This window comes from Caballeronia grimmiae (assembly GCF_000698555.1).
Classification (GTDB): domain Bacteria; phylum Pseudomonadota; class Gammaproteobacteria; order Burkholderiales; family Burkholderiaceae; genus Caballeronia; species Caballeronia grimmiae.
Genome location: NZ_JFHE01000034.1, coordinates 1 through 57,110 on the forward strand (window position 1 = coordinate 1; position 57,110 = coordinate 57,110).

Annotated in this window: 52 protein-coding genes (1 of these 52 running past the window's edge); 34 read left to right on the plus strand and 18 right to left on the minus strand. The window is 64.1% G+C overall.

The genetic code is table 11. The annotated features are described in order from the left end of the window. From BG57_RS24230 to BG57_RS24240, 3 genes are all read left to right on the plus strand, one after another. The coding region (locus BG57_RS24230) for an ATP-binding protein (protein ID WP_035968904.1) at positions 1 to 1,557 on the plus strand (1,557 nt) is incomplete at its 5' end. Between the two features lie 111 nt (positions 1,558 to 1,668). After that, on the plus strand, positions 1,669 to 2,196 hold the full coding sequence (locus BG57_RS24235; RefSeq protein WP_035968986.1) for a hypothetical protein: 528 nt from the start codon (positions 1,669 to 1,671) through the stop codon (positions 2,194 to 2,196). A gap of 126 nt (positions 2,197 to 2,322) precedes the next feature. Next, on the plus strand, positions 2,323 to 3,537 hold the full coding sequence (locus BG57_RS24240) for a L,D-transpeptidase (protein WP_035968906.1): 1,215 nt from the start codon (positions 2,323 to 2,325) through the stop codon (positions 3,535 to 3,537). Here the strand turns inward: BG57_RS24240 and BG57_RS24245 are convergent, their stop codons facing one another. Both BG57_RS24245 and BG57_RS24250 read right to left on the minus strand, forming a co-directional pair. Beyond that, complete coding sequence (locus BG57_RS24245; protein WP_035968907.1) at positions 3,538 to 4,419, minus strand: DMT family transporter; 882 nt, start codon at positions 4,417 to 4,419, stop codon at positions 3,538 to 3,540. A gap of 87 nt (positions 4,420 to 4,506) precedes the next feature. Continuing rightward, entirely contained in the window at positions 4,507 to 4,698 is a 192-nt protein-coding gene (locus BG57_RS24250; protein WP_035968909.1) for a hypothetical protein, read from the minus strand. Positions 4,699 to 4,975: 277 nt separating this feature from the next. On the opposite strand from BG57_RS24250, the gene BG57_RS24255 reads away from it, so the two are divergent. Next, positions 4,976 to 7,429 carry a glycogen/starch/alpha-glucan phosphorylase gene (locus tag BG57_RS24255; protein WP_035968989.1) on the plus strand — a complete coding sequence of 818 codons (2,454 nt, stop codon included), beginning with the start codon at positions 4,976 to 4,978 and terminating at the stop codon, positions 7,427 to 7,429. Positions 7,430 to 7,453: 24 nt separating this feature from the next. On the opposite strand, the gene BG57_RS24260 is transcribed toward BG57_RS24255, so the two are convergent. After that, positions 7,454 to 7,858 (minus strand): DUF6232 family protein, encoded by a 405-nt coding sequence (locus BG57_RS24260; RefSeq protein WP_035968910.1) that lies wholly within the window; start codon positions 7,856 to 7,858, stop codon positions 7,454 to 7,456. Positions 7,859 to 8,028: 170 nt separating this feature from the next. Here BG57_RS24260 and BG57_RS24265 point away from each other — a divergent pair, with 170 nt between their 5' ends. The 4 genes from BG57_RS24265 (at position 8,029) to BG57_RS24280 (ending at position 13,244) form a co-directional block, all read left to right on the plus strand. Further along, a complete protein-coding gene (locus tag BG57_RS24265; RefSeq protein ID WP_035968991.1) occupies positions 8,029 to 8,322 on the plus strand; it encodes an ArsR/SmtB family transcription factor in 294 nt (97 codons plus the stop codon). Between the two features lie 60 nt (positions 8,323 to 8,382). After that, positions 8,383 to 9,444, plus strand: coding sequence for an alkene reductase (locus BG57_RS24270; RefSeq protein WP_035968911.1), 1,062 nt, complete (start codon positions 8,383 to 8,385; stop codon positions 9,442 to 9,444). A 397-nt stretch (positions 9,445 to 9,841) separates the two neighbouring features. After that, entirely contained in the window at positions 9,842 to 11,536 is a 1,695-nt protein-coding gene (gene aspT / locus BG57_RS24275) for an aspartate-alanine antiporter (RefSeq protein WP_035968914.1), read from the plus strand. Positions 11,537 to 11,600: 64 nt separating this feature from the next. Next, a complete protein-coding gene (locus BG57_RS24280) occupies positions 11,601 to 13,244 on the plus strand; it encodes a bifunctional aspartate transaminase/aspartate 4-decarboxylase (RefSeq protein ID WP_035968916.1) in 1,644 nt (547 codons plus the stop codon). Between the two features lie 64 nt (positions 13,245 to 13,308). Here the strand turns inward: BG57_RS24280 and BG57_RS24285 are convergent, their stop codons facing one another. After that, on the minus strand, positions 13,309 to 14,481 hold the full coding sequence (locus BG57_RS24285) for a porin (protein WP_035968918.1): 1,173 nt from the start codon (positions 14,479 to 14,481) through the stop codon (positions 13,309 to 13,311). Positions 14,482 to 14,766: 285 nt separating this feature from the next. Between BG57_RS24285 and BG57_RS24290 the strand changes: the two genes are divergently transcribed. After that, complete coding sequence (locus BG57_RS24290; RefSeq protein ID WP_035968920.1) at positions 14,767 to 15,135, plus strand: nuclear transport factor 2 family protein; 369 nt, start codon at positions 14,767 to 14,769, stop codon at positions 15,133 to 15,135. A 7-nt stretch (positions 15,136 to 15,142) separates the two neighbouring features. Here BG57_RS24290 and BG57_RS24295 read toward each other — a convergent pair whose 3' ends face one another. Then, positions 15,143 to 16,258, minus strand: coding sequence for a succinylglutamate desuccinylase/aspartoacylase family protein (locus BG57_RS24295; RefSeq protein WP_035968922.1), 1,116 nt, complete (start codon positions 16,256 to 16,258; stop codon positions 15,143 to 15,145). 229 nt (positions 16,259 to 16,487) lie between these two features. Next, entirely contained in the window at positions 16,488 to 17,279 is a 792-nt protein-coding gene (locus tag BG57_RS24300; protein WP_035968924.1) for an ABC transporter substrate-binding protein, read from the minus strand. A gap of 490 nt (positions 17,280 to 17,769) precedes the next feature. On the opposite strand from BG57_RS24300, the gene BG57_RS24305 reads away from it, so the two are divergent. Next, positions 17,770 to 19,209, plus strand: coding sequence for an MFS transporter (locus BG57_RS24305; protein ID WP_035968925.1), 1,440 nt, complete (start codon positions 17,770 to 17,772; stop codon positions 19,207 to 19,209). 83 nt (positions 19,210 to 19,292) lie between these two features. Continuing rightward, positions 19,293 to 20,186, plus strand: coding sequence for a ferritin-like domain-containing protein (locus tag BG57_RS24310; protein WP_035968927.1), 894 nt, complete (start codon positions 19,293 to 19,295; stop codon positions 20,184 to 20,186). Here the strand turns inward: BG57_RS24310 and BG57_RS24315 are convergent. Continuing rightward, entirely contained in the window at positions 20,179 to 20,907 is a 729-nt protein-coding gene (locus BG57_RS24315; protein ID WP_035968928.1) for a TetR/AcrR family transcriptional regulator, read from the minus strand. The two genes, BG57_RS24310 and BG57_RS24315, sit on opposite strands and share 8 nt — an antisense overlap. Before the next feature lie 169 nt (positions 20,908 to 21,076). Here BG57_RS24315 and BG57_RS24320 point away from each other — a divergent pair, with 169 nt between their 5' ends. From BG57_RS24320 to BG57_RS24330, 3 genes are read left to right on the plus strand one after another with little or no spacing between them, the layout of a single operon-like run. Beyond that, positions 21,077 to 22,258, plus strand: a complete 1,182-nt coding sequence (locus tag BG57_RS24320) for an isovaleryl-CoA dehydrogenase (RefSeq protein WP_035968931.1) — start codon at positions 21,077 to 21,079, stop codon at positions 22,256 to 22,258. 8 nt (positions 22,259 to 22,266) lie between these two features. Next, complete coding sequence (locus tag BG57_RS24325) at positions 22,267 to 23,874, plus strand: carboxyl transferase domain-containing protein (RefSeq protein WP_035968933.1); 1,608 nt, start codon at positions 22,267 to 22,269, stop codon at positions 23,872 to 23,874. 4 nt (positions 23,875 to 23,878) lie between these two features. Beyond that, entirely contained in the window at positions 23,879 to 25,873 is a 1,995-nt protein-coding gene (locus BG57_RS24330; protein WP_035968934.1) for an acetyl/propionyl/methylcrotonyl-CoA carboxylase subunit alpha, read from the plus strand. Here BG57_RS24330 and BG57_RS24335 read toward each other — a convergent pair. Next, entirely contained in the window at positions 25,870 to 26,394 is a 525-nt protein-coding gene (locus BG57_RS24335) for an OmpA family protein (protein ID WP_035968935.1), read from the minus strand. The two genes, BG57_RS24330 and BG57_RS24335, sit on opposite strands and share 4 nt — an antisense overlap. Before the next feature lie 170 nt (positions 26,395 to 26,564). Here BG57_RS24335 and BG57_RS24340 point away from each other — a divergent pair, with 170 nt between their 5' ends. Next, a complete protein-coding gene (locus tag BG57_RS24340) occupies positions 26,565 to 27,647 on the plus strand; it encodes an AI-2E family transporter (RefSeq protein WP_035968936.1) in 1,083 nt (360 codons plus the stop codon). 18 nt (positions 27,648 to 27,665) lie between these two features. Here the strand turns inward: BG57_RS24340 and BG57_RS24345 are convergent, their stop codons facing one another. From BG57_RS24345 to pcaH, 3 genes are all read right to left on the minus strand, one after another. Continuing rightward, a complete protein-coding gene (locus BG57_RS24345) occupies positions 27,666 to 27,989 on the minus strand; it encodes a DUF2288 domain-containing protein (RefSeq protein ID WP_035968939.1) in 324 nt (107 codons plus the stop codon). A gap of 85 nt (positions 27,990 to 28,074) precedes the next feature. Next, positions 28,075 to 28,665 (minus strand): protocatechuate 3,4-dioxygenase subunit alpha, encoded by a 591-nt coding sequence (gene pcaG / locus BG57_RS24350; protein WP_035968941.1) that lies wholly within the window; start codon positions 28,663 to 28,665, stop codon positions 28,075 to 28,077. Positions 28,666 to 28,669: 4 nt separating this feature from the next. Beyond that, positions 28,670 to 29,371: a protocatechuate 3,4-dioxygenase subunit beta gene (pcaH, locus tag BG57_RS24355; RefSeq protein ID WP_035968942.1), complete on the minus strand. Its 702-nt coding sequence runs from the start codon at positions 29,369 to 29,371 to the stop codon at positions 28,670 to 28,672. Positions 29,372 to 29,483: 112 nt separating this feature from the next. On the opposite strand from pcaH, the gene pcaQ reads away from it, so the two are divergent. Together pcaQ and BG57_RS24365 are read left to right on the plus strand one after the other, a co-directional pair. After that, the gene (pcaQ, locus tag BG57_RS24360; RefSeq protein ID WP_035968943.1) at positions 29,484 to 30,422 is read left to right on the plus strand and encodes a pca operon transcription factor PcaQ; all 939 of its coding nucleotides are present in this window, start codon (positions 29,484 to 29,486) and stop codon (positions 30,420 to 30,422) included. A 203-nt stretch (positions 30,423 to 30,625) separates the two neighbouring features. After that, positions 30,626 to 30,997 carry a response regulator gene (locus tag BG57_RS24365; protein ID WP_152562683.1) on the plus strand — a complete coding sequence of 124 codons (372 nt, stop codon included), beginning with the start codon at positions 30,626 to 30,628 and terminating at the stop codon, positions 30,995 to 30,997. Positions 30,998 to 31,006: 9 nt separating this feature from the next. On the opposite strand, the gene BG57_RS24370 is transcribed toward BG57_RS24365, so the two are convergent. Then, entirely contained in the window at positions 31,007 to 31,720 is a 714-nt protein-coding gene (locus tag BG57_RS24370; protein WP_035968944.1) for a lysophospholipid acyltransferase family protein, read from the minus strand. A gap of 140 nt (positions 31,721 to 31,860) precedes the next feature. Between BG57_RS24370 and pip the strand changes: the two genes are divergently transcribed. After that, entirely contained in the window at positions 31,861 to 32,832 is a 972-nt protein-coding gene (gene pip, locus BG57_RS24375) for a prolyl aminopeptidase (RefSeq protein ID WP_035968946.1), read from the plus strand. A gap of 30 nt (positions 32,833 to 32,862) precedes the next feature. On the opposite strand, the gene BG57_RS24380 is transcribed toward pip, so the two are convergent. Then, positions 32,863 to 34,101 (minus strand): EAL domain-containing protein, encoded by a 1,239-nt coding sequence (locus BG57_RS24380; protein WP_035968995.1) that lies wholly within the window; start codon positions 34,099 to 34,101, stop codon positions 32,863 to 32,865. 271 nt (positions 34,102 to 34,372) lie between these two features. Between BG57_RS24380 and BG57_RS24385 the strand changes: the two genes are divergently transcribed. Continuing rightward, positions 34,373 to 34,795, plus strand: coding sequence for a hypothetical protein (locus BG57_RS24385; RefSeq protein WP_035968948.1), 423 nt, complete (start codon positions 34,373 to 34,375; stop codon positions 34,793 to 34,795). Between the two features lie 317 nt (positions 34,796 to 35,112). Next, the gene (locus BG57_RS24390; RefSeq protein WP_035968951.1) at positions 35,113 to 38,082 is read left to right on the plus strand and encodes a putative bifunctional diguanylate cyclase/phosphodiesterase; all 2,970 of its coding nucleotides are present in this window, start codon (positions 35,113 to 35,115) and stop codon (positions 38,080 to 38,082) included. A 34-nt stretch (positions 38,083 to 38,116) separates the two neighbouring features. Here BG57_RS24390 and BG57_RS24395 read toward each other — a convergent pair whose 3' ends face one another. Next, positions 38,117 to 38,326, minus strand: a complete 210-nt coding sequence (locus BG57_RS24395) for a hypothetical protein (protein WP_035968952.1) — start codon at positions 38,324 to 38,326, stop codon at positions 38,117 to 38,119. Between the two features lie 208 nt (positions 38,327 to 38,534). Between BG57_RS24395 and hutU the strand changes: the two genes are divergently transcribed. Both hutU and hutI read left to right on the plus strand, forming a co-directional pair. Then, positions 38,535 to 40,208 (plus strand): urocanate hydratase, encoded by a 1,674-nt coding sequence (gene hutU / locus BG57_RS24400; protein WP_035968953.1) that lies wholly within the window; start codon positions 38,535 to 38,537, stop codon positions 40,206 to 40,208. Continuing rightward, positions 40,205 to 41,425 (plus strand): imidazolonepropionase, encoded by a 1,221-nt coding sequence (gene hutI, locus BG57_RS24405; protein WP_035968955.1) that lies wholly within the window; start codon positions 40,205 to 40,207, stop codon positions 41,423 to 41,425. Before hutU ends, hutI begins: the two co-directional genes overlap by 4 nt. A gap of 27 nt (positions 41,426 to 41,452) precedes the next feature. Here hutI and BG57_RS24410 read toward each other — a convergent pair whose 3' ends face one another. Beyond that, complete coding sequence (locus BG57_RS24410; protein WP_035968958.1) at positions 41,453 to 41,707, minus strand: GlsB/YeaQ/YmgE family stress response membrane protein; 255 nt, start codon at positions 41,705 to 41,707, stop codon at positions 41,453 to 41,455. Between the two features lie 223 nt (positions 41,708 to 41,930). Between BG57_RS24410 and BG57_RS24415 the strand changes: the two genes are divergently transcribed. Further along, positions 41,931 to 42,419, plus strand: a complete 489-nt coding sequence (locus BG57_RS24415) for a hypothetical protein (RefSeq protein WP_035968960.1) — start codon at positions 41,931 to 41,933, stop codon at positions 42,417 to 42,419. Between the two features lie 81 nt (positions 42,420 to 42,500). Here the strand turns inward: BG57_RS24415 and BG57_RS24420 are convergent, their stop codons facing one another. After that, on the minus strand, positions 42,501 to 44,348 hold the full coding sequence (locus tag BG57_RS24420) for an OmpA family protein (RefSeq protein ID WP_035968962.1): 1,848 nt from the start codon (positions 44,346 to 44,348) through the stop codon (positions 42,501 to 42,503). Positions 44,349 to 44,930: 582 nt separating this feature from the next. On the opposite strand from BG57_RS24420, the gene BG57_RS24425 reads away from it, so the two are divergent. Next, positions 44,931 to 45,227, plus strand: a complete 297-nt coding sequence (locus BG57_RS24425; RefSeq protein ID WP_035968964.1) for a YciI-like protein — start codon at positions 44,931 to 44,933, stop codon at positions 45,225 to 45,227. Positions 45,228 to 45,233: 6 nt separating this feature from the next. Here BG57_RS24425 and BG57_RS24430 read toward each other — a convergent pair whose 3' ends face one another. Together BG57_RS24430 and BG57_RS24435 are read right to left on the minus strand one after the other, a co-directional pair. After that, positions 45,234 to 46,199 (minus strand): LysR family transcriptional regulator, encoded by a 966-nt coding sequence (locus BG57_RS24430; RefSeq protein ID WP_371875878.1) that lies wholly within the window; start codon positions 46,197 to 46,199, stop codon positions 45,234 to 45,236. Positions 46,200 to 46,336: 137 nt separating this feature from the next. Further along, a complete protein-coding gene (locus BG57_RS24435; RefSeq protein ID WP_035968967.1) occupies positions 46,337 to 47,602 on the minus strand; it encodes a mechanosensitive ion channel family protein in 1,266 nt (421 codons plus the stop codon). Between the two features lie 177 nt (positions 47,603 to 47,779). On the opposite strand from BG57_RS24435, the gene BG57_RS24440 reads away from it, so the two are divergent. The 10 genes from BG57_RS24440 to BG57_RS24485 all read left to right on the plus strand — a co-directional run. Then, on the plus strand, positions 47,780 to 48,709 hold the full coding sequence (locus BG57_RS24440) for a MurR/RpiR family transcriptional regulator (protein ID WP_052005975.1): 930 nt from the start codon (positions 47,780 to 47,782) through the stop codon (positions 48,707 to 48,709). Then, complete coding sequence (locus BG57_RS24445; protein WP_035968970.1) at positions 48,706 to 49,674, plus strand: isoaspartyl peptidase/L-asparaginase family protein; 969 nt, start codon at positions 48,706 to 48,708, stop codon at positions 49,672 to 49,674. The genes BG57_RS24440 and BG57_RS24445 overlap by 4 nt, the downstream gene beginning before the upstream one ends. Then, entirely contained in the window at positions 49,671 to 51,572 is a 1,902-nt protein-coding gene (locus BG57_RS24450; RefSeq protein WP_035968972.1) for a dipeptide ABC transporter ATP-binding protein, read from the plus strand. Before BG57_RS24445 ends, BG57_RS24450 begins: the two co-directional genes overlap by 4 nt. 52 nt (positions 51,573 to 51,624) lie before the next feature. Then, entirely contained in the window at positions 51,625 to 53,181 is a 1,557-nt protein-coding gene (gene gsiB / locus BG57_RS24455; RefSeq protein ID WP_035968973.1) for a glutathione ABC transporter substrate-binding protein GsiB, read from the plus strand. Between the two features lie 2 nt (positions 53,182 to 53,183). Beyond that, positions 53,184 to 54,104 carry a glutathione ABC transporter permease GsiC gene (gene gsiC, locus BG57_RS24460; RefSeq protein WP_035968974.1) on the plus strand — a complete coding sequence of 307 codons (921 nt, stop codon included), beginning with the start codon at positions 53,184 to 53,186 and terminating at the stop codon, positions 54,102 to 54,104. 7 nt (positions 54,105 to 54,111) lie between these two features. Next, positions 54,112 to 55,002, plus strand: coding sequence for a glutathione ABC transporter permease GsiD (gene gsiD, locus BG57_RS24465; RefSeq protein WP_035968976.1), 891 nt, complete (start codon positions 54,112 to 54,114; stop codon positions 55,000 to 55,002). Further along, positions 54,999 to 56,024: a DmpA family aminopeptidase gene (locus tag BG57_RS24470; protein ID WP_035968978.1), complete on the plus strand. Its 1,026-nt coding sequence runs from the start codon at positions 54,999 to 55,001 to the stop codon at positions 56,022 to 56,024. The genes gsiD and BG57_RS24470 overlap by 4 nt, the downstream gene beginning before the upstream one ends. Before the next feature lie 109 nt (positions 56,025 to 56,133). Next, positions 56,134 to 56,361, plus strand: coding sequence for a hypothetical protein (locus tag BG57_RS24475; RefSeq protein WP_035968981.1), 228 nt, complete (start codon positions 56,134 to 56,136; stop codon positions 56,359 to 56,361). 8 nt (positions 56,362 to 56,369) lie between these two features. Next, on the plus strand, positions 56,370 to 56,747 hold the full coding sequence (gene crcB / locus BG57_RS24480; RefSeq protein WP_035968982.1) for a fluoride efflux transporter CrcB: 378 nt from the start codon (positions 56,370 to 56,372) through the stop codon (positions 56,745 to 56,747). Positions 56,748 to 56,875: 128 nt separating this feature from the next. Then, positions 56,876 to 57,110: the 5' end (the start) of a GNAT family N-acetyltransferase gene (locus tag BG57_RS24485; protein ID WP_035968983.1), read on the plus strand. Its footprint extends 239 nt past the window's final position; only the first 235 of its 474 coding nucleotides appear in the window; the start codon lies at positions 56,876 to 56,878; its stop codon lies beyond the right edge, outside the window.

A 57,110-nucleotide genomic window follows, 5' to 3' on the forward strand; every position in this document is an offset into this window, starting at 1 on the left:
ATGAGCCATGAAATCCGCACGCCGATGAATGCCGTGCTGGGCCTGCTCGAACTCGAACTGCGCGCGCCGGGCGAAGCCGCCACGACCAAGCGCTCGCTCCAGACCGCGCATCACGCCGCGTGCGATCTGCTCGGCATGATCGACGATCTGCTCGATGTCGCGAAGATCGAAGCGGAGCGCCTCGTGCTCGTGCCTGCGCCGATGGACATCGAGGCGTGGATCGCGAGCGTCGCGTCGATCTACGAGCCGGCTGCGCGCGCGAAGGGCATCGCGCTCGTCGTGCAGCGTGACGGCGACGCCGGTCCCGCGTGGATATTGGCCGATGGACAGCGCTTGCGGCAGGTCGTCGGCAATCTGCTGTCGAACGCGATCAAGTTCACGGATCGCGGCGCGGTGACGCTCACCTACGCCGTCGCTCCGTCGCGCGACGGCATGCGCACGTTGACGCTCGCGGTGGCGGATACGGGCATCGGCATTCCGCCGGAACGGCAGGCTTCGCTCTTTACGCCGTTCGTGCAGGCCCACGACGGCGGCGCGCGGCACTTCGGCGGCACGGGGCTCGGGCTGACCATTTGCAAGCGGCTGGTCGAGATGATGGGCGGCAACATTGAGCTGTCGAGCGAGCCGGGGAAGGGCACGCGGTTCACGGTGCGCGTCGCGTTTCCGGCGGCGCAAGCGGAGCACGCCGAAGCGATCGCGCCGCGCGAGGCGGTGGCCGACGTGCACCGGGCGCTGGCAGGCGTACGCGTGCTGATCGTCGACGATCATCCGGCGAACCGCATCGTGCTGGATGGACAAATCAGGCTCCTGGGCGGCGCGACGCATTGCGAAGCGGACGGGCGCAGCGCGCTGGCACGCTGGCGCAGCGATCCCGGTGCGTTCGACGTGATCGTCACCGATTGCTCGATGCCGGGCATGAGCGGCGAAGAACTCGCGCAGGCGATCCGCACGGAAGAAGCGCAACGAGCACCGGGCGCGGGAGGAATGCCGATCATCGGGCTGACGGCGAACGCGCTGCCGGAGGCGGCGTCGCGGGCCGTGGCGGCGGGGATGACGATGTGCCTCGTCAAGCCGATCGCGCTCGATGAGCTGAAGGATGCGGTGTTGTCGGTCGTGGGCGCGGGGGCCGGGCTTGGCGTGCGGAACACGCAAGAATCGCAAGACATGCCGGCACCACCGTCGACACCCCCGCACCGCGCCCCCGTCTTCGATGAGGCCACGCTGGGCGCTTTCGGTGACCAGGCCGCTACGCTCATCGATACCTTGCGGTCCGCCAACGCCCAGGACATCGACGACGCCCGCGCCGCGATGGACGCCTGCGACTACGCATTGTTGCGCGACATCGCGCATCGGATGAAAGGCGCGGCGGCGGTCATCGGCGCGACGCCCTTCATGCAGGCCTGCGTCGTGCTTCAGCGCAACTGCGAACGCGCCATCGACGAGGACCGCAACGGCGAAGACGACGCGAATATCGACGTGGCATTCGCAGCCTTCGCCCGCGAGGCCCGCGCACTCGAAGCGGCGCTGGATGCCGCAGTCGCACGCTTGTCGGTCTGAATCGCGCGGCTCGCGCCCCCGCGATCGTGTGTTCTAATTGAACCACCGTTCGTCGCAATAACTCGCGGCCGTGCGATGGCCGCGCATCCGCTTGACCAATTTCATCGAGGCATGAATCGAAGCGACCCATCCGTCATTCAGCGCGGCGTTGATCGCCGCCGCCGCGTTGGTCGAGCGGCATCGTCGGCGGTCATTGCGCTCGTCGCGGTGTTCGGCGGCGGCACGGCTCGCGCGCAGCGGGCCGACTGGCTCGATGCGCGCGTCACGCAATCCACCATTGTCGATACGATCTGCGTGCCGGGCTATGTCGATCGCGTGCTGCCGTCCTTCGAGATGCAGATGCGCCAGAAGGACCGGCTGCTTAAACAGCGTGGCATCGATGCATCGTTCGGTTCGGAATATGCGCTCGATCACCGCATGCCGGTGATTCTCGGCGGCTCGCCGAACGCGGCGGCCAATCTCGATCTGCGGCGATGGGAAGGCCGCGCCGGGCAGCGTCGCAAGGAACGGCTCGCGGTGTATCTCAAGCGCTGCGTCTGCACGGGCGACATTACGCTCAAAGCCGCGCAATCCGCGATGGCCGGGGATTGGCCGAACGCGTATCCGAATCTCTCCAGCATGTCGTGCAACGGACTCTGAGCCGCCCGCACTGCGGCGGAACGAAGCTTGCTTGAATCAGCTTCCGGTGGACGCATTTAATGTTCATCGTTCGAAGCGGACGATCATCGCATTCGTCCGTCGTCTGAAGGTCAAGCGGATCAATCAATGCAGCACGCAGGAAACAACAAGACGCCATTCGGCGCACGAAAAACCGGGGTTACGGCGCTCGCGGTCTTGTGTCTGATGACGGCGCAGGCAAAGGCGCAGCAGGCGGCGTCGGCGTCAGAGACGGTCGCCCAAGGGCGCGTCGCGATGCCGCCCGCGCCTCCGCTGCCCCACGGCGCCAGTGCGCCGCACGCAGCAAGCGCGCCGGCGCGGGCGCTTCCCGCGATGCCCGTGCCGATACCGCCGCAGGCGGCTCCGGCGGCTCCGGCGGCGTCGCCGGCGTCGGCGGCGTCGGTGTCGGAAGCTGCATCTGCCGCTTCAGCAGCCGAAGCGGCGTCGGCAGCGAGCGCGGCATCCGAAACCGCCGCATCCGAAACCGCCGCGCCGGAAGTGCCGCTTCCGCCCGAAGCGCCGGAACCGAACGCCGCGCAGCGATCGGGCCTCGCGCCCAAAGGCGCCTACGCGATGCGACAAACCTTCGCGCAGGAAGTCGATCGCCGGCTCACCATCCCGGCCGCCGATCAGCAGGCTTATGGCCGCGCGCTCCAGCATGCGCTCGACGAAAACGGTCACGGCGATCTCGCGAACGAGTTCGTCGTGCTCGTCGATCGCGCGGAGAACGTGCAGGCGCTGTTCATATACTTCCGTGCGAAGCCGGGCGATGCGTGGTCGATGATCGGCGCATCGCCGGTATCGACGGGACGCCCCGGCTCATACGATCATTTCCTGACGCCGCTCGGCGTGTTCCAGCACGTGCCCGGCAACATGGACTTTCGCGCGGAAGGCACGCTCAACGAGTTCAAGATTCGCGGCTACGGGGCGCGCGACATGCGCATCTACGACTTCGGCTGGACCGAGGGCGAACGCGGCTGGGGCAAGGGCGGCGTCTCGCCGATGCGCTTTCAGATGCACGCCACCGATCCCGAGAAGCTCGAGCCGGTGCTCGGCATGCGTCATTCGAAGGGTTGCGTGCGCATTCCGTCGACGCTCAACGCGTTCTTCGATCATCACGGCATTCTGGATGCGCAGTACGAAGCGCGCGCCGCCGAAGGGCAATCCATGTGGGTGCTGAAGCCCAATCGTCAGACGACGTCGTGGGCCGGCCATTATCTGGTCGTCATCGATACGGCGCGAAAGACGCGGCCGGCGTGGTCGCCCGGGCCGGGAAAAGCCGCGCGCCAGCAGGTGCCGGCGGCAGCGAACAACGTCGATTGATCACTTCGATCTCGCGAGCAGCACGCCCGCCAGCGCGACGCCGAAGCCCGCGATCTGGATCGCGCCGAGCGTTTCACCGAACGCGACATAGCTTTCGATGGCCGCGAGCGGCGGCGCGAGGAACAGCAGGGCGGTCGCCCGCGATGCGTCGCCGCGCCGGACCATCCACACGAGCAGCGTCGTCGCGACGCCGGAGAGCATGACGATGCCCCACGCGAGCGAGAGCCACGTCGTCATGGAGCCAATGAAGCGGTGCTCGCCCAGCGATACGGCCAGCACCGCCGCGACGATCGCCGCGCCCGCGTTTTGCAACGCGCTCGCGCTGCGGATGTCCGCGTTCGCCAGCGAAGTCTTCTGATAGAGCGTGCCGGCCGTGATCGCAAAAACGGCGAAGACCGCGACCGTGATCACGAGCCATTGCGGGGCGGTATCGGCCGTATGCGCGGCGGATGGGGCGCTTCCTGCGAGCTTCGGCGCGAGCACCAGTGCGACGCCGAGCAGACCGAGCGCGAGGCCGCTCCAAGCGCGCGCCGAGAGTTTTTCGCCGAAAAGACGCGCGGCGAAAGCGGCGGTCAGAAGCGGCTGCAACGCGCCGAGCAGCGCCATCACGCCCGCGCCGAGGCCACGCGCGACGGCCCAGTAGCTCGCGCCGAGGTACACGCCTTGCAGCAGCGCACCCGCGACCATCTGGCGAAGGGCGTCGCGGCCCGTCGGCCAGCGCACTCGCGCGATGAGCGCCAGCACGACGAACAGGATCGCCGTCCCGGTAAAGCGTGCGAGCAGGTAGAGATTGGGATCGACGTAAGGCGTGATCGCCCGGGCGACGATGAAGCCGGTCGTCCAGAGGAACACGAACACAGGCGCGGTGAGCAACGAGAACATGAGCGGCACTGGTGGAAAGCGGCGAACGGAAACCGCGCAGTATCCGCGCTAGAGGGTCCTTCGTCTTGTTCAACCGTGCACAGCGTGCTATTCGATCGAGAAGGTGTCGAGCGGCTGATTCGCGCGGGCGTCGCTTTCGCTGGCGAAGCGCCTTGCCAGTTGCGCATGAAGGCGGCGGGCTTCGTCGAGTGTGAGATCGATCCAGTACGGATCGCCAGCGGCGTCGTTGAGACGCTCGGGCGGAAATTGGATTTCGATCACCACGCCTTTCTTGTACATCGTGAGCCTCGTTCCGGTGCATGATTGCGAACCTGCGAGTCTAACGGACGCTGGCTCGCATATTGCGCACCGAGCGGAAAGAGTGCATTGCCCCGCATTCTAGGCTTCGAACTTCACGCGGCTGTCATTGGCGCAGCATCTAGAAAAATTCTATTCGGACGACGAAATAATAATTACCGATGCGCATTTTGTTGCGCGGCGGGGAACCATCGCGCGTCTCGTCGTACCAAAAAAAATAAAAGTGGCGTAACCTAAGATGCAAACACTGGAGGTATCGATGACATCCGTCGACCTGGAATTCGACCAGCTCAACAGCACCGTCGATGCGCTGCGGCGCTCCATCTCGAACCGCCTGATGTACGGCGTCGGCAAAGATGCGGCGACCGCGCAGCCGCGCGACTGGCTGCATGCTGCGGAGCTCGCGGTGCGTGACCGTCTGGTCGCGCGCTGGATGCGCACCACGCGCCAGCAGTACGAACAGGACGTCAAGCGCGTCTATTACCTGTCGATGGAGTTTCTCATCGGCAGGACCTTCACGAATGCGCTCCTTGCGCTCGGCATACACGACGAAGTGCGCGATGCGCTCGCCTCGCTCGGCGTCGATCTGGCCACGCTTGAGGAACTGGAACCCGACGCCGCGCTCGGCAATGGCGGCCTCGGGCGGCTCGCGGCCTGTTTCCTGGATTCGATGGCGACGGTCGGCGTGCCCGGCTTCGGCTATGGCATCCGTTACGAATATGGCATGTTCCGGCAAACGATCGTCGAGGGTAATCAGGTCGAAATGCCCGATTACTGGCTGCGCGCGGGCAATCCGTGGGAGTTTCCGCGGCCCGAAGTGGTCTACACCGTGCATTTCGGCGGACGTACCGTGCAGCATGGCGATCGCACCGACTGGATCGATACCGAGCACGTGAACGCGATGGCCTACGACACGGTCATCCCCGGCTACGCGACGACCGCGACGAACACGCTGCGCCTGTGGTCCGCGCGCGCCACCGACGAATTCGATCTCTCCGCGTTCAATCAGGGCGATTATCGTCGCGCAGTGGAAGCGAAGAACACGTCGGAGCATGTGTCGCGTCTGCTCTATCCGGACGATTCGACCCAGGCCGGCCGAGAACTGCGGCTGCGTCAGGAATATTTCTTCGTCTCCGCGACGATGCAGGACCTGATCCGCCGCTATCAGCGCACGCATACGCATTTCGGGCGGCTCGCGGAAAAGGTCTCGGTGCATCTGAACGATACGCACCCCGTGCTCGCGATTCCCGAACTGATGCGCCTGCTCGTCGATACGCATCATGTGCCCTGGGACAAGGCGTGGAAGCTCGTGCAGCAGATGTTCTCGTACACGAATCACACGCTGATGCCCGAGGCGCTCGAAACGTGGGACGTCGAAATGCTCGCGCGTCTGTTGCCGCGTCATCTCGAGATCATCTTCGAGATCAACGCGCAATTCCTCAAGCAGGTCACGGAGAAGTTCGGACGCGACGTCGAGCTGATTCGCCGCATCTCCCTCGTCGATGAATTCGGCCAGCGCCGCGTGCGGATGGCGCATCTTGCGATCGTCGCGAGCCAGAAGGTGAACGGCGTCTCCAAGCTGCATTCGCAACTGATGGTGCAGAACATCTTCTCCGACTTCGCGCGCATGTATCCCGAGCGCTTCACCAACGTGACGAACGGCATCACGCCGCGACGCTGGCTTGCGCAGGCGAGTCCGTCGTTGTCCTCGCTGATCGACAAGCGGCTCGGCACGCGCTGGCGCACCGATCTTTTCGAACTCGGCCGGCTGCGCGAATGGCGCGATGATCCCGAGTTCCGCAAGGCATTTCACGAAGCGAAGTTCGCGAACAAGCTGCGTCTCGTCGAACGCGCGAAACGCGATGCCAACGCGATCATCAATCCGGAAGCGCTCTTCGATCTTCAGGTGAAGCGCATCCACGAATACAAGCGGCAGTTGCTCAACATCCTGTATGTGATCGTGCGCTACAACCGCATCCGCGAGAATCCGGAGCAGGACTGGACGCCCCGCGTGGTGATGTTCGCGGGCAAGGCGGCGTCGGCGTACAAGATGGCGAAGAACATCATCAAGCTCATCAACGATGTCGCCAAGCGCATCAACGCGGACCCGCTCGTCGGCGACCGGCTGAAGGTCGGCTTCATTCCGAACTATGGCGTGAGCGTCGCGGAGCTCATCATTCCGGCGGCCGACCTGTCACAGCAGATTTCGATGGCCGGCACCGAAGCGTCCGGCACCGGCAACATGAAGCTCGCGCTGAACGGGGCGTTGACCATCGGCACGCTGGATGGCGCGAACATCGAGATATGCGATGCCGTCGGGCGCGAGAACATCTTCATCTTCGGCAACACGACGGACGAGATCGAATCGCTGCGCGCGGCGGGGTATCGGCCGCGGCAGATCTACGAGGAGAACGCGGAACTCAAGCTTGCGCTGGACCAGATCCGGCTCGGGCACTTCTCGCCGGAAGAGCCGCACCGCTTCTACGACATCTTCCACACGCTCGTGGATTGGGGCGATCACTACATGGTGCTCGCCGACTTCGCCAGCTTCGACAAGACGCAAAGCGAAGTCGACCTCAAGTTCCGCGACAAGGAAGCGTGGACGAAGAGCGCGATCGAGAACGTCGCGGGCATGGGCATATTCTCGTCCGACCGCACGATTGCGGAGTATGCGCGCGAGATCTGGCATGTCGAGCCGCTGAACCTGCGCTGACACCCGCTCGCCGCGCGCCCTGCATCACGCCTGCGGGCGCGCGGCGGCCGTTTGCGCGTGTTTCGCGACCGCTTCGCCGACGAGCGCGGCCACGCGGTCCGCGAATTCCTGATCCTTCGTGATGAGCACCTCGCGTTCTCCGTCGGATGTCGACACCATCAGCTGATAGATGACGTCCTGCGTGATCCACGACAAATAACCGACCACAGCGATCATCACGCCGAGCACGAGCGCCGCGCCCGCGCCGGTCGCGATACCCGCGCCGAGCGCCACGACGCCGATGACCGCGAGGCCGACCGGCAGCGGCTTCTTGCGCTCGATCTTCACGACCCGCGCGGCGCGCAGCTCGCGCAGCGGAATCATCTGGCCCGAAGCCGACAGGCCGGCGCGCGACAGGGTGACGCCGCGTTCGTTGAAGGGTGTATCCATAAGCTGATCGTTCCGAATGACGGCAGGGAAAACGCGGAGATTACCAGACGGCCGTCTTCGAGCGAATCGTCCGTTCCTTGCATATCGGAAAATCACGATATATACTTCGCATCAAGACGATTCGGTACGCGCGGCTTCGCGTGCCGGCCGTCAGACGCACGAGCAACGAAATGGACATCGACGCAATTCACAAGGCCCTCGCCAACCCCCTTCGCCGCGAGATTCTCGAATGGCTGAAGGAGCCGGAACGGCATTTCCCTAATCAGGAAATGCCGATGTCGCACGGCGTCTGCGCGGGTCAGATCGATGGGCGCTGCGGCATGTCGCAGTCCACCGTTTCGGCGCATCTCGCGACTCTTCACAAAGCAGGGCTCGTCACCACCAGGCGCGTAGGGCAATGGGTGTTCTTCAAGCGCGACGAGGCGGTCATTCAGGCGTTCCGCGATTCCATGGAGAATCTCTGAGCAGCTGAAGCGCCTTCGCGGTGACAGCATCCTTACAACTTAATTAGGACGCCTTCCGTTATGCCGACTCTTTTCGATCCGCTGAAAGTGGGCGCGCTGTCGCTCAAGAACCGCATCGTCATGGCGCCGCTCACGCGCCAGCGCGCAGGCGTCGAACGCGTGCCGAACGCGCTCATGGCGCAGTACTACGCAGACCGCGCATCGGCGGGTCTCATCATCACCGAGGCTACGTCGGTCACGCCGCAAGGTCTCGGTTATGCCGATACCCCCGGCATCTGGTCCGACGAACAAGTCGAAGGCTGGAAGCTCGTGACGAAGGCAGTCCACGACGCAGGCGGTCTGATCGTGCTGCAACTGTGGCACGTGGGCCGCATTTCCGATCCGGTCTTCCTCAATGGCGAGTTGCCTGTTGCACCGAGCGCGATCGCGGCTGAGGGTCACGTGAGTCTCGTGCGTCCGCAGCGTCCTTATGCCACGCCGCGCGCACTCGAACTGGATGAAATTCCGGGCATCGTGGCGGCGTATCGCAAGGGCGCGGAAAATGCAAAGCGCGCGGGCTTCGATGGCGTGGAAGTGCACGGCGCGAACGGCTATCTGCTCGACCAGTTCCTGCAGGACAGCACCAACAAGCGCACCGATACGTACGGCGGCCCGATCGAAAACCGCGCACGCCTGATGCTCGAAGTGACCGATGCGTGTATCGAAGTGTGGGGCGCCGAGCGCGTCGGCATGCACCTCGCACCGCGCGCCGATTCCCACACGATGGGCGACAGCGATCGCGCCGCGACCTTCGGTTATGTTGCACGCGAGCTGGGCAAGCGCAAGATCGCGTTCATCGCGGCGCGCGAGGCGGAAGGTCCGGATAGCCTCGGACCGCAGTTGAAGAAGGCATTTGGCGGCGTTTATATCGCCAACGAGAAGTTCACGAAGCAGAGCGCCGAAGCGATCATCGCACGCGGCGACGCCGACGCGGTGGCATGGGGCAAGCCGTTCATCGCCAATGCGGATCTCGTGCGCCGCCTCGAACTGGATGCCCAATGGAATGATCCGGACACGTCCACGTTCTATGCGCCCGGACCGGAAGGTTATACGGATTACCCGCTGCTCGAAACGGCGGAGTAAGTAAAAACAGCGGCTTCGGCCGCTGTTTTGTTTTGGGCGTAAATAATTCGGCATCCGAAGTAAAACAAGACCGCATCTCGCAACGATTCCGCCTATATAAACGCATATTGAAATTATCGAATTTCGACTCTACCGCGCCCTGAAAGTAGTGTATTGATGACTTCCAGTCTGCTGAATGCGTCGCATAAGAATATGCGAAGGCATCGGCGCCAATACGCTCAACCTTGCATGCCGGGTTCGTTTCATGAACGATCCAACGCATCTTCGACAATTCCTTGACACGCCAAGCCGGCCGGCACCGATGGCATCGCGTCTGTCAGCCCGCTCGTTTCCTTCGTTTCTTTCGTGCTCACGAGGCACGTAACGGTCGCGAGGATTCTCGCGTAAAGGAGTGCATATGTCGTGGCTTACGCAAACGCTGCGCGCTTACCCGGAAATCGCCATCTTTCTGTCACTGGGCATCGGGTACTGGGTCGGCGGCAAGACCTTCAAGGGATTCAGTCTGGGCGCTGTAACGGCTACGCTGCTCGCGGCCATCGCGATCGGGCAACTGGGCATCACCATCTCACCGAACGTCAAGGCGGTCTTCTTCCTGATGTTCCTGTTCGCCGTGGGCTACGGCGTCGGTCCGCAATTCGTGCGCGGCATTGCAAAAGATGGCTTGCCGCAGGCGCTGTTCTCGGTCATTCAATGCGTGCTTTGTCTTGCCGCGCCGTATGCCGCCGCAAAAATGGCCGGCTATGACATCGGCTCGGCGGCGGGACTGTTCGCCGGATCGCAGACCATTTCAGCCTCGATGGGGCTCGCCACCGACGCGATCAACCGGCTCGGCCTGCCGCCCGACGAAACCAAGGCGCTGCTCGACGCGATGCCCACTGCCTATGCCGTCACGTACATCTACGGAACGATCGGCTCGGCGGTGATCCTCGCGATGCTCGGACCGAAGCTCTTGAACATCGATCTCGTCGCGGCTTGCAAGGACTACGAGAAGCAACTCGGCGGCGGAACGGCGGAACTGGACGGCGCGGGTTCGGGCTGGCATCAGTTCTCGTTGCGTGCGTATCGCGTGGCGGATCACGGGCGGGCCGTCGGCCTGACGGTCGGACAAGCGGAAGCGATGCTACCCGGCGGCGCGCGACTCTTCATCGAGCGCATCCGCCGCAATGGCGCGATCCAGGAAGCGAAGCTCGACGACGTGTTGCAGCCGGGCGATGTCGTCGCGGTCGTCGGGCGGCGCGAGCAACTCGTCGATCTGCTGGGCGGCGCGGCCACCGAAGTGGACGATGCGGAACTGCTGGCCGTGCCGGTCGAAGGCGTTGATATCTATCTGACCAACAAGCGCATCGAAGGCAGGACGCTCGCCGAACTTGCGCAGACGCCGGGCGCGCGTGGCGTGTTCATCCGCAAGATCAAGCGCGGCGCGACTGAAACGCCCATTCCCGTGCTGCCGAGCACGAAGCTGTATCGCGGCGACACGGTGACGATCGTCGGCCGCACGCAGGACACGACCGCGGTGGCGAACGCGGTCGGCGTCATCGACCGGCCGAGCGATGCGGCCGACATGGCGTTCGTCGGCCTCGCCATCACGCTGGGCGCGCTGATCGGCGCCGTCGTCATCCGCTTCGGCGCGATTCCGATCACGCTGTCGACGGCGGGCGGCGCGTTGATCGCGGGCATCGTGTTCGGCTGGCTGCGCGCGATCCATCCGACTTTCGGCCGCATCCCGTCGCCGACGATCTGGTTCATGAACTCGGTCGGGCTGAATGTGTTCATCGCGGTGGTCGGCATCTCGGCGGGGCCGGGCTTCGTCGCGGGGCTGCAAAAGCTCGGCGTGAGCCTGTTTTTATGGGGCATTTTCGCGTCGTCGGTGCCGCTCATCATCGGCATGTACATCGCCAAGTACGTGTTCAAGTTCCATCCCGCGATCCTGCTCGGCATTTGCGCGGGCGCGCGCACGACGACCGCCGCGCTCGGAATGATCTGCGATGCCGCGAAGAGCCAGGTGCCGGGCCTCGGCTACACCGTCACCTATGCAGTCGGCAATACGCTGCTGACGATCTGGGGGATGGTCATCGTGATGCTTCTGACCTGAGGGCGGAGGGCTTCCGCTTCTCGTGTTTTCTTCCCGTTTGATTGCTCAATTGTGGGGGTGTTGGATGTCAAAGTCCTCTAAGTCCGGTTCCGACAATCGCGCCGCGATGGCCTCGCTCAGCCCGTTTGAACTCAAGGACGAACTCATCAAGGCGGCAGGCGGCGGCGTCGTGGAACGCCCGGCGAATGTCTCCATGCTCAATGCGGGGCGCGGCAATCCGAATTTTCTCGCGACGATCCCGCGTCATGGTTTCTGGCAACTCGGTCTCTTCGCGATGCGCGAGTCGGAGCGCTCGTTCGCCTATATGCCCGAAGGCATCGGCGGTTTTCCGAAGCACGAAGGTCTGGAAGAGCGCTTCGAAATTTTCGCGCGTGAGAACAAGGGCACGCCGGGCATCGACTTCCTTTTCGGCGCCGTTTCGTATGTGCGCGATCAGCTCGGCCTGAACGCCGGCGAATTTCTCTACGAGATGTGCGAAGGCATCCTGGCATCAAATTATCCGGTGCCCGACCGGATGCTTAAGTTATCCGAAGTAATCGTCGGACAGTACCTGCGGCGGGAGATGATCGGCAAGCATCCGTTCGTCGGCGATTTCGACATCTTCGCGGTCGAAGGCGGCACGGCGGCGATGACGTATATCTTCAACACGATGCGCGAGAACTTCCTCATCAAGCCGGGCGATACCATCGCGCTCGGCGTGCCGATCTTCACGCCGTACATCGAGATTCCGCGTCTGAACGATTACAAGCTGGAGGTGGTGAATATCAACGCAGTGGTCGAGCAGGGCTGGCAATACTCGAAAGAGGAACTGGACAAGCTGCGCGATCCGAAGATCAAGGCGTTCTTTCTCGTGAACCCGAGCAATCCTCCGTCCGTGAAAATGGACGACGAAAGCCTCGCGTATATTGCGGAGATCGTCAAGGAAAGGCCCGATCTCATTCTCCTGACCGACGACGTGTACGGCACCTTCGCCGATGACTTCGTCTCGCTTTTCACGCTTTGCCCGAAGAACACCATTCTCGTGTATTCGTATTCGAAGTATTTCGGCGCAACGGGCTGGCGGCTCGGCACCATTGCGACGCATCAGGAGAACATCTTCGACGAGCAACTCGCCGCGCTGCCCGACGAGCAGAAAGCAATTCTCCATGAACGCTATGAATCGATCACGACGGAGCCTGACAAGCTCAAGTTCATCGACCGTCTTGTGGCGGACAGCCGCACCGTCGCGCTGAATCACACGGCGGGCCTGTCGACGCCGCAGCAAGTGCAGATGGTGCTGTTCTCGCTTTTCGCGCTGATGGACACGCCCGACGCGTACAAGAACGCGTTGAAGCGTCTCATCCGCAACCGCAAGCAGGCGCTATATCGTGAGCTTGGCATTCCGCTCGAAGACGACGACAAGAATCTCGTCGATTACTACACCATTCTCGATGCCGAATACATCGGCGAGCGCATGCATGGCCGCGAGTATGTCGAGTGGATGTTGAAGAATACTCAGCCATCCGAACTGCTGTTCAGGCTCGCGAAGGAAGCGCGTGTCGTGCTGCTGCCGGGGCGGGGCTTCGGCACGCAGCATCCGTCGGGGCGCGTGTCGCTCGCCAATCTCAACGAGAGCGATTACATGCAGATCGGCCGCGCGATTCGCAAGTTGATGAACGAGCGCCTCGAGCAGTACAAGGCGGAAACCAGCGGCAAGAAGGGCAAGTGAAGCGCGTTTGAACGAGAGCGGGCCGCATGCGCGGCCCGTTTTTCATGCGTTGTTCAACGCGCGATCAGAACTTGTGGCGCACGCCGATGCGGAACGCGAGCTGGTTGTTTTCACCCGCGCCCGACGTGCCGAAGTAACTCGAAGCGGAGCCGATCTGCGCCTGGTTCTCGACGCCGCGATTCGCGCCCGACGCCTTCTGGTAGATCGCGAGCGCATAGACATCGGTGCGCTTGCTGAGCGCGTAATCCGCGCTTGCATCGATCTGATGCCAGTGGCCCTGGAACGCATCCGACAGGTTCATGTACGTGTAGCCGAGGCCCGCCGTGAACGCCGGCGTGACCGCATACTTGCCGCCAATTTCGTACGCGTTGAACTTTGAGCTGTTGCCCGCGACCGGTTCGAAGCGCGTGTTGGTCCACAGGCCGAACACCGTCGCTGCGCCGAACGCATAGTTCGCGCCGACGCCGAACGTGCGCAGGTCCTTCGCGCCGCCCGTCGCGATGTTCGCGATCGTCGTGCTGAACGCGGGCGTCGACGCTCCGGGGAAGCGGATGTCCGTATAGGCCGCGCCGATGCCGAACGGGCCCGCCTTGTAGTTCAGCCCGAAGCTGTATGCACGCGACGAACCCGCGACCGTCGTGGTGCCGACCGTCGTGTTCGGCGCGCCGGCGAATGCGCCCGCCTGATTCGAGAAGCCGTACATTGCGCCGAAGGTCACGCCGTAGAAGCTCGCGCTGCTGAACTTGACCGCGTTGTTGATGCGGCTCGACGTGAGCTGATCGACGTCGTTGATGTGATACGCGTAGTTGCCCGCGACGGTCTGGCCGCCGATCGAATAGGCCGAGCCGAGATAATCGGTCGAGAACGAGTATTGACGGCCGAACGTGACGGAGCCTACATCGTTCTTCGAAATGCCGACATACGCCTGACGGCCGAATTCCGCGCCGCCCTGACCGAGCGCGCCGGTGCCGCTGTTGAAGCCGTTCTCCAGCACGAAGATCGCCTTCAGGCCGCCGCCCAGATCTTCCGCGCCGCGCAGGCCCCAGCAGCTGGCCTGGGCCACGCCGTCGTCGTACTTGAACAGATGATCGCTGCCGGTGCGCGTCGCGCTGTTGTTGGCGTAGCTGATACCGGCGTCGATGATGCCGTACAGCGTCACGCTGCTTTGAGCATGCGCGGACGTCGCGATGCAGGCGAATGCGGCGAGCGCGGCGGCTGCCAAAAGATTCTTCTTCAAAACAAGCTCCGTGAGTTGGTTCGCGGTGGGTAGTCGCGCTGCGCAATGCTGCGGCAGCTACGAGAGCGGCGGCAGTGACGAAACAGCGCGCGTCGGCGGCGCGTCGCGCTCTGAATGGCGCGTGGCGGCGACGGGCGCAAATGTAGCGGCCGTTGAAGAAAGACATGTGACAGCGCCGTCGGCGGCGTCGGCTGTATCGCGCGTGCAACGGGGCTGGCGAAGCGCACTCGACTGTGTGCACGCGCGCGCGGGTATGCTGGCGGTTCGATCACCGCGAGCGAGATCATGGACGAAAAAGGTATCCGCGAACTGGAAGAGCAGCTCAGGCAGGCGATGTTGTCGTCGGACGTGAAGGCGCTCGATGCGCTATTGGCCGATGACCTCAGCTTCGTCGATGCGACCGGCAAGGTGTGGACCAAGGCCGATGACCTGAACGGCCATCGCTATGGCATGCAGCGCATCGACAGGCTCGATGTGGAGGAGCAGAGCATTCGCGTGTATGGCGCGTTCGCGGTGACGGTGACGCGCGTGGCGCTGTCCGGCACCTTCGCCGGTGCGCCGTTCGCGGGCAGCCTGCGCTACACGCGAACGTGGGGCGAAACCGCCGGCGGCTGGCGTGTCGCCGCCGCGCAGTGCGGTCTCGTGGGTTTCTGACGCCGCTTTACGCGGACAGCAGCGAGCCCGTGCGATAAGCCTTCGCCCCCGCGATGCGCGCGACTTCCAGCCCCGCCGACGCGAAGCGCATGATCTGCCGGGCATACATCACGCCGGACGTCGTGCACTTGAGCGTGGTGACGGTGTCGGTGATCGGATCGATGACATCGGCGATGGCTTCGCCCGCATCGACGTATGCGCCCACTTGCGCGCGGAACACGAGCACGCCTGACACCGGCGCGACGATCGGCTCGGCGCCTGCAAGCGGCGTCGCCGGGTACGCGAGCGGCGGCGGCTCGACGGCGGGCGCATCGATCACGCCGCGGTGGATCATGTAGTTGACGATAGCCTGCGCGTCCTTGTCGCCGAGTTCATGCGATACGTCGTGCTGGCTGCGCAGTTCGACCGTCACCGAAATGCCGCCGTTCGGGATCGGGAAGCGTTCGCCGTAACGCGCACGCAGGTCCGACCAGCAGAAGCTGTGAATCTCGTCGAACGGATTGCCGACCGAGTTCAGCGCAAGCAGCGACGCCTTCGCATCGAGATAGCGCGCGAGCGGCTCCACTTCGTCCCAGATGTCCGGGTTGGTGTACAGATGCAGCGCGGCGTCGAGGTCGCAGTGCAGATCGAGCACGACATCGGCGTCATACGAGAGCTTCTGCAGCGCGAGGCGTTGCGATTCCAGCTCGGTGCGCGGCGTTTGCTCGTCGAGCGCTTCCTTCATCGCGGCGCGCACGGCGAGGCGGTTCGCGTCGGCGTCGTTCGACAGGCGCGCTTCGATGCGCGGGGCGATCAGCGCGGCGAGATCGTGGAAATTGCGGTTGAAGTTGTGGCCGCTATTGCTCTCGAAGCGGCCGAGCAGATTGCCGTGCAAAAACTGGCTCAGGCCGATCGGATTCGGCACCGGCACGATCACCACTTCGCCGCGCAGCTTGCCGGCGGCTTCGAGTGCGGCAAGCTGGCGGCGCAGCTTCCACGCGACCAGCATGCCCGGCAGTTCATCCGCATGCAGCGACGACTGGATATAGATTTTTTGTCCGCCGCCCGGGCCGTAATGAAAACTCGTGATGCTGCGGGAGGTGCCGAGCGTCGGCGAGATCAGTTGATGAGTTCTAGTCTGCATAGTGTTCGCGCGCACGCGAGTGCGCGAGGTCTTGCCTCTGTGGGTTGCTGAACCGGACGAATCCCGCGCCGAGGTGTCTCTGTCCGCCGGCGCTGCTTCAGACGTTCGATCTTAGCCGAAATCGGCAGCGCGGGAGGCGCGCGCTCGTGCCGCGCGCGCCGGCTCACAAAACGAAACGGGCTCCGCGCAGTGAAGCGCGGAGCCCGTCGACAAGCTGTGTAAGAAGCGATCAGCCGCCGTACACGTCGAAGTCGAAGTACTTCTTCTCGATCTTCTTGTAGGTGCCGTCCTTGATGATGTCGGCGATGGCCTTGTCGATCTTCGCCTTCAGGTCGGTGTCTTCCTTGCGCAGACCGATGCCCGCGCCGTTGCCGAGAATCTTCGCATCGACGAGATCCTTGCCCGCGAAGTCATAGCCCGCGCCGCGCGGCGTCTTCAGGAAGCCGAGCTCGGCCTGCACCGCGTCTTGCAATGCGGCATCCAGACGGCCCGAGGTCAGGTCGGCATAGACCTGGTCCTGGTTCTGATACGGCGTGACGGTCACGCCCTTCGGCGCCCAGTAGGTCTTCGCGTAGGTTTCCTGGATGGTGCCCTGTTCGACGCCCACGTTCTTGCCCTTCAGGCTTTCAGCCGTCGGCAGGATGTTGCTGCCTTTCTTCGCGACGAGGCGCGTCGGGGTGTTGAAGAGCTTGCTCGAGAAGGCAATCTGCTCGGCGCGTTGCGGGGTCATCGACATCGACGAGAGGACGCCGTCGAACTTCTTCGCCTTCAGCGCGGGGATCATGCCGTCGAAGTCGTTCTCGACCCATACGCACTTCGCCTTCAGGCGCGCACAGATTTCATTGCCGAGATCGATGTCGAAACCGACCAGCTTGCCATCCGAACCCTTCGATTCAAACGGGGGATAGCTTGCGTCGACGCCGAAGCGGATCGTCGAATAGTCCTTGGCGTGCGCCGTGACGGCGGTGAACGACGTGGCGGCGAGAAGGGACATCGACAAGGCGGCAAGCAGTTTCTTCACTTGTTAACTCCAAAGGATGGTCGGTTCAGCCCGAAAGGTCTCATTCCGGGTGCGGCCGGCGCCGGTGCGGATCGGTCTTGATCGCTCGGGAGCGCCGGACGGCGGGCATTCGGCGGATCGTGTCCGCGCAGAATCGGCAGAAGGTTACCAAGCCAAAATAGTACGGGACCTAGTGAAAGCACCGATAGCGGTGCTTTAGAACATTTCTTCGCTTAAACACAAGTGTTTCGTTCCTAATTTTGCGCCGATCTTCAGCGGGTGACGGGTCCGGGACGCACGCTTTCGCTGATATGGAGCACGGGGTCGTTCGTTATCGTTGCGCATCAGCAATTAACCAGACGGTTAGAATGCGCCCCTGCGTTTCGCGCGCTAGAGGCCAACACTTGGGCGAGACGCCGGATGCTGCGGAAAGCAGCGCCATGCGACATTCACTTTGCACGGACCAGAACGATGCGCGACAGCTCGCGCTCGCCGACAGGAGACGACACCGATGACCCAAACGACCGCGGCCGCCGCACGCCGCGCAACCGCCGATGCCGCCACGCCCGCGCTTTCCGCCGGGCTGATTTCAGCGCGACTCGACCGCCTGCCCGCGACGCGCAGCATATGGAAGCTCATCGGCATGCTGAGTCTCGGCTTCTTTTTCGAGCTATACGACCTGCTGTATTCAGGTTACGTCGCGCCGGGCCTCGTGAGAAGCGGCATCCTGACGCCCGCGACGCCCGGCTTCTTCGGCATGACGGGCGTGGCGAGCTTTATCGCATCGCTGTTTGCGGGGCTGTTCATCGGCACCGTCGCATGCGGGTTCCTCGCCGACCGATTCGGCCGGCGCGCGATCTTCACGTGGTCGCTGCTCTGGTACACCGCCGCGAATCTCGTGATGGCGTTCCAGGACACCGCCACGGGCCTCAACTTCTGGCGCTTCGTGGCGGGCATCGGCATCGGCGTGGAACTGGTGACGATCGGCACGTACATCTCCGAACTCGCGCCGAAGCACATTCGCGGGCGCGCGTTCGCGTGCGAGCAGGCGATCGGCTTCATGGCGGTGCCGGTGGTCGCGTTCCTCGCGTATCTGCTCGTGCCGCGTGCGCCTTTCGGCATCGACGGCTGGCGCTGGGTCGTGGTGATCGGCGCGCACGGGGCGCTCTTCGTCTGGTGGATTCGCCGCAATCTGCCGGAGAGTCCGCGCTGGCTCGCGCAAAAGGGCCGGCTCCATGAAGCCGACCGCGTGATGTCCGCGCTCGAAGCCAAAGTGCAGCGTGAGTACGGCAAGCCCTTGCCGTTGCCTGCCGCGCCCGAGCCGGTGTCCCGTGCGCGCGACGACGGCTCCTTCGCGGGCATGTGGCGGCCGCCCTACGGCAAGCGCGCCACGATGATGATCATCTTCAACGTGTTCCAGACCGTCGGCTTTTACGGCTTTGCAAACTGGGTGCCGACGCTGCTGGTCAAGCAGGGCGTCACGGTGACCTCGAGCCTGATGTATTCGAGCATCATCGCGATTGCCGCGCCGATCGGGCCGATCATCGGTCTTGCGATTGCCGACAGGATCGAGCGCAAGACGGCGATCGTCACGATGGCCGCGGCGAATATCGTGTGCGGGCTGCTGTTCAGCCAGTCGTCGGATGCGGCCTTTCTGATCGCGATGGGCGTGGGCCTCACGCTGTCGGCGAACATCATGTCCTACAGTTTTCACGCGTACCAGGCCGAGTTGTTCCCAACGAGCATCCGCGCGCGCGCCGTCGGCTTCGTCTATTCGTGGAGCCGGTTCTCGGCGATCTTCACGTCGTTCATCATCGCGGGCGTGTTGAAGGGCTTCGGCACGACCGGCGTGTTCGTGCTGATCGCGGGCGCGATGATGATCGTGATGGCGGCGATCGGCCTGATGGGACCGCGTACGCGCGACATCGCGCTGGAGAAGATTTCGCATTGACGGCAGGCGTGCGTTTGCTGCGTTGGAGCGTCCTGTGTGCCAGAATTCGCAGGTCGTTCCCAATAGCCGCCTACTATTCGAACATGTCCGACACGCTCACTCCAGTCGAAGCAGATCATGCGATGCGCAACTGGACCTATCGGCCGGAAGGCGCGATCCCGGTCGGGTCCGAGCAGCACAAGCGCATGTTCTGCGAAATGCTGCTGACGACGCACAATCCTTATAAGCCCGCCGTCATCGACTGGCCAAAACTGGAGCCCGCTGCGCTCAGGCGTGTGACGTCGCTGCCGATCTGGGACATCGCCGTGCAGACGGAAGGGCGTGCGTCGATTCGCGTCGCGACGTATGCGGCGAGCGTCGCCGATCCGCTTCTGCGCGAGGCTTTGCAGATGAACGGCGGCGAGGAGGCGCGGCACAAGATCGTGCTGTCGAAGCTGGTGGAAGCGTATGGCATCGCGCTCGCGCCCGAGCCGCCGTATCCCGCTCCCGACGATGCCCTGCGTGCGTGGATGCTGACGGGATACAGCGAGTGCATCGACAGTTTCTTCGCGTTCGGCTTGTTCGAGGCGGCGCGCCGGTCGGGATACTTCCCGGAAGCCCTCGTTGAAACGTTCGAGCCGGTGATTCAGGAAGAAGCGCGGCACATTCTGTTCTTCGCGAACTGGGTGGCGTGGTATCGGCGCAGCTTGCCGTGGTATCGCAAGCCGGGGTTCATGCTGAAGACCGCGGGCGTGTGGCTTACGCTGATTCGCGACCGGATATCGCTTGCGCGCGGGTTCGACAAGAGCGGCGCGGCGCAGGATGCGAATTTTCCGGCGAACATCGGGGATTCGGTGGCGGGGGATGTGTCGGTCGGGGCGCTGATCGATTTGTGTCTCGGCGAGAACGATCGGCGCATGGGCGGGTATGACGCGCGGTTGCTGCGGCCGACGAACGTGCCGAGGATCGCGCGGGTGTTGAGGCGGTTTGTCAGGTAGTGGGGGGCTTTCCCCGCCCCTCGAACCGCCGCGACGCATCCTCCACATCCTGCCGAAACTGCACCAGCGCGGCCAGTTCCGCATCAGCAGGCTGCAACGCGGCCCATAGCACGTCGATGAGTTCATCCGCGGTCGTATCGATCTGAGCCTGACTCAGCCGGCGCTTCGCAAGCGTCGCATCCCACAGCACGTGTTCCATCGGCCCGAACACCAGCGAGCGCAACAGCCGCAGTGGCACGTCGCCGCGCACGTGGCCCAGCGATTGTCCGCGCGCAAGCACCTCCATCAGCGGCGCGGTGTAACGGCGCTGCAATTCCGTCAGCGTGTCCGACAGATCGTGCTGCTTCGTGCGCCCCTCCGACAGCACCAGCGAGCACAGTCCCGTGCCGTTCACGAGCATCAGCCGCAAATGCGTCCTCACGATGAACGCGAACTGCTGCCGCACTGAGCCTTCGCGCGGCAAACCGCTTTCGAACGCATCGATGATTTCGTCGTACCAGTCCGCAATCACGCGCGCGCACAGTTCGCGCTTGCCGCTGAAATAGCTAAACACCGTCGCTTCCGAAATGCCCGCGCGCTGCGCGATTTCAGCGGTCGTCGCCGCGTCGTAGCCTTTCTCGGCGAAAACGTCGCGCCCGGCTTGCAGGATGTCGCGCACACGCTGCTGAGATTTCACACCGGCGGGCGCGCGGCGGCCAGTGGCGGTCGAATGAGTGGACATGGACGTCGCTCGGAAGCAAAAGCGGAATAAATGTGAGCGTAGCTCAAAAACCTATTGACGGCTAGCCAATTTGAGCGTGAAATTGGCCCAATTCTCGGCTGAGCGGCCAGTGTGAGCCATACTCATTTATTGGCGCGCCGAAAACATTCGCATCTGGAGGAGACACCCCATGAGCACCGTACCCGGCCTCGACTTCGCGTTGGGCGAAGACATCGACATGTTGCGCGATTCGCTCGCCAACTTCGCCTCGAAGGAAATCGCGCCGCGCGCCGGCGAAATCGATCGCACCGATCAGTTCCCAATGGACCTCTGGAAGAAATTCGGCGACCTCGGCGTGCTCGGCATGACCGTCTCCGAAGAATACGGCGGCGCGAACATGGGTTACACCGCACATATGATCGCGATGGAAGAAATCTCGCGGGCATCGGCGTCGGTCGGGCTGTCGTATGGCGCGCATTCGAATCTGTGCGTCAACCAGATTCATCGCAACGGGACCGAAGCGCAGAAGCGCAAGTATCTGCCGAAACTGGTATCCGGCGATCACGTCGGCGCACTCGCGATGAGCGAGCCGAATGCGGGATCGGATGTCGTCAGCATGAAGCTTCGCGCCGAAGAGAAGGGCGATCACTACGTGCTCAACGGCACGAAAATGTGGATCACCAACGGCCCCGACTGCGACACGCTCGTCGTCTATGCGAAGACCAATATCGAAGCGGGCGCGAAGGGCATTACCGCGTTTATCGTCGAGAAGGGCATGAAGGGCTTCTCCGTCGCGCAGAAGCTCGACAAGCTCGGCATGCGCGGCTCGCATACGGGCGAGCTCGTGTTCGAGAACGTCGAAGTGCCGAAGGAAAACATCCTCGGCGCATTGAACGGCGGCGCGAAAGTGCTGATGAGCGGTCTCGACTACGAACGCGCCGTGCTCGCGGGCGGACCGACCGGCATCATGCTCGCGTGCATGGATGCTGTCGTGCCTTATATCCATGATCGCAAGCAGTTCGGGCAGTCGATCGGCGAGTTCCAGCTCATTCAGGGCAAGGTCGCCGACATGTACTCGACGCTGCAAGCATGCCGCGCGTATCTCTATGCGGTGGGCCGCCAGCTCGATACGATCGGCAGCGACCACGTGCGTCGCGTGCGCAAGGACTGCGCGGGCGTCATTCTCTATACCGCCGAAAAGGCCACGTGGATGGCCGGCGAAGCGATTCAAATTCTCGGCGGCAACGGTTACATCAACGAATATCCGGTTGGCCGTCTGTGGCGCGATGCCAAACTCTATGAAATCGGCGCGGGCACGAGCGAAATTCGCCGCATGTTGATTGGCCGTGAATTGTTCGCCGAGACGGCTTGAGGCGCGACATGGCGATCATCGAATCGAAACTGAATCCGCGCAGCGAAGATTTCCGCACGAACGCGGCGGCGCTCGATGCGCTCGTCGCGGATCTAAAGGAGAAGGTCGCGAAGATCGCGGAAGGCGGCGGGCTAGCGGCGCGCGACAAGCATCTGTCGCGCAACAAGCTCTTGCCGCGCGATCGCATCGCGCAATTGCTCGATCCGGGCACGCCGTTCCTCGAGCTGTCGCAACTTGCTGCATACGGCATGTATAACGACGAAGCACCGGGCGCGGGCATCATCACCGGAATCGGGCGCATTGCGGGGCAGGAGTGCGTGATCGTCTGCAACGACGCCACCGTCAAGGGCGGCACGTACTATCCGGTCACGGTGAAGAAGCATCTGCGCGCGCAGGAAATCGCCGAGCAGAACCGCTTGCCATGCGTCTATCTCGTCGATTCCGGCGGCGCGAACCTGCCGAATCAGGACGATGTCTTCCCCGACCGCGATCACTTCGGCCGCATCTTCTATAACCAGGCGAACATGTCGGCGCAGGGCATCGCGCAGATCGCGGTGGTGATGGGATCGTGCACGGCGGGCGGCGCGTATGTGCCGGCCATGAGCGATGAATCGATCATCGTGAAGAATCAAGGCACGATTTTCTTGGGCGGCCCGCCGTTGGTGAAAGCCGCGACGGGCGAAGAAGTCAGCGCCGAAGACCTCGGCGGCGGCGATGTGCATACGCGCCTGTCGGGCGTCGTCGATCATCTCGCGCAGAACGACGCGCACGCGCTCGGCATCGCGCGCAGCATCGTCGGCAATCTGAATCGCGTGAAGCAGGCGCCGCTTGCATTGAAAGAGCCGCTGCCGCCGCGCTACGACCCGCAGAGCGTGTACGGCGTGATTCCCGTCGATACGCGAAAGCCCTTTGATGTGCGCGAAGTGATCGCGCGTATCGTCGACGACTCCGCCTTCGATGAATTCAAAGCCCGCTACGGCACCACGCTCGTTTGCGGCTTCGCGCATATCTGGGGGCATCCGGTCGGCATCGTCGCGAACAACGGCATCTTGTTCAGCGAGTCGGCGTTGAAGGGCGCGCACTTCATCGAACTCTGCGCGCAACGCAAGATCCCGCTCGTGTTTCTGCAGAACATCACGGGCTTCATGGTCGGCCGCAAATACGAGAACGAAGGCATCGCGCGCAATGGCGCGAAGATGGTCACCGCGGTGGCGACGGCGAAGGTGCCGAAGTTCACGGTCATCATCGGCGGGTCGTTCGGCGCGGGCAATTACGGCATGTGCGGCCGCGCGTATTCACCGCGCTTTCTGTGGATGTGGCCCAACGCGCGCATCTCGGTGATGGGCGGCGAACAGGCCGCGTCCGTGCTCGCCACGGTGCGGCGCGATGGCATCGAGAAGAAAGGCGGCACGTGGTCGAAGGAAGACGAGGAAGCGTTCAAGGCGCCGATTCGGGATCAATACGAGGTACAGGGGCATCCCTACTATGCAAGCGCGCGCCTGTGGGACGACGGCGTGATCGATCCCGCGCAGACACGCGATGTCTTGGGCCTCGGGCTGGCAGCGACGATGAACGCGCCTATCGAGGAAACACGCTTCGGCGTCTTCAGGATGTAAGTCCATGTTCAACAAAATACTCATAGCGAACCGCGGCGAAATCGCATGCCGCGTGGCGGCGACCGCCAAACGCCTGAACGTCGGAAGCGTCGCCGTGTATTCGGACGCGGATGCGAAGTCGAAGCATGTCGATGTCTGCGACGAGGCGGTGCATGTCGGCGGATCGGCGGCATCGGAAAGTTATCTGCGTATAGAACGCATCGTCGAGGCGGCGAAGAAGACCGGCGCGCAAGCCGTTCACCCCGGTTATGGATTTCTATCGGAGAACGAAGCATTCGCCAACGCATGTGAAGAGGCGGGGATCGTGTTTATCGGGCCGCCCGTCGAAGCGATCCGCGCAATGGGTTCCAAGGCGGCGGCGAAGGCGCTGATGCAATCGGCATCGGTGCCGCTCGTGCCCGGCTATCACGGCGACGATCAGTCTCCCGACCTGCTTCAGCGCGAAGCGGACGCCATCGGCTATCCGGTGCTTCTGAAGGCGAGCGCGGGCGGCGGCGGAAAGGGCATGCGCGTCGTGGAAAAGAGCGAGGACTTCGCACAGGCGCTGGCGTCATGCAAGCGCGAGGCGGCGTCGAGCTTCGGCAATGATCGCGTGTTGATCGAAAAGTATTTGCTGAGGCCGAGGCATGTCGAAGTGCAGGTGTTCGCGGACAAGCACGGTAACGCGGTCTATCTGTTCGATCGCGATTGCTCCGTGCAGCGCCGCCATCAGAAGGTGCTTGAAGAAGCGCCTGCACCGGGTCTTAGCGATGAGACGCGCCGCGCGATGGGCGAAGCCGCCGTTGCGGCCGCGCGCGCGGTGGATTACGTCGGCGCGGGTACGGTCGAGTTCATCATGACGCAGGACGGCCAGTTCTACTTCATGGAGATGAACACGCGCCTGCAGGTCGAGCATCCTGTGACGGAAATGGTGACCGGGCTGGATCTGGTCGAATGGCAATTGCGCGTCGCGGCGGGCGAGCCTTTGCCTCTGCAGCAGCATGAATTGCGTGTGGACGGCCACGCGATCGAAGCACGTGTGTACGCCGAGAACCCGTCGCGCGGCTTTTTGCCATCGACGGGCACGCTCAAGCATCTGGCATTGCCGCATGCAGTCGAATTCACGATCGAGGGTGACGTGCGCATCGATAGCGGCGTGCGCGAAGGCGATGCGATCACGCCGTTCTACGATCCGATGATCGCAAAGCTGATCGTGCACGGACGCGATCGCCGCGATGCGCTCGCTCGCATGGCGCGTGCGCTCGCGCAATGCGAGATCGTCGGACTGCATACGAACGTGGAGTTCCTGCAGCGCATCGTTAAAAGCGAGCCGTTCTCGCAAGCCGATCTCGACACGGGCCTGATCGAGCGTCATCACGATGCGCTTTTCGCGCCTTCATCGGTATCGCGCGAGAGGGCGCTGGCGCTTGCCTGCGCGGCCTTGCTCACGCGCGAGGGCGGCGAGGCGCATGGCCGTTCGCCGTGGGATGCGCTTTCGCACTGGCGCATGTCGGGCGGTTACAGCCAGGATTTGCACTGGCGTGCGCTCGACGCCGATAAGCCATTGAAGGCCGTCTTCTCGAAGAACGGGGAGAAGCGTCTGCAACTGGACGGGCAAAGCGCGCGCTTCGACTGGTCGCATCGCGGGGAAACGGCCTTCAGCGTTCAACTCGACGATGCGCTTGTCAAAGGCCACGTCTTCACCGACGGCGATGTCTTTCACGTGTTTCTAGAAGGCGCCGCATTCGCGTTCGAATGGCAGAACCTGATGGCTCATGCGGGCGACGCCGAACACGAAGGGCGCCTGACCGCGCCGATGCCCGGCAAGGTCATCGCGGTGCTGGTGCAGCCGGGCGCATCGGTGGAAAAGGGCGCGCCGCTGATCGTGATGGAAGCGATGAAGATGGAGCATACGATCGTCGCGCCGGCCACGGGCAGGATCGGCGAAATTCTCTTCGACGTCGGCGATCAGGTCACCGACGGATCGCAATTGCTCGTGCTCGAAACGGAAGGCAGCTAGCGCTTCTTCTTCGGCGCGGGACCGAGCAGCGTGTCCGCACTTTCGGCGCGAACGAGAATCTCGACGCGCCGATTCGCCGCGCGTCCTTGCGGCGTGTCGTTGCTGGCGATGGGCCGCAGATAGGCCATGCCCTTCGTCGTCAGGCGCTCGGCCGGCACGCCGCGCGCAATCAACGCGCGCGCGACCGCTTCGGCGCGCGCCTCCGACAAGGCCTGGTTATAGGCGAGCGGGCCGTCGTTGTCCGTATGGCCTTCGATCAGCACTGGCCGCATGCTGCGTTTCAATACTGTCGCGGCGCGGTCCAGCGCGGGCAGGCTGCCTTTGCGGATGCTCGCGTCGTCGCTATCAAATAGCGCGACCTCGGGCAGGCGCATCTCCACGCCGCCTTTGACCGTCTGCATCGTGATGCCGTATTGCGCGTTCAGCGTCTCTTCGTCCGACCGGTTGAGTTTCGTCGAACAGCCTGCCAGCAGTACGATCGACGTGCATGCTCCAATTGCCACCATGCCTTTGCCCAACATTCGAGGATTCCTTGCGTTGATGCCCGACTCGCGATTATAGGGACGACCAACCGTCCCGTTGTAAAGAACAGTGCAACGATGGCGAGTGCGAAGTGGAATGAATCGTGCGCTTACAATGCAGGCGGCTCTAACGCTTCGCTTTCAGTCGATTCCCTCAGAGGCTTCCTTTCATGGCGATTCCATCGCGCAACGACGCCGCAACCGACGCGACCGATCGCTCCCGCAAGCTTCAGCGCGCGGCATCGGCAGCGCTTTATACGGTCCTCGTGCTCATCGCGCTTTATACGGCGCGCACGTTCATCCCGGCTGTCGTGTGGGCCGTGGTGATCGCCATCGCGCTGTGGCCCGCGTTCGGCTGGCTCGAGCGCCGGCCTGTCTTCAGGCAGCGGCATACGCTGCTCGCCGTCCTGCTCACGCTTGCAATTGGCTTGCTATTCGTCGTGCCGTTTGGCGTCGTCGCGGCCCAGACGCTCGATGAAGCGCACGACACCATGCGCTGGTTTCACGACGTGCTGAGAACCGGCATCCCGGTGCCCGCGTTCATCGATCATCTGCCGATGGGTTCGCAACAGGCCGCGCGCTGGTGGCACGACAATCTCGCGACGCCGCTCGAATCGTCGCCCGCCGTGAAGGGCCTGCATGGAGGCACGTTCGTCGCGATGACGCGGCACTTCGGCGGGCGCGTCGTGCACGGCTTCGTCACGTTCGGCTTCATGCTGATGACGCTTTTCTTCATCTTTCAGGCGGGCGCGAGGCTGGGCCGGCAGATGCTTGCGGGATCGAGCCGCGCGTTCGGCGCGGATGGCGCGGCGCTGCTGCAGCGCATGGCCGATGCCGTGCGCAGCACCGTCGTAGGGCTCGTGGTCGTGGGACTGGGGGAGGGCGCGCTGCTCGGCATCGCCTATGCGGTGACCGGCGTGCCGCACGCGACGCTGCTCGGCATGCTGACGGCCGTCGCGGCGATGCTGCCGTTCTGCGCGCCGATCGTCTTTCTCGGCTCCGCGCTATGGCTGCTCGCGAACGGCTCGATGGCGGCGGCCGTGTGCGTCGCGATCTTCGGATTGGTCGTGGCGTTCGTGGCCGAGCACTTCGTGCGGCCGGCGCTTATCGGCGGCACGACGCGCCTGCCGTTTCTGCTCGTGCTGTTCGGGATTCTGGGCGGCGCGGAGACGTTCGGGCTGATCGGGCTTTTCATCGGCCCGGCGCTGATGACGATACTCGTCGTGTTGTGGACCGACTGGGTGCGCGCCTGATTCGGACTTGACCGCGCTCTAGTTCGCGCTCGACGCGTTGCCGCGTTCCTGCACGCACACCCACGGCGATACCACGACCGCCCACAACTCCGGGTCGCGCGCCGCGAGATCGGCGGCGGTATCGGCCTGCACGCGTTCGATGAGGCCGGCGGACAGCCATTGCGTGACCTGCTTCGTGTCGTCGCTGGCGACGGCTTCGGCTACGCTCACCAGATCGAGATCGCCCTTTACCCAGATCAGCACGCCCTTCGCGAAAAAACGCTCGAGTTCGGACCAGCCGATCTGCGCGGTTTCGGCAAGGAGCTTGACATAGAGCGGGCTGGGATTGACGGCGTCGGTCATAACGGGATTGCGATAAAAACGAAAGGCGTCCGACACTATAGCGCAGTGCCGGACGCCTACGTTCATCGCGATTAAGCGATCAGGCTCAGAGATCGAAGAACACGGTCTCGTTCGGCCCGCGCAGATGAATGTCGAAGCGATACACCGTCGCGCCGGTATGCGCCTCGCGCTTTGCGATCAGCGTGTCACGGCGTTCGGCGGGCACGCTTTGCAGCACGGTGTCCTTCGCGTTGGCTTCGGTTTCGTCGTCGAAATAAAGGCGCGTGTAGGCGTGCAGCAGCATGCCGCGCATCAGCACGATGATGTCCAGATGCGGCGCGCAATCGTCATCGGTCTTGCCGGGCTTCACCGTATCGACGACGAAACGCAGCTTCGGATCGGTGCCGGTACCCACGCGCGCAAAGCCACGAAATGCCGTCTCGCGTGCTTCTTCGGGACTCTGCACGTAGCGGCCGCTGGCGTCGGCCTGCATGACTTCGATCAGCGCGTCGCCGACCGGCTTGCCTTCCGCGTCGTACACATTGCCGACGATGGAGATGTGCTCGCCCGGCACTTCGCGATCCGCCGCGGATGCCGTGAACAGGCTCTTCAGATCGAAGTTGTACTGCTCCGGCACGAGGCCGTAGGCGAAGTACGGGCCGACGGTCTGCGAGGGCGTTTGCTTGAGGGTCGTCATGTCTTCACTCCGTCGGGGTCTGGTCCGGGCCGCGCAGCACGATGTCGAATTCGTAGCCGAGCGCGTAGTTTTCCTGCGTCGTATCGATGGAGAAACGCGACACGAGCCGCTGGCGCGCGTGCTCGGGAATGCCCTGATAGATCGGATCGAGTTCGAGCAGCGGATCGCCGGGGAAGTACATTTGCGTCACGAGACGCGAGCCGAAGTATTCGCCAAACAGCGAGAAGTGGATATGGTTCGGACGCCACGCGTTCGGATGATTGCCCCACGGATACGCGCCCGGCTTGACCGTCATGAAGCGATAGCGGCCTTCGTTGTCCGTCAGGCAGCGGCCCGCGCCGAGGAAGTTCGGATCGAGCGGCGCGTCGTGCTGATCGGCCTTGTGGACGTAGCGCCCGGCGGCGTTCGCCTGCCAGACTTCCACGAGCGTATTGCGCACCGGACGTCCGCCCTCGTCGAGCACGCGGCCCGTCACGATGATGCGCTCGCCGAGCGGCTCGCCGTTCTTCGCGGCATTGCGCGTAAGGTCGTTGTCGAGCGCGCCGAGGTCGTCCGCGCCGTAGACGGGCACGCGGCGATTGCGCAGGTTTTCCTTCAGCGGGATCAGCGGCAGCGACGGGCTGCGCGAAACCGACGACCGGTAGCCCGGCGACAGATACGGCGGGTGCGAGGCCCAGTCGCGCGGCGTGAGGATGGGGGACGTCATGTCACTGTCTCCTGATGTTGTGACGTGAATAGGATATTTCTGGCGGCTACTTTATCGAACGCATCGAGTTATGGAAAATGATGTTTTGTGCGTCAATACATAACGGCTCGTCATGGATACCGACTTCACGAATACGCGCGTCAAGTTCCGTCATCTGCAGTGCTTTCTCGCCGTCACGCAGCTCGGCAGCGTGCAACGCGCGGCGGATAGCCTGTCGATCACGCAGCCGGCGGTATCGAAGACAATCGGGGAGCTCGAATCCATTCTAGGCGTGCGCCTGTTCGAGCGTGGACGGCGCGGCGCGGTTCCGACGCGCGAAGGGCGGCTCTTCGCGCCGCATGCGAGCGCGTGCGTGGCGTCGCTGCGCGAAGGCGTCGACATGTTGCTGCGGGAGCGCGGCGACATGCCGGGCGCAGTGTCCATCGGCGTGCTGCCGACCGTCGCCAATGCGCTGCTGCCGCCCGCGTTCGCTGCGTTCCGGCAGCAGTGGCCCGCGATTTCGCTGAGCGTCGCGACCGATTCGAACGCATCGTTGCTGGAAAAGCTCAAGGCGGGCGACGTCGATCTGGTCGTCGGGCGGCTGTCCGAACCGGAAGCGATGCACGGCCTTTCTTTCGAGCAGATTTATCGCGAGCCGCTTGCGGTCGTCGTGCGCCGCGACCATCCGCTCGCGTTCGAGACGCCGCTCACGCCGGCGCTGCTCGCGCGCTTCGCGATCGTCGTGCCGCCGTTCGGCACGCTGATCCGACAGTCCGCCGAAAGCGTGCTGACCGCGTTCGGCGCGCATGCGCTGTCGGCGCTGGTCGAAACGTTGTCGGTATCGCTCGGGCGCTCGCTTGCGCTTCATAACGACGCCGTCTGGTTCGTGCCCGCCGGCGCGGTCGAGCACGATATCGCGCTCGGGCTGCTGACCGCGCTGCCGATGCCCTTCGCCGGCACCGACGAGCCCATCGGCCTGATCCGGCGCAATGACGCGGCGCGCACGCCCGTCGAGGAATCGCTCGTCGATGCCATCCGCGAAGCGGGCCGCTCCCGTGCGGCGACCAAGTAAGCGCCCCGCACGCCCAATTGACCGACGCCCATGGACGGCCCGCGGCTTGCTCAAGCAGCATTTACCGCGCACGTTTGGCGCGAACACAATACTATGACGAAAGACAGCGAAAGGACGCGATCGGCAACGAAAGGAGCCGTTGGCGGTCACACCGCACGTTGCCGCCGTATCTGCCCGCTCCCAACCGCGCCCGCCCCGCCTGCATGATGAAGACCGTACTGCTCGTCGACGACGACCCCGCCACCATCGAAGCCTGGTCCCTCTGCATGCAAGGCGAGGATTGCACCGTCCTGAGCGCGGCGGACGGCAACGGAGCGTTGTCGATATTGGGCGAGCAGCGGGTGGATATCGTCGTGTCGGACTGGGTGATGCCGGGGCTAGGCGGCGCGCTGCTTTGCCAGACGATGAAGAACGACGCGGCGCTCGCGCACATTCCTTTTCTGATGATTTCGGGGCATCCGAATCCGCCCGCGTTCGTCAGCTACGACGGCTATCTGCGCAAGCCGGTGGACTTCGAAACGCTGGTCGCGGCGGTCAACCGGCTGTGCGCGGCCAAGAAGCGGCCGTTGTACTGACGCGTAGCGTCAGCGCAATTCGGCGAGCGCGTCGTCCATCTGCGCCTGCGCAAGCCGGTTCAATTCCTGCGGGACATCGCATTCGAGCGGCAGCGGCGGCGTGACGATCACGCGGATATGCCCGCCGTGGTCCGGCCAGCCCTTCGCGGGCCATACCTTCCCCGCATCATGGACGACCGGCACCACCGGCACTTTCGTCGCGCAGGCGAGCCGCACGCCGCCCGATGCGAGCTTGAGCGGCGCATCGTGGGCGACGCGCGTGCCTTCGGGAAAGATGACGACGGCATCGCCCTTCTTGAGCCGCGCCGCGCATTCGCGGGTGACCGCCTGATGCGCCTGGCGGATCGAGCCGCGATCCAGATGCACCATGTCGAGCCCGCGCAGCACCCAGCCGAAGAACGGGATGTTCATCAATTCGCGCTTGAACACGAAGCTGATGCGGCGCGGAAACAGCGCCATGAACGCGAGCGTCTCCCACGTCGATTCGTGGCGGCTCAGAATGATGAACGGACCGTCAGGCAGATGCTCCAGCCCTTCGACCGAGGTCGTCACGCCGGCGATGACGCGCATCATCGCGACCATCGCGCGGCACCAGAGCTTCGCGAGCCAGTAGCGGCCATTGCGGCCGACGAACGGAAAGAGCGGCAGGATCAGGATCGACCAGACGGTGCCGCTGCCGAGCAGGTAGGTGGCGAACAGCCACTTGACGAGTGTGCGGCGCATCGGGCTTGGCGGAATGAGAGTCAAGGATGAGTGGCGGGCAAGCCGCAAGCATAGCGTATCGCTCTTTCGGGAGCTTTCATGCGCCGGCCACCGGGCGATGCAACAATGGCGGCGAGCGACATTCAAGGAGAACACGCGCGATGGATCAACAGCCGGTGACATTCGACGAAGGCATGCTCGACGTAGGCGATGGACACTCGATCTACTGGCGCGCGCAAGGCCCCCGCGACGCGCCCGCGATGCTGGTCGTGCACGGCGGACCCGGCGGCGCGATGAACGTGAAGTGGGCCGAAGCGCTCGAGCCCGAAGCGTGGCGGGTCGTTTTCTTCGATCAGCGCGGGTGCGGCAAATCGAAGCCTTTCGGCAGGCTCGAACACAACGGCATCGACGCGCTCGTCGGCGACATGGAAAAGCTGCGCGTCGCGCTCGACATCGAACGATGGGCGATCTTCGGCGGCTCGTGGGGCACGACGCTCGGGCTCGCGTACGGCGTCGCGCATCCGGAGCGATGCACCGGCTTTCTGCTTCGCGGCGTGTTTCTCGCGCGCCGGGAGGATATCGACTGGTTCCTGTGGGACGTGCGCCGCGTGTTTCCGGAGGCGCATCGCGCGTTTCTCGATGCAATCGAGGCGGCGTGCGGCAAGCGCCCCGCCAGCGGGCAGGACATCCTGACGATGACCGAAGCGCCGCTCGCGCGTTTCGACGAAGCCGGCGCGAAGCTGGCGCGCGCGTGGACGCTGTACGAGACGACGCTTTCCGTCGTCAACAAGCCGGCGACGGAACCCGCCGACCAGGACAAGCGCCCGAGCGCCGAGGCGAACGCCGCCGCTGTCTCGATGGCGCTGCTCGAGCGGCACTACATGGCGAACGAGTTGCCGCCCGCGCCGCTGTTGCCGGGCGTCGCGCGCATCGCGCATCTGCCGTGCCGCCTCGTGCATGGCCGCTTCGACATGGTCTGCACGGCGGATCAGGCCGTGGAGCTAGCCGCGCACTGGCCGGGCGCGGAACTGGCCGTCGTCAGCGGGGCGGGGCACTGGACCTTCGAGCCGGGCAATCTGGCGGCGCTGCGGGCCGGCGCGCAGGCGCTGTACGGCCTGATCGCGAAGGCGTGACGCGTCAGCGCGCTTAGGGCAGCAGCGCGCTCAGGGCAGCAGCGTCGGCGCGGCGTCCGAAAGACGCCGCCAGTCGAGATCGGCGCCGACGACGATCGTGTGACCGCCGCGCTGCGTCGCGATGGTGAGCGTCACGCATAGCGACGTGCCGGTGACCGACAGATACGGCGCGCTCGTGATGATCTGTTGGGGCCGCGCGCAGGCATCGACGAAATAGCCGCGATTGTCCCAGCGGCCAGTCGATGCATCCGCAATCGGCGCAAAGCGTTCGCTGCGCCGCCGCTCGCCCGCGCCCCGCAGCGTCGGATTGAACTGGCGGCCGGCTTCATCGAGGAAAAAGCAGCTTACGGTGGCCGGCAGCGCGAGTATTTCCACGCACGCCGCCTCCATGCTTGCGCCGCCCGCAATCCGTCTCGCGGCCTGTGAAAGATTCGCGCGATACGGCATCAGCAGCAAATCCGCAGCGAGGCGTTCGTTGCGGCGCGCCTGCGCGAGCAGGTCGAATGCGTCTTCGAAGAGCGGCGTGGCCGTGCCATGCGGGGCGAGACCCTCGCACGGTTTGCCGAACAGAAAGCCCTGCACGAAATCGACGTTGGCGCGCGCCGCGAGCAGCAGGTCGTCGCTGGTCTCGATGCCTTCCGCGACCACGAACATGCCCGACTGATGCAAGAGTTCGACGAGCTTCGGCATCAGCGCATCGCGCAGATGGGCGTGCTTCTGGGCGCTCTGCGCACGCACCAGACTGCGGTCGAGCTTGACGATGTCCGGCCGCAGCGTCAGCAAGCGGTCGATGTTGGAATGTCCCGCGCCGAAATCGTCGACGGCGACGAGAAAGCCCTGCGCGCGGAACGATCGCGTCGCGCTCGCGATGCGCTCCACGTCCGTGCCGCCCGACTCCAGCACTTCGATCACGAGCTGCTCGGGCGCAAGGCCGGCGTCGCGGGTGAGCGCCGCCAGTTCCCTTGCGTAGCCGGCGTGGGTGAACGTGGCCGGGTTCATATTGACGAACAGCCAGTGCGCGGCAGGCAGGCGCGTCGCCGCGTTGCGCAGGTGCGTCAGATGGCTCATGCGGTCGAGTTCGCTGAGCGTGCCGGCGACGATCGCGCGCGCGAACAGATCGAACGGGCCGATCAGCGGGCCGTCGCGCATGCCGATCGGCCGGCCGCGCAAGAGCGCCTCATAGCCGATTGTGCGTTGGTGGGGAAGACTGTAAATCGGCTGGAGATGCGTCGAGAGCGCGATCCCGTCGACAATTCCGTCGCCCGGCATCAGCACGTGCGCATCCGCTGGCGCTGCACACGGCGGGCGGGCGCGGGCCGAAGACAGCAAGGGACAGCACACGGATCGATGAACGGCAGCACGGCAGTGACGCGAGCATGAGAGGGCGATGATCCCGTTATCGGCCTGTAGCTGGCGAACTTGAGCGGGTTAGGCGGTGCGCATCGTGCATCCTATTATTAGGTTGCGGTGATACGATCGCGCTGCACCCTGAGCCGCGCGTGGCTCGTCGAATCTGCGTTGAACTTCAAGAGAGACATCGATGGCGCAACAGAAAACCAATCCCAAACTCGAGCAGGCGCTGACGCGCGGCGACCTCGCGATCCGTCAGGCCAATTCGGGCCGCGCCACCGCGGTGCTACGAGCGCTCGGCAAGATGATCGTCGAGGCATCGTCGACGATCGGCGTCGAAGCGCACGTCGTGATCCATGACGGCGACAAGATCTACGATCCGGCAGACGGCGTATGGCCGCAGCAACTGCTGATCTCGCTCGACGGGCCGGTGGAAGACAACGACCCGGACGAGATCCGCACGGTCACGCTGCTCGCCGACACGCCCGGCACGGTCTTTCGTTGCGAATGGCAGCGCGCGGACGGCAACCTCGGGCGGCAGGAAGGCCGGCCGCTCGCGATGGTCGCGTTCATCACCGACGTCGACATTCCCTGGCTCGACGAAGAAGACTGAAATCGCCCGTTGTGACGGTGCACGGTCGTACTAGTCGACTGCCATTTCTCAACAACTTAGCCGAAAAGTGTGCGGCGGCGCACCTTTCGGACGCCCCAGCGCAATCTCCAGATTTATCTTTTGGGCGGGAACCGGTAGGATGCCCTAAGGCACCGACGGTTGCGGTCGTCCATGACGCAACCGTGTCAGGCATGCAGCACCAAAGCGAATAGCAAAGGCAAATAAGCCGAAAGCAGCGATGACGGGGCACCTCGCTCATCGCTGCCGTCCTGCGCTGGTGCAACGTGATGCGCGGCGTGAACGGGGGTTGTCCAGGTATGGCGTCGGTGATTCCAGCTTCCTTATCGAGATTCAGGCAGTCCGGCTCGTGGATCGACGACGCCCTGTACGCGGTTGCCGTGTACGCCGTGCCGGTGCTGATCGCGCTGGGCACGCTCGCCACGCTCTATTTCCTGCCGCGCCAATACGACTCGCGCGGCGCCGTCCCGCTGCCGTTGCGCGTGATCGTCGATCGCAGCGGCCTGCTGCGTCCCGCCGACGCGCTTCAGGCATTGCGCGACGCGCCCGCCGTTTCGAGCTACAGCACCCGTCTCACCGAAAAGCCCGTCTGGTTCGCTTTCACCGCGCCTCGCATGGGTGGCGATCTGTCGACCGCGATCGAATTACCGTCGCGTCACGCGCAAACGGTTGCGTGCTGGGATGCAGCGACGCTGAAGCCGATCGGCATCGCCGACCGCGACGGCGCGAGCGGCGCGATGCATCCGGTGAAGGCCGGTTTCTTCGTCCAGGCCGGCCACCTCTCCGCGCCGCTCACCTTGCTGTGCCGCGGCACGTACTCCGGTCCGGCGCAGGTCAGCGTGCTGGCGTGGGACGGGCAGGCATTGCGCCGATCGGCGCTCGACTTCCAGGAAAGCTCCGGCCTGATCGCCGGCGGCTTGCTGACGCTCGCGGTTTTCGTCTTCGTCACGGCGATGATCAACCGCGAGTGGACCTATGTGATCTTCGCCGCGTGGCTCGTCGGCAATCTGCGCCTATGCGCGAACGCGATGGGCTGGGACACGCAATGGCTCGGCCGCGTGCTGCCGGCGGAGTTCGTGCCGGCAATGCGGCAGATCACCTTCGCCGCGTATTACATTCTGACCGTCGCGCTCTTTGCGCAACTGTTCCGGCGCGAGTTGCGGATCGTCGGCTACCGGTGGCTGCTGCGCGTCATTCAGTACGTGGGCGTCGTACTGCTCGTAGCGGCGTTCGCGCTGCCTTATGCGTGGTTCATTCCGACGCTCTGGGTCAGCGGCGCGCTGGCCATCGGCGTGCTGCTGTTCTTTCTGGCACGGCTGGTGTGGATGGCGCGCTCGCGCACGGTGCTCTGGTATGTCGGCTCGCTGGCCGTGGTGTTATTCGCCACGTTTTCCGAGCTGCTGGGCGCGGTGCTCGGGCTCAAGGTGTTGCTGGGCGGCGTCAATACAGTGATGGCCGCACTGTCGTCGAGCATGATGGCCGCGTTCGCCATTGCCGAGCAGATGCGCGCCGAGCGCGACTTCCGGCGTCAGGCGCAAATGGAGTTGCGCAACACCTACGAAGTCACGCCGATCGGCCTCTTCACGCTCGACGAAAACGGTCACTTCGTGCGCGCCAATCCGGCCTTGCGCGCAATGCTGGATCTGCAAAAGTCCGACTACCGATTGCGCCACTGGCACGACTACTTCGAGGCGGGCGCGTGGGGCGCGTTGCAGGCGCTGGCCGCGAAGGGCAGCGACGGCGAACTGGAAATGGGCGGATCGGTCGAGCGCGGCACCGGCGAGCGGCGTTATCTGCTGAAGGCGATCCGCTGGAACGGATGGATCGAAGGCTCGCTGCAGGACACGACCGAGCGCTCGAAAGCGGTCGAGCGGCTGCGCTTTCTTGCCGAGCATGATCAGCTGACCGGCTCGCTGAATCGTCGAGGCGTCGAAAAGGCGATCGCTGCGCAAAGCGGGGAACCGTTGCCATACGCGCTCGCTTACGTGGACCTCGACCGTTTCAAGCTCGTCAACGACCTGTTTGGCCACCGCGCCGGCGACGAAGTGCTGCGGCAAGTCGCGGCGCGCATGCGGGCGCATTTCGCGCGCAGCTATCCGGTCGGGCGTATTGGCGGGGACGAGTTCGTCTGCGTGATGAGCGACACGCCGATCGAGGACGCCATCGCGCAAGCGCGCGAACTGCTGTCCATTCTCAGCGATGCGCCGTATCAGGTCGGCAATCGCGCGTTCCAGGTGAAGGCGTCGATCGGGCTGGTCGAGTGCTCGCAGGGCGTGCGCGTCGCCGACGCGCTTTCCCACGCCGATCGCGCTTGCCGCGAGGCGAAGAAGGTCGCGCATACGCGCCTCGTCACGTATCGCAAGGGCGCGGCGGCATTCGAGGAGCGCGCCGAAGAACTGAAGCTCGTCGAGACGCTCGGCGGCAACCGGCTGCCGACGGGCCTCTTCCTCGTGATGCAGCCGATCATGTCGCTCAAGGCGCCGAACGAATCGCTCAACTTCGAAGTGCTGCTGCGCATGCGCGCGCCGGACGGCACGACGCTGCCGGCGGGCAAGGTGATCGTCGCGGCGGAGGAATCGGGCAACATCGCGGCGATCGACCGCTGGGTGATATCGACGCTGCTCGAATGGATCGAAACGCATCGCCATCAGTTGCGCAACACGCGGTTCATCTGCGTGAACCTGTCGGGCGGCTCACTCAACGACGAGCAGTTCATGGAGGACATCTTCGCGCTGTTCGCGCGGCATCGGTCCGTCGTGCCGTATCTTTGCCTGGAAATCACCGAAAGCGTCGCGCTGCACGATCTCGAGAACACGCAGCGTTTCATCGCCCGCGTGCATGAGATGGGCGGCAAGATCGCGCTCGACGACTTCGGCGCGGGCTATACGTCGTTCAAGTATCTGAAGTCGCTTTCCGCCGATGCGCTGAAGATCGATGGCGAATTCGTGCGCTCGATGTGCGCGCATCCGGCGGATGTCGCAATCGTCGAGGCGATCGTCGCGCTTGCCCGCAATCTCGGCATACAGAGCGTGGCGGAATGGGTCGAGGACCTCGACACGCTGCGCGCGCTGCAGGAAATCGGTGTCGACTACGTGCAGGGCTTCCTGATCGCGCGCCCGCAGGACAGCTCGGCGATTCTCGCGGCGCACTCGGCGTCGAGCTTTATCAGCGATCCGGATGTGGTCGGCTTCGTCCAATGCCTGTCGGAACCGGGGCAGGCCATCGCCGTGGACTTCGAACGGCGCGCTCGCGCCGTGACTGCCCGCTGAGCGCGCAGTCAGTCTTGTCACATTGCAACGCGGCTCAGGCGGCGTTCATTCCGTTCAGTATCTTTCCAGCCGCAATGGGAATGCGCGTGTCGTCCCATTGCGCGAGCCACTGAATCTCCTTGCGCGTGAAGTAATCGGGATGGTTGCGCAGCGCGAACTGCAGCGCATCGACGACGTGATCGCGGATGATTTGCGGGGCATCGTCGTCGGTGACGATCGCGTGAAGGGCTTCGAGTGTGCTCATGTCTCGTCAACATCGGTAAAGGTCTGCAGGAAACATACACCGGCCAAAATTGCGGACAAAAAACACATTGTCATAAGTCATGTCTAGACAAGCGGTGCTGACGAAGCTTCAAGTATCGCGCTGGAGAGAGCGGGATTTCCCCAATACAACGCAAGTTGTATATACAAGAACATGGGCGCATTCCCAGAACCAATGCGCAGGAGCACCCATGACGTCGTCTTCCCGTTTCCGCGATACCGAGATCCGCGCGCCGCGCGGCACCCGTCTGAACGCAAAAAGCTGGCTCACCGAAGCCCCGCTGCGCATGCTGATGAACAACCTCGATCCCGACGTCGCCGAGAATCCGAACGAACTCGTGGTTTATGGCGGCATCGGCCGGGCGGCGCGCGACTGGGCGTGCTACGACAAGATCGTCGAGACGTTGCAACGCCTCGAAGCCGACGAGACGCTGCTGATCCAGTCGGGCAAGCCGGTCGGCGTATTCCGGACGCATGAGAACGCGCCGCGCGTGCTGATCGCCAATTCGAATCTGGTGCCGCATTGGGCGAGTTGGGAGCACTTCAACGAGCTCGACGCGAAGGGCCTCGCCATGTACGGCCAGATGACCGCGGGAAGCTGGATCTACATCGGCAGTCAGGGCATCGTGCAGGGCACGTACGAGACGTTCGTGGAAGCGGGACGGCAGCATTACGGCGGCGACCTGAAGGGGCGCTGGGTGCTGACGGCCGGTCTCGGCGGCATGGGCGGCGCGCAGCCGCTTGCCGCGACGCTCGCAGGCGCGTGTTCGCTCAACATCGAATGCCAGCAGAGCCGTATCGACTTCCGCCTCAAAACCCGTTATGTCGATGAACAAGCCAGCGATCTCGACGACGCCCTCGCGCGCATCCGGCGCCACACGTCGGAAGGGCGCGCGGTGTCGGTGGCGCTCTGTGCGAATGCAGCCGATGTGCTGCCCGAGCTGGTGAAGCGCGGCGTGCGTCCGGACATGGTGACGGACCAGACGAGCGCGCACGATCCGCTCAACGGCTATCTGCCGAAAGGCTGGACGTGGGCGCAATATCGTGATCGCGCGCAAAGCGATCCTGCGGGCACCGTCAAGGCGGCGAAGCAGTCGATGGCCGAGCACGTTCGCGCGATGCTTGCTTTCCGTGAGCAGGGCGTGCCGACTTTCGACTACGGCAACAATATCCGCCAAATGGCGAAGGAAGAGGGCGTCGACAACGCGTTCGACTTCCCCGGCTTCGTGCCCGCCTATATCCGGCCGCTCTTTTGCCGGGGCGTCGGGCCGTTCCGCTGGGCGGCGCTGTCGGGCGATCCGGAGGATATCTACAAGACCGACGCCAAGGTGAAAGAGTTGATCGCCGACGACGCGCATCTGCATCACTGGCTGGACATGGCGCGCGAACGCATTCGCTTCCAGGGATTGCCCGCGCGCATCTGCTGGGTCGGACTCGGACAGCGCGCGAAGCTGGGCCTCGCGTTCAACGAGATGGTGCGCAACGGAGAATTGTCGGCGCCTGTCGTGATCGGCCGTGATCATCTGGATTCGGGTTCGGTTGCGAGTCCGAATCGCGAGACGGAGGCGATGAAGGACGGCTCGGACGCGGTGTCGGACTGGCCGCTGCTGAACGCGCTCCTGAACACGGCGAGCGGCGCGACGTGGGTGTCGATCCATCACGGCGGCGGCGTCGGCATGGGCTTCTCGCAGCACGCGGGCGTGGTGATCGTATGCGATGGCAGCCGCGAAGCCGACGAGCGCATCGCACGCGTGCTGCATAACGATCCCGCCACCGGCGTCATGCGTCATGCCGATGCGGGCTACGACGTCGCGATCGACTGCGCGCGGCAACAAGGCCTCGACCTGCCGATGATCGCGCGATGAAGAAACTCTGGCGCCATTGCCACGCCGCGACGATGAAGGGCGGCGCGTATTCGATCATCGAGGATGCGGCGATCGTGACGGACGGCGCGCGCATCGACTGGATCGGCCCGCGCGCCGCTGCGCCGGCCGGGTTCGACGGCGAGAGCATCGACCTCGGCGGCGCCTGGGTGACGCCCGGCCTGATCGATTGCCACACGCATCTCGTCTTCGGCGGCGATCGCAGCGGCGAGTTCGAGGCGCGTCTGCAAGGCGCGAGCTACGCGGAGATTGCGGCGCGCGGCGGCGGTATCGCGAGTACGGTGCGGGCCACGCGCGAGGCCAGCGAGGACGCGTTGTTCGAAACGGCGAAGGCGCGGGCAATCGGCCTGATGCGCGACGGCGTGACCGCGCTGGAAGTGAAGTCGGGCTACGGTCTCGATCTCGCGAACGAGCGCAAGATGCTGCGCGTGGCGCGCCGTCTTGCCGGTACGCTTGCGCTCACCGTGCGCACGACGTGTCTCGCGGCGCACGCGCTGCCGCCCGAATTCGCGGGCCGCGCGGACGATTACATCGCCCACGTGTGCGACCACATGTTGCCCGCGCTGGTCGATGAACATCTCGTCGACGCCGTCGATGCCTTCTGCGAGCACATCGCGTTCTCGCCGCAACAGGTCGAGCGGTTATTTCTCGCCGCACAGAAACTTGGCGTGCCGGTCAAGCTGCACGCCGAGCAGTTGTCGTCGTTGCATGGGTCGGCGCTGGCGGCGCGGTATCGCGCGCTGTCGGCGGATCATCTGGAGTACATGACCGAAGACGACGCAATGGCGATGGCGCAGGCCGGCACCGTCGCCGTGCTTCTACCCGGCGCGTTTTACATGCTGCGCGAAACGCAGATGCCGCCTGTCGAGATGCTGCGCCGCCACGGTGTCGCGATGGCGCTCGCAAGCGATCTGAATCCGGGCACTTCGCCGGCGCTGTCGCTGCGCATGATGCTCAATATGGGCTGCACGTTGTTTCGCCTGACGCCGGAAGAAGCGCTGGCGGGCGTTACGGTTCACGCGGCGAGCGCGCTTGGCTTGCGCGAGACGCACGGAACACTGGAGGCGGGGAAGGCGGCGGATTTCGTCGCATGGCGAATCAATCGCCCGGCGGAACTCGCCTACTGGCTGGGCGGTGTGCTGCCCAACCGGATCGTGCGAAACGGCGAGGACGTCGCGTTGCCGTCATCGGAGCGATGACACGACGCCTCGCCGTCCAGCGCGATGTTACGTGCGGCGTGAGCGGATCATTCCATAAATGACGAGCAGGATGATCGCGCCGATCACGGAAGCGATCCATCCTGCCGGCTGACCCGGCTGATACCAGCCGAGCGCCCGGCCGACGTAACCCGCGATCAGCGAGCCAGCAATGCCGAGCACGATGGTCATGATCCAGCCCATGCTGTCGTCGCCCGGCTTGATAGCGCGCGCGATGAGACCGACGACGAGTCCGACGATCAAAGTACCGATGAAGGCAAGCATGCAGTTGCTCCTTGACTAAGTTTGCTGCTTATTGGCGAAGTACTGCCGGGCTGTCCCCGGTAGCTTCAAAGTAGCACGGGCAGCCGGGTTTAGATATGACACCCGCCCGCCCCTGCGCGGGATAGGCCATTCGGCCAAGACTCCTAGCACGCCGAATGCCAAGGTGGTCAGCAAGGTAGAATGCGTTGCATTGCTTCACACCGCAAAACGGCACTGCAACGCTATGACCGACTCAGAATTTCCCTCCACCGACGACGCCATCCACGAAGACCGCCTGTGGCGCGACGACGGCTGGACCGCTCGCGTAATCAAGAACGAAGACGACGACGGCTGGGCTGTCGAGATGATCCAGGCAGGCGAAGCAGAACCCGCACTCGTCGGTCCGTGGACGATGGGCCGCGACAAGAAGAATCCGAAGCCGCTTGATTCCGCGGCATTTCGTACGCTGGTAAAGACGGCGTCGGAAGTACTGCGACGCCACGAGCAGCAGCGGCACGCGATGCTGCACAAGAACGTGACCATCGACGTCGGCGGCGAGGACATCACCGTGGCGCTCGAGATCGTCCCCGACGAAGACGATCCGTACGCGAATCTCAAGGCATTCGATTCGTTGGGCGCGCAACTGGCGCACGTGCGCGTGTCGCCGGCGTTCAAGCTCACGAAGGCCAGCGCCGAACGATGGGCCGAAAACGGCTTCGAGAAGCCGAACTGAATTTTCTCCGGCCGCGATGAAAAAAAATGCCGGCGCGCGTGAGCGCGACGGCATTTCTGTCTGACGAACGAATTGGTCTCTTTACTTGACGACGAACTCGATTCGACGATTCGCGAAGCGTCCGCTCGCCGTTTCGTTGTCGGCGACAGGATTGGCGTCGCCATAGCCCATTGCCGTAAGCGACTGAGGCGGCACGCCGTTCTTCACGAGAAACGCCCGAACGGCTGCGGCGCTTTCCTTCGACATTTCCATCTTGGCCGGCGCACTGCCGACGCCATCCGAATAACCCGCCACTTCGAGCTTCACCATCGAGCCTTTCGCTGCGCAACTCTTCAGCAGTTGCGCAGTCTCGCCGAGGGTCGCGACCGCACCCTCGGGCAGGGCGGCGCTGGATCGCGCAAAGTTGACGACCTGCAAATCGAGCACCTTGGCGAGCTTGTCGCCGGAGCAGGCTTCGTCGGTGGCGAGAAGGGACTTCATCGCGCCGCGAAACGACTGCGTCGCCGTGGCGACGGCGCTGTCGACATCGAACGAACTGACCTGGAACATGCCGCCCAGCGTCTTGTTCAGGCGATCCGTCCAGCCGAGCTTGGAGTCGGCGGCGGCGCCGCTCAGTTCGACCTTCGAGCCGATCAGCTTCGCCTCGGCGCCCGGCACTGCCATCAGCGGCGCGAGCGCCTTCAAACGCGAAAGCCACGTCGCCGGGCGCGTCGTGGGAACCACGGAGATGTTCGCGCTATAGCCGTTGGGGAAACGGCGATTGAGCGTGTCGATCAATTGCTGTTTCTCCGCTTCCGTGCCGACCGTTGCCTGCACCGAAGGAACGCCCGCGTTGCTGACGCTGAACGCCAGTTGAGCGTCCTTCCAGTCTGCCGTCGATGCCGACGCGCCCGAAGCTGCAACCGGAGCGGCCGTGGATGCTGCAGTCGAAGCCGGAGCCGAGGTCGAGGCCGCAGTCGGCGCCGATGCGCGGTCATCGAAGGCCGCGACTTGAGCGGACGCTTCCGGTGCGGGCTGGGTCACCGTCGCGACAGGCGTGCCGGCGCTTTCATTCAGGTCGACGCTTTGCTTCTGCGTGAAGCCGCGGTAGTAGACGAGCGCAAGAATCCCGGCAAGCACCGCAAACAGCAGCCAGACCCATTTCTTCGAACTCTTCTGCGGACGCGCTTGCGCACGGGCGCGCAAGGGCGCGGAGGCCGTCATCGGCGCGGGCGCCGGAGCGACCGGGGGCGGCGGCACTGCAGGAAGCGGCTTCGGTGCGCTCAGGGGCGCATAGCCGCCGGCAGCGCCGGTCTGGGCAGCAGGCATCGCCGCCGCTTCCTCGGGCACTTCGAGCGTCGCGCCGGCGGCATCGAGCCGCGCTCCGATGCTGCTCACGAAACCGTCGACGTTGCCGAGACCGAGCGCGCCGGCGACGCCATGCGACAGCGACGCGCGCATCTCGCCGATCTGGTCGTGCAGCAAGCCCGGCAGGTTCGAGACGCTCGCCTGCGACAGCAGGAAGTGATGCTTGAGAATGCCGAACAACACCGCGGAGAGCATGCCGGCGAGCGCCGAGGTGGCCTGAACGGGCACGCCGGTTTCCGCCGACACGGCATCGGTCAGTGCGTCGATGCGCTGGCCGCATGCGCGCGACGCGAGCGAATGGCCGGATGCTTCGAGGTGCTTGAGGCCGGTCGTCGTGGTGATTGCATTGCGCAACTGATCGACGACGAAAGCATTCGCCTCCGGCGACATGATCGCGGCGTGCACGGCACGTGCACCGTCGCCGACCGCCGAGCGGTCCATGATCGACGCGACCAGACCCGGAGCGGTGCGTGCGGCGACTTGCTGCACGATCTGCGCAGGAATCCCGAACTTGTGCGAAAGCTGTTCGGCGATCTCGCTTGAGATCGCGGTATTGACCGCCTGAACCAGATTGATACTCATCGACTGCTATCCTTTTACTATGACGCCGAACGCGGGCGTAATGACGCGTGCATTCTATCCGTGCAGGTATCCTGAAAAAACGCGTGCATATTTCTTTACACAAGTGCCGTGCGCGCGCCACTCGGTCGCGCATGACGGGGCTCCGCGCTTGACAGCGCGTGCTGAGTGCACGTTCGGTGCGCGCTCAAAGCGGGCGTGATGAAGAGCTGGAGAAGAGCCGGGCGAGGCGCCGGGCGGCCGCGGCAAGCCACGACTGGTCTGCCGGGCTTTCCGCGCCGCCGCCCGGTCGCGCAGGGCGCACGGACAACACCGGGCCCGGCGGAACGAACCTTCGATACGATGCGTCGAGCGGCGAAGTCCAGGCGCACGTGCGGCAATCGTGCTTCGTGCACGTATTGCAGGGAGGTTGATCGCGGTACATGGATGGGTCCGATTTGGAGTACCCGCGCATGATGTGCGATCTCGTCACGATTGACGATCGGACGGTTCTGAAGAACTCTTAGACTTGCGGAGAAAGGCGGCAAAAGAACTTCGGATAGCCAATCGGCCGATGAAACGGTGAATCACCCAGGAGACGAAGAAATGCACTATTTATTGATTTATGAACTGGCGCCCGACTATCTGGAGCGCCGGGCGCAATTCCGCGATGAACATCTGAAACTGGCGTGGCAGGCGGTCGAGCGCGGCGATATCGTGCTGGCCGGTGCGCTCGACAGCCCCGCTGACCGCGCGATGCTGCTCTTCGAGGGCGAATCGCCGGCGGCCGCCGAGGCGTTCGCGCAAAGCGATCCCTACGTCACCAACAAGCTCGTCGAACGCTGGGACGTGCGCAAGTGGAACACGGTGGTCGGCGAAGACGCGGCCACGCCCGTGCGCTAGGTTCGATCAGGCCTCGGCGGGTTCGTCGGAACGCCGCCGCGCCGCGCGATACAGGCTCGTGAGCGTATCGTCCACTTGCTGCGACCGCTCGAAAAGCGCCGCGAGCCAATCCACGAAAGCCGATACGCGCGGCGTCGCCTGGCGGCTCTTCAGAAACGCGACCGATACCTTCAGCGGCGGCGACTTCCATTGCGGCAGCACTTCCCGCAGTTGCCCTGAGCGCAGATAAGGCTGCGCTGCGATCCGCAGCGGCTGGATCAGCCCGAGCCCTTGCAGGCCGCACGCCAGATACGCGTGCTCGTCGGCGACCTGCACGAAGCCGCGCATGCTCATCAAGTGCGGCTTGCCGTTCACGTCGAATTCGAAATCGGCGGGGCGGCCGCTCTTTTCCGGCATGCAATTCACCGCGACGTGCTGCGCGAGCTCGTCGAGACTCGCGGGCGTGCCGTGCTTTTCCAGATAGGCGGGGCTCGCGCACGTCACCTGTTCCAGCAATCCGAGGCGGCGCGCGACCAGCCCGGAATCCGGCAACTCGCCCAACTGCACGCTGCAGTCGACGCCTTCGCCGACGAGGTCTACGTTACGCATTCCGATGCCGATCGACAGCTCGATCTGCGGATAGCGCGCATGGAACTCGGGCAGCGCGGGCACGACGATCGACGTCGCGACCGTATCCGGCATCTCGACGCGCAGGCGTCCGCGCAGCCGCTCTTCGCCCGCTGCGAAGCCGGAGTCGAGTTCGTCGATATCAGCGAGAATCCGGGCGCAGCGCTCGTAGTAGGCGGCGCCGTCGACGGTGAGGTTCAGGCGCCGGGTCGTGCGTGCGAGCAGTTGCACGCCGACCAGCGCTTCGAGTTGTTGCACGGTCGTCGAAACGCTCGCGCGCGGCATGCCGAGCGACTCGGCGGCGCGCGTGAAGCTGTTCGTATCGACGACACGCGTAAAGACACGCATGGCATGAACGCGATCGATCACAGTGAGTTTCCTTGTTCCCGATGAATGGCGATGCGCTAGGACGCACCGGCGATGACATCATCGTAAGGACCGTGACAGCGCGCGTGAATACACAAAAATCGACAATTCTTGCCTGATTCTTCCGGGGGCGAAAGTCAAAGAGTCGGCATCTCGCCGCGCAGCCGTCCCGCCACGCCGGAGAAGTCCCTTCCCGACGGCGCCTGATACAGCCGCAGCCCCATCTCGGGAAGAATCGACAGCAGATGGTCGAAGACATCGCCCTGAATGCGCTCGTATTGCGCCCACGCGGTCGTTGCGGTGAAGCAGTAGACCTCGATCGGAATGCCTGCCGACTCCGGCTCCATCATGCGGACCATGATCGCCATGTCCTGCCGTATCTCCGGATGATGCTGCAGATACGCAACCCCATACGCGCGAAACGTGCCGATGTTCGTCAGCCGCCGGCGATTCGCAGGCTCCTCGGCCAGTTCTCCGAGATTGCGGTTCGCCTGCTCGACTTCGGTCTGCTTCTGTTGCAGATAATCGTGCAGCAGGCGAAAGCGCAGCATGCGCTCGGTTTCCTCATCGGTGAGAAAGCGCACGCATTGCGCGTCGATGCGCATCGTTCGTTTGATGCGCCTTCCGCCCGATTCGAACATGTGCCGATAGTTGCGATAGCTCTCCGAAAAGAGCTTGTAGGTCGGCACGGTGGTGATCGTGTTGTCCCAGTTCTGCACCTTGACCGTATGCAGCGCGATGTCCTTTACCGCGCCGTCCGCGAGGGCTTGCGGCATCTCGATCCAGTCGCCGATGCGCAGCATGTCGTTCGACGTGAGCTGCGTGCTTGCGACGAGCGACAGCAGCGTGTCCTTGAACACGAGCAGCAGAACGGCGGAAAGCGCGCCGAGGCCGGAGAGCATCCAGAGCGGCGAGCGGTCGATCAGAATCGACAGCACGAGCACGCCGCACACCAGTGCCAGCGCGAGCTTGCCGATCTGGATATAGCCTTTGATCGAGCGCGTCTGCGCCTCCTTGCTCGCGGCATAGACGTCCTGCCACGCGGAAAGCGCGCTGCCCGCCGCGAGGAACACGCAGACCCACGCGCAGCCGTGCGCGACGCGTTCGATCGGCGCTGCCCATCGCCCGATATGCGGCACTTCGCCGATGCCCAGCGCGACGACCGCGAACGGCGCCGCGTACCACAGCCGCTGATACGCGCGATGCCGGATGAACGCGCGATCCCACGCCGCGTGTCCCGCGAGCACCAGCAGCCGATGCGCGATGCGCAGCAGCACACGCGCGATGACCCATTGCACGAACTCCGCGATGACGAAGAGCGCGAACAATCCCACGATGAGCTGCGCCCAGGGTTGCGTCGGAAGGTGCTGCGACAGGCTGTCCGGAAGGAAGTCGAAGTTCATGCGTCGATGTCGGCTCATAAGCGATACGTCCCGTATTGTGCATGAACGTGCATGGGCGTTTGACGCATCGCGCGACGTCATCGAAAACCCGAGTTCGATGAAAATGAATTTTTTTCGGCGGCCATTTTAGGTAAACATGCTTTCATCGCGACTACCCGACGAGCGTGCCGCCGCCTCATGTCCCGCCGTTTTCCGGTTTTACCGCCGATCAGCGCCGACGAGCCGATCGCGACGCGCATCGCTGCCGCGATGCCGGCGCTCACGCCGGTCCATCAGCGCATGGGCGCGTTCGTGCTGGCGAACCTGTTTCGCTCGGCGACCATGCGCATCGACGAATTCGCCGATGCCGTCGGTGCGTCCATCGCGACGGCAAACCGCTTCGCGCGGGCGCTCGGTTTCTCGGGCTATCCGGCGTTTCGCGATGCGCTCGTGCGCGGCTTCGAAGCGACGATCGCACCCGTCGAACGTTTGCGCTCGTCGCTCGAGACACCGGCGAGCGGGGCCGAAGTGTTCGAGGCGTCGCTCGCGCAGGCGGCGTCGAATGTGCGGCTGGCGCAAGCATCGGTCGATGCGGCGAAAGCCGATGCGCTCGTCGACGCCGTGCTCGGCGCGAATCGCGTGTTCGTGCTCGGCTACGGCGCGAGCGCGTTTCTCGCCGGGCTGCTGGAGCACGGCCTCACGCCGTATTGCGCGAATGTGCAGTCGCTGGCGCTCGCCGGCGGGCCATCGCACGCGGCGCGCCGGTTGTTCACGGCGTCGCGCGAAGACGTGCTCGTCGCAATCGCATTTCCCCGCTATGTCGACGACACCATCACGCTCGCGCGGCAGGCCCGCGAACATGGCGTGCGCGTCGTCGCACTGACCGATAGCGGCGCGTCGCCGCTCGCCCGCGTCGCGGATCTCGTGCTCGCCATCCGCGCCGAACGCCGGCTCGCCGCGAATTGCGACACGGCCGTACTGGCGGTCATCGAAGCGCTGTGCGACGCGGTCGCGCATCGCGCGAAACGATCCGTGGAAGCGGCGTCGGGACTCGCGGAATTCGTGCTGCCGTGGCTCGCGGCTGCATCCATCGAACAAATAACTCGAACGGAGCCGCGCGAACCATGAGCGCCATTCCAGTCATCGCGATACACGGCGGCGCGGGCACGATCCTTCGCTCGGCCATGAACGCCGAAGCCGAAGCGCGCTATCACGCTGCGCTCGCCGGCGTGCTGCACGCGGGCGAACGCATTCTCGCCGGCGGCGGCCGCGCGCTCGACGCCGTCACCGAAGCCGTGCGCCTGCTCGAAGACTGTCCGCTCTTCAATGCGGGCCACGGCGCCGTGTTCACGGCAGCGGGCACGCATGAACTCGACGCGTCGATCATGGACGGCGCGACGCTCGAAGCCGGAGCGATCAGTTGTGTGAGGCACCTGAAGAACCCGGTCCTCGCCGCCCGCCGCGTGCTCGAGGTGAGCGAGCACGTGATGTTCACCGCCGCCGGTGCGGAAGCGTTCGCGCTCGAGCAAGGGCTCGAGTTCGTCGAGCCGTTGTATTTCCATACCGATGCCCGCTATCAGCAGTGGCTGAAGGCGCGCGGCACATCGCGTACGTTGCTCGATCACGATGCAGCCTCGCAGGCCACGGACGAAGACGATCCGCTCGATCCTACGAAGAAGTTCGGCACGGTCGGCGCGGTGGCGCTCGATGCGAACGGCCATCTCGCCGCCGCGACATCGACGGGCGGCGTCACGAACAAGCAGGCTGGCCGCGTCGGCGACGCGCCGTTGATCGGTGCGGGCTGCTATGCGAACGATGCGACCTGCGCCGTCTCGACGACCGGAACCGGCGAGATGTTCATCCGCATGCTCGCGGCGTATGACGTGTCCGCGCAGATGGCGTATCGCGGCGTGACGCTGGAGGAAGCCGCACGCGATGTCGTGATGAACAAGCTGCCGCGCATCGACGGACGCGGCGGGCTCATCGCCGTCGATGCAAAGGGCAACGTCACGCTGCCGTTTAATACCGAGGGGATGTATCGCGGTTATGCCCATGTGAACGCAACGCCGGTCACGGCGATTTACCGCCCATGACGACGACGCTTACCTTGCCTGATTCTCGCGTAATCGACGTGCGCGATCTGTCGGTCACGTTCCGCTCGCGCTCGCGGATCATCGAAGCCGTGCGCGGCGTCTCATTCACGGTAGATCGCGGCGAAACGCTTGCGATCGTCGGCGAATCGGGCTCGGGCAAGTCGGTGACGTCGCTTGCGCTGATGCGGCTCGTGGAGCACGGCGGCGGTGCGATCGCGGCGGGCAGCATCGCGTTTCGCCGGCGCAACGGCAACGTGCTCGATCTGGCGCGCGCTTCGTCAGCGACGATGCGCACCGTGCGCGGCGCGGACATCGCGATGATCTTCCAGGAGCCGATGACATCGCTCAATCCGGTCTTCACCGTCGGCGATCAGATTGCGGAAGCGATCTCATTGCATCAGGGCAAGAGCCGCTCCGAAGCGCGCCAGGAAGTCTTGCGCCTGCTCGATCTCGTGCGGATTCCCGAAGCGCGCAACGTGTTCGCACGCTATCCGCATCAGCTTTCGGGCGGGATGCGCCAGCGCGTGATGATAGCGATGGCGCTTTCGTGCAAGCCCGCGCTCCTCATCGCCGACGAACCGACGACCGCGCTCGACGTGACGATACAGGCGCAGATTCTGCAACTCGTGCGTGGCCTGCAGGACGAGATGAACATGGCCGTGATCTTCATCACGCACGATATGGGCGTCGTCGCGGAAGTCGCGGATCGCGTGCTGGTGATGTATCGCGGGGAGAAGGTGGAGGAAGCGGTTTCGGAGGAAATATTTCGGAAGCCGAAGCGTTCGTACACGAAGGCACTGCTTGCCGCCGTGCCGACGCTCGGCGCGATGCATGGCACGCATCGTCCGGCGAAGTTTCCGATTGTCGAGGTCGAGCCGGCGGACGCCGCTCCCGACGATGCCAGCGCGCTGCGGCCATCGGCGGCAGTGGAGCATCAGGTGCAGCCCGCCGTCGATGAAACCAGTCCGCCGATCTTGCGCGTGCGCGATCTGGTCACGCGCTTTCCCGTGAAGACCGGGCTTTTCGGCCGCACGACTGCAGCGGTGCACGCGGTCGAGCGTGTCAGCTTCGATCTGCGGCAGGGCGAAACGCTTGCGCTCGTCGGCGAATCGGGCTGTGGAAAATCGACGACGGGGCGTTCGCTCCTGAGGCTCGTCGAAAGCCAGAGCGGTTCGATCGAGTTCGACGGACGCGACATTAGCGCATTGCAAGGCCACGAACTCCAGGCTTTGCGCCGCAATATCCAGTTCATCTTTCAGGACCCGTTCGCGTCGCTCAATCCGCGTCTGACCGTCGGCTTTTCGGTAATGGAGCCGCTGCTCGTGCATGGCGTAGCGAGCGGGAAAGAAGCGCAGGCGCGAGTCGACTGGCTGCTCGAAAAAGTCGGCTTGCCGCCGGAAGCCGCGCAACGTTATCCGCATGAATTCTCGGGCGGACAGCGTCAGCGCATTGCGATCGCCCGTGCGCTGGCACTGAATCCGAAGGTCGTCATCGCGGATGAGTCCGTCTCCGCACTCGATGTCTCCGTGCGCGCGCAAATCGTGAATCTGATGCTCGATTTACAGCGCGAACTGGGCATCGCGTATCTGTTCATCTCGCATGACATGGCGGTGGTGGAGCGCGTGAGCCATCGCGTCGCGGTGATGTATCTCGGGCAGATCGTGGAGATCGGGCCGCGTGCCGCCGTGTTCGAGGCGCCGCGTCATCCGTACACGAGAAAGCTGATGAGCGCGGTGCCCGTTGCCGATCCCGCGCGCCGTCATGCGCAGCGCATGCTCGCCGCCGATGAAATCCCCAGTCCGATACGCAAGCTCGGCGACGAGCCGACGGTCGCGAAACTCGTCGCGGTCGGGCCGGATCACTATGTCGCCGAGCATCACGTCGGCGGCGCGTATTAGGTTTCCGGAAGCACATCGTAGCGCACCATAACGTCAAGCAAAGGAGTTCACGATGCCGTCCTCTCGTTCCCTCACGCTGCGCCGCGTTTTCACCGCGAGCGCAGTCGCCTCGATGATCGCGTGCGGTTCCATGACCGCGTATGCGCAAAGCACTGCGGTCATGGCCGTCGCTTCGACCTTCACGACGCTCGATCCCTACGACGCCAACGACACGCTCTCGCAGGCCGTGTCGAAGTCGTTCTATCAAGGGCTCTTCGGCTTCGACAAGGACATGAGGATCCAGAACGTGCTCGCCACGAGCTACGAAGCGAGTCCCGATGCAAAGGTCTATACGATCCATCTGCGGCAGGGCGTGAAGTTCCACGATGGCACCGACTTCAACGGCGATGCCGTGAAGGCGTCGTTCGACCGCGTGATCGATCCGGCGAACAAGCTCAAGCGCTATAACCTCTTCAACAAGATCGAGAAGACCGAAGTGCTCGATCCGTACACGGTCAGAGTCACGCTGAAGATTCCGTTCTCCGCGTTCATCAACGTGCTTGCGCATCCCTCGGCGGTGATGATTTCGCCGGCCGCGCTTCAGAAATACGGCAAGGAGATCGCGTTTCATCCGGTCGGCACGGGACCGTTCGAATTCGTCGAATGGAAGCAGACCGACGACCTGAAGGTGAAGAAGTTCGCGGGCTACTGGAAGAAGGGTTATCCGAAGATCGACATGATCGACTGGAAGCCTGTCGTGGATAACAACACGCGTGCGGCGCTCATGCAAACGGGCGAGGCGGACTTCGCGTTCCAGGTGCCGTTCGAGCAGGCGGCCACGCTCAAGTCCAGCCCGAAGGTCGATCTGATTGCCGCGCCGTCGATCATTCAGCGTTACATCAGCATGAACATGGGCCAGAAGCCCTTTGATAACCCGAAGGTGCGCGAAGCCCTCAACTATGCGATCAACAAGGAAGCGCTCGTGAAGGTCGCGTTCGCGGGTTATGCGATGCCTTCCGAGGGCGTCGTGCCGCAGGGCGTCGACTATGCGACGAAGCTCGGCCCGTGGAAATACGATCCGGCGAAGGCCCGCCAGTTGTTGAAGGAAGCGGGCTATCCGAACGGCTTCGAAACGACGCTCTGGTCCGGCTACAACCACACGACCGCGCAGAAGATCATTCAGTTCGTGCAGCAGCAACTCGGGCAAGTGGGCGTGAAGGCGTCGGTCGAGGCGCTCGAAGCCGGGCAGCGCGTGCAGCGTGTGGACAGCGCGCCCGATCCGGCCACCGCGCCCGTGCGGATGTACTACATCGGCTGGTCCTCGTCGACGGGCGAAGCGGACTGGGCAATATCGCCATTGCTCGCGAGTTCGTCCATGCCGCCGAAGCTGTCGAATACGGCGTACTACAAGAACGAGAATGTCGATGCCGACTTGCAGAAGGCGCTCGCGACCACCGACCGCAATGAGAAAGCCGCGCTCTACGCCGACGCCCAGAAGCGTATCTGGGCCGATGCGCCGTGGATCTTTCTTGTCACCGAGAAAGTGGTCTATGCGCGCAGCAAGCGGCTTTCCGGCGCGTACGTGATGCCGGATGGCTCGTTCAATTTCGATGAGATCGCCATCAAGTAACGATGCTCAACTTCCTTGCGAAGCGTCTGCTCGGCCTGCTGCCGACGCTCTTCATCGTCGCGGTGCTGGTGTTTCTGTTCGTGCATCTGTTGCCCGGCGATCCGGCGCGTCTCGCAGCCGGAGCCGAAGCGGACGAGGCAACGGTCGCGCTCGTGCGTGCCGATCTCGGTCTCGACAAGCCGCTGCCGCAGCAGCTCGTGAGCTTCTTCAGCAAGGTCGTGCACTTCGACTTCGGCATGTCGACGCGCAGCAAGCGGCCCGTCAGCACCGAGATCGCCGAGCGCTTCATGCCGACGCTATGGCTCACGCTCGCCAGCATGGTGTGGGCGGTGGTGTTCGGCATGGCGATCGGCATCGTGTCGGCGGTATGGCGCAACAAGTGGCCCGATCGCATCGGCATGACGCTCGCGGTCTCGGGGATATCGTTTCCGGCGTTCGCGCTGGGGATGCTGCTTATCGAGATCTTCTCGGTGAAGCTCGGCTGGCTGCCGATCGTCGGTGACGGCAGCTGGCAAAGCTATGTGCTGCCGTCGCTCACGCTCGGCGCGGCGGTGGCCGCCGTCATGGCGCGCTTTACGCGGGCATCGTTCGTCGAAGTGCTGGGCGAGGACTTCGTGCGAACCGCGCGAGCGAACGGCGTGCATGAGCCGATGGTCATCGTGAAGCATTGCCTGCGCAACGCGATGATTCCTGTCGTCACGATGATGGGCCTGCAGTTCGGTTTCCTGCTGGGCGGCTCGATCGTCGTCGAGAAGGTGTTCAACTGGCCGGGCCTCGGACGCCTGCTCGTGGATGCCGTCGAGATGCGCGATTACCCGGTGATTCAGGCGGAAGTGCTGCTGTTCTCGCTGGAGTTCATCGTCATCAATCTGGTCGTGGACGTGCTCTATGCCGTCATCAATCCGACCATCCGGTTCAAGTGAGGAACGCATGAGTGTCACCGCCAGAGTCGCCAGCAGCGGCCAGCAGGAAATACGCACGCCGTGGAGCGAGTTCTGGCGCAAGTTCAGGCAGCAGCACGTCGCGCTGGTCGCGGCGGTGTTCGTGCTGCTGCTCGTTCTCATTGCGATCATCGCGCCTTATATCGCACCGTATGATCCAGAAAACTACTTCGATTACGATGCGCTCAACGCGGGGCCATCGGCCGCGCACTGGTTCGGCGTCGATTCGCTGGGCCGCGATATCCTGAGCCGCATTCTCGTCGGCAGCCGCATCTCGCTGACGGCGGGCCTGGTGAGCGTCGTGATCGGCGCGGTGATCGGCACGCTGTTCGGCCTGCTCGCCGGTTATTACGAAGGCTGGTGGGACCGCATCGTGATGCGCATTTCCGACGTGCTGTTCGCGTTTCCCGGCATCCTGCTCGCAATCGGCGTCGTGGCGATTCTCGGCAACGGCATGGTGAACGTCGTGTTCGCCGTCGCCATTTTCAGCATTCCCGCGTTCGCGCGGCTCGTGCGCGGCAACACGCTCGCGCTGAAACATCTCACGTATATCGAGGCGGCGCGCAGCATCGGCGCATCGGACTGGACGATCATCGTGCGGCATATCCTGCCGGGCACGATATCGTCGGTGGTCGTGTACTTCACGATGCGCATCGGCACGTCCATCATCACGGCGGCCAGTCTTTCGTTTCTCGGCCTGGGCGCGCAGCCGCCGACGCCCGAGTGGGGCGCGATGCTCAACGAAGCGCGCGCCGACATGACGATGGCTCCGCACGTCGCAATCTTCCCGAGCCTCGCGATCTTCTTCACGGTGCTCGCGTTCAACCTGCTTGGCGACGGCCTGCGCGATGCGCTCGATCCGAAGCTGGACCGGCCATGAAGAACGCACCGCATATCGGCTTGCTGGAAGCGGGCGCACGCGGCACGATCGCGGATGTCGCCGGCGTGAGCGTCGGACATTGCACGCTCGATGCCGGCGACGTGCAGACCGGCGTGACCGTCGTGCGTCCGCATGACGGCGACCTGTATCGCAGCAAGGTTCCCGCTGCGGCGTGCGTGATCAACGGCTTCGGCAAGAGCATCGGGCTAGTCCAGATCGAAGAACTCGGCGTGCTCGAAACGCCGATTGCGTTGACCAATACATTTTCTGTCAGCACGATAGCGCAAGCGCAGATTCGTTCGGCCTGCGAATCAAACGGGAAGATCGGGCGCGACTGGCCCAGCGTGAATCCGCTCGTGCTCGAATGCAACGATGGCTATCTGAACGACATGCAGACGTTCGCCGTCGAAGAGGCGCATTACCGCGACGCGCTCGCCGCCTGTTCGAAGGACTTCGCGCGTGGCGCGGTCGGGGCGGGACGCGGCATGTCGTGCTTCGAACTGAAAGGCGGCATCGGCACGGCCTCGCGCATTGCACGCATCGAAGGGCGCGCGTACACGACAGGCGCGCTCGTGCTCGCGAACTGCGGCCGCCTGCCGCAACTCACTATCGCGGGCGATGCGGCAGGGCGTGGGCTGCACGCGGCGATGCAATCGAACGCCGGCCCCGAACAAGGCTCGATCATCATGCTCGTCGCCACGGACGCGCCGCTCGATTCGCGTCAGCTGCGCCGCCTCGCGATGCGCGCCGCAGCGGGACTCGCGCGCACCGGCTCCGTTTATGGTCACGGCAGCGGCGACATCGCGCTGGCGTTCTCGACGGCGTACGCGGTCCCGCATGACGCCGCTTTAATCGCGATGCCGCCGCTGCTGAGCGATGCCTTCATCGATCCACTGTTTCAGTCGACTGCCGACAGCATCGAACAGGCCGTGCTCGATGCGCTTTTCAGCGCGGAAAGCGTGACTGGCCGTGATGGTCATCGGCGGATATCGCTGACGGATGCACTCGAAGCGCAACCCTGAACGGACCCGGCTGGCGCGCTCGATTGCCTTTCGGCAATGTCGTTCATGTTACGGTGCGAGGCTGAAGTATCGTTAGAATGCCGATAGCTGGCTTTCGCAGGCGACGTTCATGCACGACATAAAGCTCGAACACAACGATGACATGGCGCTCGATCCCGCCGATCCTGCGCTCGTCATGCGCGGCTCGCTCTTCATCGACGGCCACGAGGCGGGCTGCTGGGAAGCGCGGCGCGACGGCACGTGGGCGGCGCATCTGCGGCACGAGCGGGGATGGATCGTCGAGCCAAGCCGCGCTGCGCTCGTCGAACGGCTCGCGAACTTTCATTCAGATCACTAAGTTTATTCATGTACCTGTCGATTTTCGCCGTGGGACTCGGTGGCGGCCTTGGTTCGCTGCTCCGATGGGCGCTTGGTCTGCGCCTGAACGCCATCTTCCCGAACCTGCCGCTCGGCACCTTCACGGCCAATGTCATCGCGGGGTACATCATCGGCGTGGCGGTGGCGTTTTTCGCGCGCTTTCCAGACATTTCGGTCGAATGGCGGCTCTTCGTCATCACCGGATTAATGGGCGGGTTGTCCACGTTCTCGACGTTTTCCGCGGAAGTGGTCGCGCATCTTCAGCAGGGACGGCTCGGCTGGGCGTTCATCGAGATCGCGACGCACGTCGGCGCGTCGCTTCTGATGACCGCGCTCGGGATCGCGACCGTCGCTGCGGCGAGCTGATGCCGCCACACCTTTTCGCGTTTGCCGCGCGCCTGTTCCCTACAATTTCGTCCCGCGTCAACTGACGCTCCACTTCGCTGCGCCTGCAGCGGCTTTACTCATTGACCGCAAGAAAGAAGGTGAAAGACATGTCCGTGTTCCCGCTTATCGAAATCAGACCGTACCGGCCGAGCGATCTCGACGGCATCATCGATCTGTTTCTGCGCGCGGTGCGCGAGACGGCATCGGCCGATTACAACGAAAAACAGATCGAAGCGTGGGCGCAAGCCGACCCCGACGAATGGGCGCTGGCCCGTGCGAGCCGCCCGACCTGGGTGGCGTTCACGGACGGCCAGCTCGCCGGTTTCGCCGATCTCGAGGAGA

Coding starts and splice junctions, on each gene's coding strand:
- BG57_RS24245 (WP_035968907.1), bottom strand. CDS start 4,419: ATGTTCTCGTTGCTCACCGCGCCTGTGTTCGTGTTCCTCTGGACGACC.
- BG57_RS24270 (WP_035968911.1), top strand. CDS start 8,383: ATGCCGACTCTTTTCGATCCGCTGAAAGTGGGCGCGCTGTCGCTCAAG.
- BG57_RS24380 (WP_035968995.1), bottom strand. CDS start 34,101: ATGCCGGGCGACGGAATTGTCGACGGGATCGCGCTCTCGACGCATCTC.
- BG57_RS24390 (WP_035968951.1), top strand. CDS start 35,113: ATGGCGTCGGTGATTCCAGCTTCCTTATCGAGATTCAGGCAGTCCGGC.
- BG57_RS24235 (WP_035968986.1), top strand. CDS start 1,669: ATGAATCGAAGCGACCCATCCGTCATTCAGCGCGGCGTTGATCGCCGC.
- BG57_RS24385 (WP_035968948.1), top strand. CDS start 34,373: ATGGCGCAACAGAAAACCAATCCCAAACTCGAGCAGGCGCTGACGCGC.
- gsiD (WP_035968976.1), top strand. CDS start 54,112: ATGAGTGTCACCGCCAGAGTCGCCAGCAGCGGCCAGCAGGAAATACGC.
- crcB (WP_035968982.1), top strand. CDS start 56,370: ATGTACCTGTCGATTTTCGCCGTGGGACTCGGTGGCGGCCTTGGTTCG.
- BG57_RS24315 (WP_035968928.1), bottom strand. CDS start 20,907: ATGTCCACTCATTCGACCGCCACTGGCCGCCGCGCGCCCGCCGGTGTG.
- hutU (WP_035968953.1), top strand. CDS start 38,535: ATGACGTCGTCTTCCCGTTTCCGCGATACCGAGATCCGCGCGCCGCGC.
- BG57_RS24335 (WP_035968935.1), bottom strand. CDS start 26,394: ATGTTGGGCAAAGGCATGGTGGCAATTGGAGCATGCACGTCGATCGTA.
- BG57_RS24445 (WP_035968970.1), top strand. CDS start 48,706: ATGAGCGCCATTCCAGTCATCGCGATACACGGCGGCGCGGGCACGATC.
- BG57_RS24330 (WP_035968934.1), top strand. CDS start 23,879: ATGTTCAACAAAATACTCATAGCGAACCGCGGCGAAATCGCATGCCGC.
- BG57_RS24450 (WP_035968972.1), top strand. CDS start 49,671: ATGACGACGACGCTTACCTTGCCTGATTCTCGCGTAATCGACGTGCGC.
- hutI (WP_035968955.1), top strand. CDS start 40,205: ATGAAGAAACTCTGGCGCCATTGCCACGCCGCGACGATGAAGGGCGGC.
- pcaH (WP_035968942.1), bottom strand. CDS start 29,371: ATGACGTCCCCCATCCTCACGCCGCGCGACTGGGCCTCGCACCCGCCG.
- BG57_RS24420 (WP_035968962.1), bottom strand. CDS start 44,348: ATGAGTATCAATCTGGTTCAGGCGGTCAATACCGCGATCTCAAGCGAG.
- BG57_RS24255 (WP_035968989.1), top strand. CDS start 4,976: ATGACATCCGTCGACCTGGAATTCGACCAGCTCAACAGCACCGTCGAT.
- BG57_RS24295 (WP_035968922.1), bottom strand. CDS start 16,258: ATGCAGACTAGAACTCATCAACTGATCTCGCCGACGCTCGGCACCTCC.
- BG57_RS24415 (WP_035968960.1), top strand. CDS start 41,931: ATGACCGACTCAGAATTTCCCTCCACCGACGACGCCATCCACGAAGAC.
- pcaQ (WP_035968943.1), top strand. CDS start 29,484: ATGGATACCGACTTCACGAATACGCGCGTCAAGTTCCGTCATCTGCAG.
- BG57_RS24320 (WP_035968931.1), top strand. CDS start 21,077: ATGAGCACCGTACCCGGCCTCGACTTCGCGTTGGGCGAAGACATCGAC.
- BG57_RS24325 (WP_035968933.1), top strand. CDS start 22,267: ATGGCGATCATCGAATCGAAACTGAATCCGCGCAGCGAAGATTTCCGC.
- BG57_RS24425 (WP_035968964.1), top strand. CDS start 44,931: ATGCACTATTTATTGATTTATGAACTGGCGCCCGACTATCTGGAGCGC.
- BG57_RS24410 (WP_035968958.1), bottom strand. CDS start 41,707: ATGCTTGCCTTCATCGGTACTTTGATCGTCGGACTCGTCGTCGGTCTC.
- BG57_RS24340 (WP_035968936.1), top strand. CDS start 26,565: ATGGCGATTCCATCGCGCAACGACGCCGCAACCGACGCGACCGATCGC.
- BG57_RS24250 (WP_035968909.1), bottom strand. CDS start 4,698: ATGTACAAGAAAGGCGTGGTGATCGAAATCCAATTTCCGCCCGAGCGT.
- BG57_RS24310 (WP_035968927.1), top strand. CDS start 19,293: ATGTCCGACACGCTCACTCCAGTCGAAGCAGATCATGCGATGCGCAAC.
- BG57_RS24370 (WP_035968944.1), bottom strand. CDS start 31,720: ATGCGCCGCACACTCGTCAAGTGGCTGTTCGCCACCTACCTGCTCGGC.
- aspT (WP_035968914.1), top strand. CDS start 9,842: ATGTCGTGGCTTACGCAAACGCTGCGCGCTTACCCGGAAATCGCCATC.
- BG57_RS24475 (WP_035968981.1), top strand. CDS start 56,134: ATGCACGACATAAAGCTCGAACACAACGATGACATGGCGCTCGATCCC.
- BG57_RS24280 (WP_035968916.1), top strand. CDS start 11,601: ATGTCAAAGTCCTCTAAGTCCGGTTCCGACAATCGCGCCGCGATGGCC.
- BG57_RS24265 (WP_035968991.1), top strand. CDS start 8,029: ATGGACATCGACGCAATTCACAAGGCCCTCGCCAACCCCCTTCGCCGC.
- BG57_RS24345 (WP_035968939.1), bottom strand. CDS start 27,989: ATGACCGACGCCGTCAATCCCAGCCCGCTCTATGTCAAGCTCCTTGCC.
- BG57_RS24435 (WP_035968967.1), bottom strand. CDS start 47,602: ATGAACTTCGACTTCCTTCCGGACAGCCTGTCGCAGCACCTTCCGACG.
- pip (WP_035968946.1), top strand. CDS start 31,861: ATGGATCAACAGCCGGTGACATTCGACGAAGGCATGCTCGACGTAGGC.
- BG57_RS24470 (WP_035968978.1), top strand. CDS start 54,999: ATGAAGAACGCACCGCATATCGGCTTGCTGGAAGCGGGCGCACGCGGC.
- gsiB (WP_035968973.1), top strand. CDS start 51,625: ATGCCGTCCTCTCGTTCCCTCACGCTGCGCCGCGTTTTCACCGCGAGC.
- BG57_RS24365 (WP_152562683.1), top strand. CDS start 30,626: ATGATGAAGACCGTACTGCTCGTCGACGACGACCCCGCCACCATCGAA.
- BG57_RS24240 (WP_035968906.1), top strand. CDS start 2,323: ATGCAGCACGCAGGAAACAACAAGACGCCATTCGGCGCACGAAAAACC.
- BG57_RS24305 (WP_035968925.1), top strand. CDS start 17,770: ATGACCCAAACGACCGCGGCCGCCGCACGCCGCGCAACCGCCGATGCC.
- pcaG (WP_035968941.1), bottom strand. CDS start 28,665: ATGACGACCCTCAAGCAAACGCCCTCGCAGACCGTCGGCCCGTACTTC.
- BG57_RS24290 (WP_035968920.1), top strand. CDS start 14,767: ATGGACGAAAAAGGTATCCGCGAACTGGAAGAGCAGCTCAGGCAGGCG.
- BG57_RS24395 (WP_035968952.1), bottom strand. CDS start 38,326: ATGAGCACACTCGAAGCCCTTCACGCGATCGTCACCGACGACGATGCC.
- gsiC (WP_035968974.1), top strand. CDS start 53,184: ATGCTCAACTTCCTTGCGAAGCGTCTGCTCGGCCTGCTGCCGACGCTC.
- BG57_RS24260 (WP_035968910.1), bottom strand. CDS start 7,858: ATGGATACACCCTTCAACGAACGCGGCGTCACCCTGTCGCGCGCCGGC.
- BG57_RS24440 (WP_052005975.1), top strand. CDS start 47,780: ATGTCCCGCCGTTTTCCGGTTTTACCGCCGATCAGCGCCGACGAGCCG.